A 57,671-nucleotide genomic window follows, 5' to 3' on the forward strand; every position below is an offset into this window, starting at 1 on the left:
AGCACTCGAGGATGGAGCTGACATCCTGCCTCCCCAGCAGCGCCGTGGTCACCTTCTGCAACAGCATCAGCGCGTCCATGGACTGGCGGAGACGGCGACTGCGGAAGTTCAGGTCCACCGCCAACTGCGCCAGAACGCGGTTCGCTTGATGCAGCGTACGCTGGAACAGATCGGGCGAAACGGGCTTCAGGCCAAGCGCCGAGCAGATCTGAGACACCCGGCGGTCGAGACCGAGGCACAGCTGCAGGAGCGAATCGTCATCCAGGGCGAGGCTCTTCCGGCTGGTGGGCACGGGGAGCGCCCGCCCCTCGCACCAGGTCGGGCACAGCCCCTGAGTTAGCACAAGCCAGTCCGCTACCTGCACTATCCTGGCGGCGACCAGCCCCGGATCCGGCCCTTCCGGGATGCTGGCGGCATGATGGAGCGAGATGGGCAGCCATAGCTCCCGCGGCAGCGACCATTTCTGCGCCAGCCAGGCGCCTACCTCGGCGTGATCCGTGCCCAGGGCCTCCCGCTCCGCCCGATCGAACGCCACACTGCTGCCCGTCACCGCTCTGAGCAGGCTTTCGTAGCGGTCGGGCAGGTACTGCAGCATGACCAGCTGGCCCATGTCGTGGATCAGACCAGCCACAAAGATGCGTTCCCGGTCCTTGACCCCCAGGCGCCTGGCTATCTCCCGCGCTAGGAGCGCCACCCCGATGGAATGATGCCACAGACGCTCGACATCGGGGCGCTGGGCGCTCTCCTTGGTCTCGAAGGCGCTGTATACCCCGATGCTCAGCCCCAGTGCCCGGACCGCCTCCAGCCCCAAGACCATCACCGCTTCGCGAACAGACGAAACTCCAGCGAACCGGCCGTAATAGGCGGAGTTCGCTAGCCGCAGGATACGCGAGGCCGCGACCTGATCGCTTTCGATGACCGTGGCCAGGTTACCGATTCTCACCTCGGGGTCCGAGCACATCTCCATTAGGCGCACAGCCACGCCTGGCAGGGTAGTCAGGTCTTCGACCTTTCTCTCCAGTATGTCCAGGACACTGCTCTGCATTGTGCGGGGATCCCCCTCCAGCAGTGGTGGCCCGAGCCGAAATGATCAATGGCCAGTGATGACTCTGCAACTTGTGTGCCATGTATCTTCGCGACCTGAGGATTCCCCCGTATCCCCGCACCCCTCCGGTGAACTGGCGCGCAAGAGCGGCCCAAGCTCGGTTTGCCCCGCGATGAACCCCCAACGCAACAGGGGCGGCTTCCGCCGCCCCTGCGTCGCTACAGAACGCCCGCCGTGACTAGGCCGGGATGCCGAAATCTCTCATAATCTCCTGAACCCGTCTGGTGATGGCGATGCCTTCGGCTAGGGGCCGCTGCCACATGTTCCGGCCGAAGATCAGCCCGGTGGCCCCCTGCTCCATAGCGGCGCGAGCCTTGTTCAGCAAGTCCTCGTCACCCATCCGGCTGCCGCCCGAAAACAGCACCATGGTGCGCCCCGCCGACTCCACCACCTTGCCTATGCCTTCAGCGTAGTCCAGAGCCAGTTTGTCGTAGGGCTTCGGGTACAGGTTAGCCTTGTCAGGGTCGTACTCCGGCGCATTCAGCTTGACGATGTCAGCACCCACCTCACAGGCGACCCTAGCAGCGTAGTCCACAGCGTAGATGCTATCCCGACCTCCCTTAGCCTCGATCGCCGCGCCTCGGGGATACGCCCACACGATGAGTGGCATGCCATACCGGTCGCACTCCGAGCGTACCTCGGCAAACTGCAGGAAGTCGCGGTCTTGAGCCGGTGAGCCCACGTAGAGGGTGTATCCGACGGCATCAGCGCCCAGGCGGACGGCATCCTCGACCGTGGCGTCCAGGGGAGAGAACGCCTCAGCGTCTGACGGTATATTGGTCTTGCCGTTGATCTTGAGGATCAGGGGCACCTTGCCGGCGTAGCTACGCATGTACTTCTTGGCCAGGCCAATGTGATACACGATACCGTTGTAGTTGCCCTCAAGGGCCAACCTGGCCTGGTACTCGGGATTGGCGGCATCAGGATTGGAGAAGAAATCCACCGGACCGTGCTCCAGCCCCTGATCTATGGGAAGCAGCAGGAGCGTGCCGTTGCCGAGCCCGCTGCCGTAAAGAAGGCGATGCAGCCTCGTGCGCTTGCCCAGCTCCACGTCCATCGAGTCTATTGTCGCACGTCTCTTCATCCACACGGCACCTTCGGCCATCTCTTACCCTCCAAGCGAAGTCATCCAGCGCGGGCACTACCATGCCCAGGGCTCATGCGCGCTCCGCATTGTAGTCTGACGCACAAACCGTGTCAAACCGCCCCCGGTTCGCGGCCTATGCTCCGGGTCCCCGCCAGGCCGCGGTAGTTCACCTCAATGTCGAAGACGGGGGCCTGCCAGAACCGCTCCAGTACCAGCATGGCCGCCCCCACCAGCACCGTCTTGTCGCCCAGCGTAGGGGTCTCGATGCGGGCCGCCCGCCCCACCAGCGGAAGCGCACAGTGCTCGGCCGCCCTTCTGGCCACAGCCAGAAGCTCCTCCTCCGCTCCCCGCTGGGCATCCACCACCAGAAGCTGCGGGTTGAGCAGGTTTAGGATGTTGAGGACCAGAACCTCCAGGGCGCGGGAGACTCGCTCTACCACCAGCCTCGCGGCCTCGTCCCCGTCCCTGGCCGCGGCGAACACCCGGGCTACCGCCGCCGGCCCATCACCTTCCGACGGGGCCCCAACGTCCACTCCCGCATCGCGCGCCGACTGCACGATGGCTTCGTCCGAGAGGAACGTCTCGGCACAGCCCCAGTTGCCACACCGGCACCGGCGCCCGCCCTCGACCTGCACGACCGTGTGACCCAGCTCCCCGGCAGCTCCTGAGGCCCCCCGGTACACCGAGCCTCCCACCACTATGCCCACGCCCAAGCCCGGGCCGAGAGCCAGGTAGACCAGGTGGTCAACGGTGGCACCTGCCCCCAGCCACGACTCTGCCAGGGCGGGCGCGTTGCAGTCGGTGTCCACTACGGTGGGTAACCCGAGCTCCTCGCTCAGCATGCTGCGGATGGGCACATCGCGCCAGAGCAAATGGGCTGAGTACTCCACCGTGCCCCTCTCAAAGTCGATAACGCCGGGGCAGGCCAGTCCCACTGCCATCGGCCGAGGACGAGAACCGCCCCACTCGCTCACCACTTCGCGCGCCAGCCGGCCTATCTCGGCCACCACCGCGGCCGGCTCCAGCGACTCCAGCCGCCGCTCTCGGCTTCCGACCAAGCAGCCCTGGAGATCAACGAGGCCCACCTCCACCCGATCCACCCGGCGCAGATCCACCGCGACCACGCTGCCTGCCTCTGCCCGGATCCCCAGCATCCGGGGTCGCCTCCCTACGGCGGTGTGGGCCAGTCCGGTCTCCTCCACGTAACCCTGGCGAATGAGCCCCTCCACGATGCGCGACACCGCGGGGGCCGACAGCCCCAGTCGGCTGGCGAGGTCAGCCCGGGAGAGCGGCCCCTCCCGCCGCAGCAAGTTCGCCACCAGCCAGCGGTTGTACTCGCGGATGAACCCCGCCTTGCCCGAACGGGTTCTCCCGTTCCCTTCCGGGCCCCCCGGTCGAGACTGCGTCAAGCTCCTCTCCCCCTTCGTCACGACCACGTCACGCCAGCAAGTCCCGCACCCGGACCGGCAGACCGACCTCAGCGCTCTGGTTCGCCGCCAGAGACACGGCCAGCGACCTGACCGCCTCCTCCACATCGCACAGCACTCTGCTTCTGTCTCCGGTCTGAACCGCGTCGATGAAGTCACGGTCCAAGCTCAACCCCCAGCCGGGGCCTGCTCGCGCTATGCGGGTCTGTCGAGGCCGATGCACCTCGACCTGAGCCGACGTCACGCGCACCAGCAGGTCCCGGGCGACGACGTCCAGGGTAACCGGGACCGGACAGTCGGTGAAGAGCGCATAGGTCGCTTGCACTACGCCCACGGCCCCGCTTTCGAACTCGTAAGCTACCGCCGAGGCGTCCCAGTTGTTGAACCCAGGCTGCCCGGCCCGCGCTCGGGTGGAGTAGCGGGCGTACACAGTGGCGATCTCGCCTACCAGGTAGCGCATCAGGTCGAACAGGTGAGTCACCTGGTCCACCAACTGGCCTCCGCCCTGATCCTTATCCGCTATCCAGCTCACCAGAGGGGTGGTCCAGTACCAGGTGCCGTTGGCCATAGTGATGCTCTGATCCCGAAGCACCTCGCGAACCTCTCCCATGGTGTCCAGGTTGCGCCACTGATAACCTACCGCGGTGATCACGCCTGACCGGCGCACCGTATCTCGGATGGCGAGAGCGTCCTCCATCGAGATGGCCACCGGCTTCTCGAGCAATATGTGAAGGCCGGCCTCGGCTGCCATGTCCACATGCTCGCGATGTAGCCGTCCGGGAGTGGCGATCACCACCGCCTGCAGATCCTCCTGGGCCAACATCCGGGCGGCATCATCGTACGCCCGTGCCCCGTAACGGTCCGCCTGGGCCCGCGCCAGGTCACCGTTAGTGTCGGCCACGGCCACGACCTCGGCTACCTCGAGGTTCGAGAGGCGACGCAGATGCTCCTGCCCCATACGTCCCGCCCCGACGACACCTACGCGCACGCTCACTTGGGCACCACCCGGCTGACCCGAAGCTCGTGTGACCCGTCGGGGCGAGCGAACTCGTAGTAGAACCAGTAGGCTCCTCGGGCGTACAGCCCGTCCACATAGCGGACACAGCCCGAAGCATGAGGAGAGGTCAGCGCCGGACCGGCGACGGTCACCCGCCGGAAGTGCCACAGGTCCGTCGAGACCGCCAGGCCGCACCGTTCCTCGTAGTTCTCCTCCACCCCAGCGGCGCCATCGTAGAAGCCCAGGTAGACCGGCGGGACGTACACCAAGCTGCCCAGCCGGGCACACCACGAGTCCCACCCCGTCTCCGAGGGAGGGAAGACCTCACCGAGCCACTGCCAGCGGACCCCGTCCTCGCTGATCGCCAAGCCGGTGCTCGACTTAGTGAGGCCGGTGTTGTACACGTCTCCGGTGGCGTGCAGCGTTCCCTTCTCCTGCGTACTCAGCCGCTCGGGCCTGGGGGCGTAGCTGACCAGCATGTAGTAGAGGGGACCAATCCTCGCCACCCAGGGGTCCTTGACTCCCTCGGCGTCTACGTCGGCGGCCCTGAAGACGGGCCGCCGGGCGCGGACGTCGAAGCGCTCCGGTCGATCCGCCTCGATGTAATCAATGCGCCACTGGGCGTCCTCGCCCACATACGACAGGTACAGACGCCAGCGGCCCTCCGGCGTGCGGAAGAGGCTGGAGCGTTCCATGGAGGTTGTCCCCAGGTCCTGCTGCGTGGCCGTCCACACAGGCTGGAAACACACGCCGTCAGCGCTGGAGGCAACGTGGCACTCCTTCCCCCGCACCGGCCTGGGCTCGCGCACCCGATAGTACAGGTAGAACCGGTCCGCCTCATCGTCATACAGAGCGCCAGGAGCCCCTACCCAGTAGCCTTTGCCGCTCCCCGTAGGCTCGAGAACGGTCTGTCCCTGAGCCGGCTCGAAAAGGCGAAGCTGCCCGAACATGCGCCTGCCGATAGGCCCGGCTTGAGAGTATTGTACCTCACTCACTGGTCTCTCCTCCCAAGATGCCGACCGCCTCCCGTGCGATGGCGGCTCCGGCGCTGGTACCGATCCGGCTCGCTCCGGCGGCGATCATGGCCAGAGCGGTCTTGAGATCACGTATGCCCCCGGCGGCCTTCACCCCCACTGTGGCAGGCACTGATTGCCGCAGCAGGGCCACGTCCTCAACCGTGGCTCCGCCAGGGCCGAACCCAGTGCTGGTCTTGACGAAGTCGGCCCCCGCCTCTACCGCCAGGGCACAAGCCCGCCGCTTCTGCTCGTCCGTAAGGTATCCCGTCTCCAGGATGACCTTGAGCCGGCCACCCGCCCGGTGACACGCCTCCGCCACCGCCTCCATGTCTTCCGCCGCCCGCCCCTCTCTGCCGGACAGGAACAGGCCCAGGTTCAGCACCATGTCCACCTCGCTGGCCCTCAGCGACAGGGACTCGCTGGCCTCTGCCACCTTGGTGGCCGTGGTGGCGGTGCCGAAAGGAAAGCCGGCCACGGTGACCACCTTCACATCGCTACCACTAAGAATCCGGACTGCGTCCGCCACCCAGCACGGCGCCACGCAGACGGCGAAGAGGCTGAGCGACAGGGCCTCGGTGCACGTTCGCTCCACCTCGCCGATGGTGGCATTGGCTCCAAGAAGAGTGTGCTCCAGGTGCGCGCGCGGGTCCAGCACAGCCCGGCCTCCCGACCGACTCACTGGGGCACCCGGGCCCAGTCGGCCAGGAACTGCTCCAGTCCCACATCGGTCATGGGGTGGCGGAACAACTGCTCCACCACATCCAGGCGGGAGGTTACCACCTCGGCACCCGCCAACGCCGCCTCCAGGATGTGCATCGGATGCCGGACCGCGGCCACGATCACCTTGGTTCCGTAACCATAGTGCCCGTAGATGGTCTGGATCTGACGGACGATCTCCATGCCGGAATGGCCAATGCCATCCAGCCGACCAACGAAGGGGCTGACGTAGGTAGCTCCGGCCTTGGCCGCCAGGAGGGCCTGAGCGGCGTTGAACACCAGGGTGAGGTTGGTGCGAATGCCCATACGCGACAGCCGCCATGTGGCCTTGATCCCCTCCTCGATGGTCGGTATCTTCACCACTACATTGGGGCCGATGGAGGCGATGTCCTGCGCTTCCGCCACCATGCCGTCGGCTTCGGTAGCCACTACCTCCACGCTGACGGGGCCGTCAACCAACTGGCAGATCTCCTCCACCACTTCCCGAAAGCGGCGGCCGGTGGCCGCAATGTGAGACGGGTTCGTGGTCACTCCGTCCAGGATCCCCCATTCCTTGGCTCGGCGGATCTCCTCCACCTTGGCCGTGTCCAGAAACAGCTCCATGTTCGTTGTCCTCTATTGTCCTTGGTGTTCAAGGCGCTCGAATGCGCTTCTAGCGCACCGTCACCAGCCCTCGTAGGCCATCGAGAGTCTTCTCCCCGATCCCCTGCACGTTCATCAGCTCCTCGATGGTGCTGAATGGCCCCCGGCTCTCGCGATACTCGACGATGCGCCCCGCCAGGACCGGCCCGATCCCCGGCAGCATTTCCAGCTCCACCACTCCGGCCTGGTTTATGTCGAGTGGGGCCAGGGCCCGGCTCGGCTGCTCGCCGGGCACGTGGACCACCGTCCCCTCGCCCAACGGAAGCATGGCATCGATCGCATCGGCAGCCGCCCCGGCCAAGGGCCCCCCTGCAGCCGCCACGGCGTCGGCCACGGTAGCGTCCGCTGGCAGGCGGTATATGCCGGGGTACCTGACCGCGCCACTAACGCAGACGGTAACCTCTCGCCCTCCGAGAGCTCTGGCAGTGGCCGCCGTGGCCAGCGTGATGGGCTGCGGGTCCGGCCAGCGCAGGGCCACGACCACCAACCCTATGACCGCCAGGTTCGCCAACACCGAGGCAGCCACCACCCGCGCGAGACCGCCCCTGCCGGGCGCTGGAGTGGTTGCGCCCACTGCCTCCGCCCCTCGTGAGATGGCCAATTGTCCTAGATTGCCCTAGACTAGTCAACGTCTCGTGCAGCAAGGCACTTCCGGCCAGCACCGCCGCCCGCTGCCATCTGGACGCGCGCGCCGGGTCAGCGGCGGCGTTGGCCGCACAGTCCCCGCAAGGGCCACCAGGAGGCGTTTCGCATGTCCGACAAGCTAGCCATCGAGGGTGGGTCGCCGGTGAGGCAGGAGCCTTTCCCCACACGCATCCAGATAGACGAGCGGGAGATAGAAGCAGTCCTGGCTCTCCTGCGCCGAGTCGCCGACCAGGGGGGAGCATTCGACCGCTACGGCGGCACCGAGGTAGACGCCTACGAGCAGGAGTTCGCCGCCCATGTGGGCACTCGCTTCGGGACGGCGACTAGCAGTGGCACTGCTGCCATCCACAGCGCTTTGGGCGCTCTGCGGCTCGACATCGGCTCGGAGGTCATCTCCGCTCCCATCACCGACCCGGGCGCGGTCATGCCCATCATCTGGTCCAACTGCATTCCCATCTTCGCCGATGTGGACCCGGAGACGGTGAACATGGATCCCCAGTCGGTGGCGGAGCGAATCACCGACCGGACTCGGGCCATCATCGTGTGCCATCTCGCCGGTCAACCCGCCGACATAGACCCCATCATGGAGCTGGCAGCGCGCCACAACCTCTACGTCATCGAGGACTGCGCTCAGGCTCATGACGCCGAGTACAAGGGCCGCAAGGTGGGTTCCATCGGGCACCTGGCCGCCTTCAGCCTGATGAGCGGCAAGCACAGCACCGCCGGTGGTCAGGGCGGCATGGTGCTAACCAATGACGAGGAGCTGTACTGGAACGCCAAGCGTTTCGCCGACCGGGGCAAGCCCTTCAACAGCGACGAGACGTCGAACCTATTCCTGGGCATGAACTACCGCATGACCGAACTCCAGGGAGCCATCGGGCGGGTCCAGCTGGAGAAGCTGCCCGAGATCGTGAATCGCCGTCGCCGGGCCGTGGAGATGATCCGCGAACGCACGGACGGTCTCCAGGCCATCCGCCTGGGCAAGGTAATCAAGGATGTGAACCCGTCGTACTGGTTCCTGTTCCTGCGGGTGTACCCCGAGCGGCTGCGCGTGCCCAAGGCCGACGTGGCCGCCGCTCTGCGGGCGGAGGGCCTGCCGGTGTCCGCCTCCTACGCCTGGGTCATGCCCGATACCTACTGGATGCAACACCGGGCTACCTACGGGGAGTCTCGCTGCCCCTGGGTCTGCCCTTACTACGGCCGCGAGGTTAGCTACGAGGGCAAGCTCCCGAACGCCCACCTAGCCCGAGAGAACCACATGACTCTTGCCGTCCACGAGTGCTATGGGGAGAAGGAGTCCGAGGACATCGCCGCCGCCTTGCGCAAGGTCGAAGGAGCCTACCTGAAGTAGGCTTGCTCCTTCGAGCACGTCAGACGGGGAAGGGGGATCCCCCTTCCCCGTCTCTGTAAGCCTCGAGCTTCGAGGTACGCGTTAGCGCATGCTGATCTCGACGTTCTCCGCCACGCCCCCAAGGATGGTGTAGGTACCGGGCACCGTCTGCAGTACCGAGCCTGGTACGTATGGCGTCACCGGGCCGTGCGCTACCAGCCGGGCGATGAACCTCTGCCAGCTCATGCTCCCTGGCGGCCCGCACATCCCATCCAGCCAGAAGCTGCGGTCCCGCGCCCCCAGTATCTGAGCTGGGCCGATGGTGGCCGCTTTGGGCGGTACCCAGGACCAGTCGCTGTTGAACGAGTGCAAGGCGTTCTGCATGATGGTGATCGGGTGCAGCTCCACGATCCGCGGCCCGGCCTGCTTCCAGGCCTCGAAGTCCCCTCCGAAATCATCGGCCAGGTGGGGTTCCCAGAAAGCGATGTGGCCGGACCAGCCGATCCCCCCGTAGCAGACGTCCGGGCCGCCCGCGTCCTCGATCATCTTGCCGTAGTCCCCGATGTTATCGCTATTGGGGAAATGGATGTTCGCCTCCAGCATGCGCAGCTCTGGGTCTATGCGGCCAAAGAAGCTCTCCCACATGGCGGTGGCGAAAGAGCCAGGCCAGTCCGGTGGGGCGGTTCGGCCCTCGTCATCGGCGTACTCATCCATGTTGAAGGTGTGGACGTGCCGACAGCTTATGCGCAGCCGGTTGATCATCTCCGTGGCTATGGTGTACTGAGGCACCGGCCCCACTGGAAGGATCATGACCAGGTTGCGGCCTTCCTCGGCAGACTGAGCGATTCGCTGCACAATGTCCAGGGCGAAGGCGGCATAGAACTCGGCCGAGTCTTCGATCACACGGATGCGGAAGTCGGGGTTGCTGTGCTTAGTGATGTCCTCCTTCTTGATGGCACGGGCCTTGGCGCAGGCCTCGGCGTCGCGGAAGGCCAGGAAGGCAGACGGGTTGTACGTGAACGGCATCGGTGCTCACCTCCGTAGAAATGACTCAGCGCTCGGCATCCCGAAGCGGCCTGCCAGGCCCGGGCCGGCTACCTTAGCCGCAAGTGGAGAGTCAGGACCCAGAGAAGAGATTCCCTCGCTCCCGGAGCCCTGACGACGCACACGGCCCTTCTCACAAGTAGCACGACTGCTATCGCTCCTATCACCGCGGGCGACACCAAAGGCGACCCCACGTCCGATCACCTCGGCCAACTGGATGGAGAGGCATCTCCGCCGCACTCAGCGCGAACGCGTCTCGTAGATGCAGTGCCGGATCGCCCTTCGGCGATGAGTGTACAGCAGGTGAAGCCGCTCGTCCGGCCCCTCCAAGAGCACCGGGTAGCTGAACTCACCCGGACCGGACGCCACTATCGCCTCTCGTTGCCAAGTCCGTCCCTCGTCCCGGCTGACGGCCAGAGCCAGAGGTGTGCGCCGCGAGCGGGATTCGTTGTAGGCCAGTACTAGGCGACCGTCGTGCAGCCTCAAGGCGTCAATGCCGCTGTTCGGATTCGGCAGAGGCGTCGGCTCCGGGTAAGCCCAAGTCCTGCCGCCGTCCTCAGATTGGCTGTACCAAATGCTTCCGCCGCGGCCTCCGGTGCGCAGGTACATACCCACCCGGCCGTCACCCAGAGGCACCAGTGAGGGCTGTATGACCCCCTGCGACGTGGTGAGGTGGCCCCAACGCGCCCCCAGCCGACCGTCTCTCCACGTGGCGACGTGGGCGCTCCAGTCCCTCTCATCGTACAGCGGCAGGAGGACCGGGCCCCCATCGAGCTCCAGCGGACGAGCTCTGGTCATCCAGCCCCACTCCTCGCGAATAGCCGAAGGGGCGTCCCAGCGTACCCCGTCGGGCGAGGCAGCGGCGAACACCTTGCATTCGTGCCACCAATGGCCGACAATGGTCACGTAGAATAACCAGGTGGTGCCCGATTTCGCCCGCCACAATACGGGATTGCCATCGGCCTTGCCGGGCGTATCCACTAGCACCGTGGGAGGATCCCAGATCAGGGCCTGGCAGTCGAAGCGCGAGTAGAGGATGGCCTGGTCGGGAGCCGTCTCGTAGCTTCCGGCATACCAGGCGGCGCCGAGCCGGCCATCCCCCAGCGCCGATACCGTGGCGCAGTGGCACGAAGGCCAGCGAGCGTTGCTGCGAAAGGCGTCCCGCACTGCAACCAGTTTGAGACAGGGTGGCGTCATGCAGTCGCGTCCTCGGTCAGTGCCGCATTCTAGGGGGGAGCCACAGCCCGGTCAAGGAGCCGAGTACGCCACCTGGAGGGAGGCGAACCGCCTTTGAGCCTTGCCGATATCGAGCGTCTGCGGGCCATCGTGGACGAAGTCATGGCGGTGGACGATTCCATTCAGCTGGAGCAGCCACCCGGCGCGGTGATTTTCCGCGGCCGGCTCCTGGCCGACCCGGCGGAAGCCATCGAGGCCGTCGGAGAGCGCTTTCGTTCCCGAGGCTACTTGACTACTCTGGATCGCCAGCGCGGCACCGACATCCTAGCCGCCATCCCGCACTCTCCCCCCCAACACCGTACCCGTCCTCGGTTGGCTCTAGCCCTTCTGCTGGCGACCCTCGCCAGCGTGCTCCTGGTGGGCGGCACCATGACTCAGCCCGACCTGGAGAGCGTCCTGCGCCGCCCCTTGAGCGGCCTGCCCTTCGCTGTGTCTCTCCTGGCCATTCTGGGCACCCACGAGATGGGCCACTACCTGGTCGCCCGTCGGGGCGGAGTCCAGGTCTCGCTGCCCTACTTCATTCCCATGCCTCTGGGCCCCCTGGGTACCATGGGGGCCTTCATCAACATGCGCTCTCCCCCGCGCAGCCGCAGTCAGCTGCTCCGCATCGGCCTGGCGGGCCCACTCAGCGGGCTGGTGGTCGCCATAGTGGTACTGATCTACGGGCTCAAGACCTCCACAGTGGGTCCGCTGCCGGAAGGCCAGGCTTTCCTGCAGGAAGGCAACTCCGTCTTCTATCTTGTGCTCAAGCGCGTCATCCTGGGCCGCTGGTTGCCAGGCGCAGGGTTGGACGTGGACTTGAGCCCCGTGGCCTTCGCCGGTTGGGCGGGGCTGCTGGTGACGGGGCTCAACCTGATCCCCGCCGCCCAGCTCGATGGGGGTCATGTGGCGTACGCTCTGCTGGGGCGTACCGCCCAGATACTGACCGTGACCATCGCCGCCGGCATGTTCCTGCTAGGTCTCGCCTGGCCGGGCTGGTACGCTTGGGCAGTGCTCATCCTCCTTCTAGGCTCGCGCCGGCACCTGGTACTAGATGACGTGACACCTCTGAACTGGCGGGAACGACTGCTGGCCGTCCTCGGACTGCTGCTGGCTGCCCTGCTCTTCGTGCCCGTCCCCCTGATGCTGGTACAACCATAGCAGGCAGCCCCGCTCTCGAGACCACCGATCTCGCCGGGCTGCTGCGGCTAGGAGGCGAATGCCAATGGACCTGTTCGACGTGAACTGCTTCCTGGGCCGATGGCCGACCGAAGCTTCGCTGACCCCGGATGTGGAAACGCTCCGCCAGGAACTCGACCGGATCGGCGTGCGCGGGGCCCTCGTCCGCCACACCTGGGGCTGGTGGTACGACCCCATCGAGGGCAACCAGGCGCTGCTGCGAGCCCTCGAGGGCCATCCGGAGCTCCGCCCGTGCCTGGCCGCCGCGCCTCTTCCCGAGGACGTGGGCGGCCTGGACCGCTTTCTGGCCCACCTGGGAGACAGCCGCGCCGGCGCAGTCTGCCTCTATCCTCAGGCGCAGCGTTTCAGCCTCAGCCGCCCGTTCGCCGGTGACCTGCTGGATGCACTGGCAGGGGCAAGCGTTCCCGTCCTGCTCCAACTGCAGGAGACCTCCTGGGAAGCGATCCAGGAGGTGCTGGTGGGCTGGCCCGGTCTTCCTCTGGTGGTCGCTCGGGGAGGCTACCGCATCCTGCGCTACCTGATGCCCCTGCTCCAGACCTACCCTAACCTTTACGTGGACATCGCCTATCTGGCTGACAACCTGGCGATCGAGCACATCACTACTACGGTAGGTCCTGAGCGCCTGCTTTTCGGCACCGGCACCCCATTGGTAGACGGCGCTGGCTCGCTCGCTCGTCTTATGTACAGCACCATCTCCGACAGCGACAAGGAACTGATCGCCTCCGGTAACGCCAGGCGCCTGCTGGCAGGCGTCCGGCTTCCCCAGGCCGCGTGAGGAGGCCACCATGGCAAGCTACGCTATCGCCGAGGCCGTTCGCCATGGCTTACCGCTCAATGACCTGTGCCGAGTGGTAGACCTGCACGCCCACGCCGGCCCCCACCACAACTTCGCCATCCTGGGCAGCGACGCCGACAGCATGGTGCGCCTTATGGACCGCATGGGGGTAGAAGCACTGGTGGTAGCCCCGCATCTGTCCATCGGGCCGTCCAGGACCGAGGGCAACGACCTGGCCCTCGATTTGGTGCGCCGCTACCCGGGCCGCTTCTTCGGCTACGCTGTCCCCTACCCCCACGAGCCCGACACCGTTCGGGACGAGCTCAATCGCGCTCTGGATGCCGGGCTGGTGGCGATCAAGCTGCACCCGAGCATGCACAACTATCGGGCCACTGACCCGGGCTACCAGGTGGCGTGGGAGATCGCCCGCGAGCGCAACACCTTCATCCTCACTCATACCTGGAAGGGCGACCAGTACTGCACCCCCGACATGCTGAGCGCGCTGGCCAGAGAGTTCCCCTCTGTGCCCGTTCTCATGGGGCACTCCGGCGGAGTCCCGGCGGGATTCCCCGAGTTCATCTCCCTCGCCCGATCGCATCCCAACCTCTACCTGGACACCACCGGGTCCTACGTCACCGGCGCCTGGGTGAGGCGGATGGTAGCGGAAGTGGGGCCGGAGAAGGTGGTCTACGGAAGCGACATGCCCTTCATAGACCCTCGATACGGCCTAGGCAAGGTGGCTTTATCCGGGCTGGAGGACGATGACCTGGAACGCATCATGAGCCAGAACGGCAGTCGGTTGCTCGCGGCCGCCGGGGCGCACCTGTCATGACATCTGAGGAGGTTGCTGGAGTGCCTCAACCGATAGTGCTGCTCTACGAGCCCATCCACGAAGAGGGCATGAAAGTTCTGCGCCAGATGGCCCAGCCCCGCCTGGCCAGTGGCACCGACCTGGACGCCGTTCTCTCGCAGGTCCGCGACGCGGAGGGGATCATCATCCGCGCCCTGGGCCGGGTGGGGCCCGAGGTGATGGACGCCGCTCCTCGCCTCAAGGTCGTGGGCCGGCATGGCGTGGGAGTGGACAACGTCGACATTGACGCCGCCACCGAGAGAGGAATCTGGGTGGTAAACACCCCCGACGCCGTCACCCAGCCGGTGGCGGAGCACGTGGTAGGTATGATGATTGCCTTGATCCGCCGCTTCCGCGAATCCGATCGCGCGGTCCGCGCGGGGGACTGGTTCTTCCGCGAGCAGCTCTCTGGCTTCGAGTTGCCGGGCAAGACCCTGGGAGTGGTGGGCATGGGGCGCATCGGCTACCGGACCGCGCAGATCTGCCGGCTGGGCTTTGGCATGGAGATCGTCTATTGCGACGTCGTACCCTCGCCGCGAGCCGAGATGGAGCTAAGTGCGAGGCGGCTGGATCTCATCCCTCTTCTCGAGGCAAGCGATGTGGTTACCCTGCACACCCCTTACCTCCCCGAGACGCATTACCTCATCAACCGCGAGACTATCCGGCACATGAGGTCAACCGCCTTCCTCATCAACGCCTCGCGCGGCAAGGTAGTGGAGCAGGCTGCCTTGGTGCGCGCCCTGGAGGAAGGGTGGATCGCCGGGGCAGGACTGGATGTCTTCGAAGAGGAGCCCGTCCCCGCAGATAACCCTCTGCTGAAGTTCGACAACGTCCTGCTCACCCCTCACGCAGCTACCTCCACAAAGGAGGCGCTGATCGGGATGTCCCTGGTAGCCAAGGACGTGGTGGCCGTCTTGCAGGGGCACGAACCACGTCACTACGTCAATAGGCCACCCCACCCACGACGGTGAGTCTCACTTGGTGAGGCGTGAAGCCTGACACGTGATGCGCGAAGCACGATAGGCGACGCGGGGCGGCGGCGGGAGGTGCAGCCGCCCCGCGTTGCCCCTCACGTGTCACGCGTCACGCCTCACATGTCAGCCACCACTCAGTAGTTGGCCAGGTAACGCTCGATCTCCCAGGAGTACACTCGCGTGCGATAGTCGTCCCACTCCTGCCGCTTGGCTTCGACCAGGCGGCCAAAGGTGTGGCTCCCCAGCGCCTCCTCGATGATCGGGTCAGCCTCAGCTGCCTCGATCGCCTCGGCCAGCGAGCCCGGAAGGGTATCCACGTGCCGCGCCGCCAGCACTGCCTTATCCAGGTGGTAGATGTCCTCCTCGATGGGCGGAGGCGGCTCCATGCCCTTCTCCATACCGTCCAGCCCCGCGGCCAGCGCGACAGCGAAGGCCAGATACGGATTGCAGCTCGGATCGGGGCAACGTAGCTCGACGCGCGTCGCCTGGGGATTGCCCTTCGACACCCGCGGCACCCGGATCAGAGCCGATCGGTTCACCCGGCCCCAAGAGACGTACACCGGCGCCTCGTAGCCCGGCACCAGCCGCTTGTAGCTGTTCACTAGGGGGGCAATCACCAGACAGAGAGCCCGGGCGTGTGCGAGCTGCCCGGCGACGAACGAGAGGGCCACGTCCGACAGACCGTACTCCGATTCGTCATCGGTGAAAGCGTTGGTGCCATCGCCCAGGCGCATGAGGCTCTGGTGAGTGTGCATGCCCGAGCCATTGACGCCGAACACAGGCTTAGGCATGAACGTCGCGTGGAGACCATTCTTCTTGGCCACCGACTTGAGCGTGTACTTGAACGTGACAGCGTTGTCGGCCGAGTGCAGAGCGTCGGCGTACCTAAAGTCTATCTCGTGCTGGCCGGTGGCCACCTCGTGGTGGCTGGCCTCGACTTCTATGCCGAACTGCTGCAACGCGTTGACCATGTCCTTGCGGACGTGTACCGCCTGATCCGTGCTCAGGTCGAAGTATCCGCCCCGATCGTGCGGCTCCAACACCACTTGTCCATGGCTGTCGAGGGGAAAGAGGAAGAACTCCAGCTCAGGCCCGGTGTTGTACCGGTAGCCCTTGGCTTCCGCTCTGGCCAGCACCCTCTTCAGGATGTACCGGGGGTCTCCGCGGAAGGGCTCGCCGTTGGGAGCGTAGACGTCGCAGATCATGCGGGCAGTCCTGGTTCCCTCCAACTGCGACCAAGGCACGGGGCTGAAAGTGGCCGGATCCGGAACGAGGTACATGTCGCTCTCGGCGATGCGAGCGAATCCCTCGATCGAGGAACCATCGAACCACACCCCGTTCTGCAGCGCGCCGCTAAGCCGCCCCACCGGGATGGTCACCGCCTTCACGATCCCCATGAGGTCGGTGAACTGGAGGTGGACGAAGTCCGTTTGCGTCTCCTCAGCCTGCTCCAGTACCCGGCGCCTATTCTCGTCAAGCACGATGTCCATCCTGAAGCCCTCCTGCTAGGTAGTGTACGGTGACTGCGCGGCACAAAGAGAAAGGGAGGCCCCCGGCTGCCTCAGCCGCGGCCTCCCTCGTTGAGTGGCCGATGACACTCACGACGGCAAGAGAGTAGCACGCCCACCCTGGGTGTGCAACTAACCGGCAGGCGCAGGATCGAGAGGACGCCTGTGCTGACGCGGCAGTAGCACGGGGGGTGGATCGCCGTAGGTGGCTTCGCCCCAAGCTCTCCGGGCAGGCTCTCGGGCTGGCTGCAAGGGCAAGGTGGCAGCGATCAAGTCCTGCCTGAGGAGTGGCCGCTCCCCGGCGCGGTAGGCACCTGGAGACCGCGCCCAGAAGCGCGCACACTCGTCGACGGCAGGTGTTCCTGGCACACAGTCAGAGCCTGCTCTCCCCTCGTCTTGGCGCAGCGAAAAGCCTGAGCGGCGGCGCTGGCCGCGATGCGTCCCCCCGATCCTAGGCTGTCACCTAGCCCTTAGTGAGGGAAGCCAGGCTGACCAGCAGCCGCTTCACGCCCTGGCCCTCGAAGGCAACCGAGACCTCGGCGTCGTCCTTGAGGCTGCGGTACTCAACCACAACTCCCCGCCCGAATTTGGGGTGGTGCACGATCTCACCCGGATGGTACTCAGTCGTCTCCTGTGCCGCCGCCGGGGTCCGTGGCTCGGGCCCAACAGCGCTGTCGGCCACCACTGCGGCCGGAATCTCCTTCAGGAAGCGAGAGGGGATGCTCGCTTCTGCCTGACCGTACAGGCGGGTAGAAGCCGAGTGCAGGAGGTAGAGCCGCCGCATCGCCCTTGTCATGCCCACGTAACAGAGACGTCGCTCTTCCTCCAGTCCCTCGGGTTCCTCCAGGGCGCGGCTGTGGGGAAGGACCCCTTCCTGCATACCCACGATGAACACCACCGGGAACTCAAGGCCCTTGGCCGTGTGCAGCGTCATCAGAACGGGGGCCTCGGTCTGGTCCTCCAGCTCGTCCACATCCGCTACCAAAGCCACTTCGTCTAGGAACCTAGCCAGTTCCTCCCTGCCGGGCCCAAAATGCTCCTCCGCCACCGCGCGCAGCTCCCCGACGTTCTCCCACTTCTCCTGTGCATCCGGGCCCGAACTCCTGAGGTAGCTGCCGTAGCCGAAGTAGAGCAGAGCCGCATCTATCATCTCGGCCACCGTCGCCGTCTCACTGGTAGAGAGCAAAGTGTCCCACGCCTCTCCGAACTCCAGCAAAGCCTGTAGGGCGCGGCCCGTCAAGGCCAGGGTGCGCTCTCCTTCCGCCTCTCTCACGTGGGTCAGGGCATCGTACGGACCCGCATCCAGCCCCGAAGCGAAGTCTCGGAAATGGCCCAGGCTGACGGGTCCCAGGCCCCGGGGCGGCACGTTGATCACTCGGTCGAACGCCACCCAGTCGTTAGGGGCCGTCACCAGCCGCAGGTAGGCCAAGACGTCCTTGATCTCGCGCCTCTGATAGAAGCGAGTGCCTCCTACCAGCCGGTAGGGCATCCGATGCCGCATGAAGGCTTCCTCGAGCGCCCGCGACTGAGCGTTCATGCGATACATGACTGCGAAGTCTCTGGGGCGATAGCCACAGCCAGCAATGAGCCGCTCGATCTCCGCCACCACGTACTCCGCTTCCTCGTCTGGCCCGCCGGCTCGATAGACCGTGACGGGCTCGCCCCCTCCGTTGGCCGCCTCCAGGTCTTTGTGCACTCGCTTCAGGTTCCGCGCTATCACCGCCTTTGCCGCATCCAGAATAGTCTGGCTGGAGCGGTAGTTCCGTTCGAGCAGCAGCGTCCTGACAGACGGGAAATCCTCGCGCACCCGGGCCAGATTGCGGTAGTCAGCCCCGCGCCACCCGTAGATGGACTGGTCCTCGTCGCCAACTAGAAACAGGTCGGTCCCTGCATCGCACAGGAGTCGAACCAGCCGGTACTGGGGAAGGTTCGTGTCCTGGAACTCGTCCACCAGGATGTGACGATAGCGTCGCCGATAGCGAGCCAGAACTTGAGGCTCGCTCTCCAGGCCCCTGACCGCGGCCAGGAGGAGGTCATCGAAGTCCAGCGCCTGGTTGGCCTCCAGTGCCGCCTGGTACGACTCGTAAATGCGGGCCACCACCTCGTGCCAGTAGGTCGGAGGGCGGTAGTCAGCCGGCCCGATCATGTCGTTCTTAGCGCGGGAGATGGCCGCTAGCACGGCGGCCGGTCGGTATCGCTTGTCGTCGACATCCAGGTGCTTGAGGACTCGCTTGATAAGGGCGATCTGGTCGTCCCGGTCGTAGATGGTGAAGCCGCGATCCAGCCCAAAGTGGTCCGCCTCGCGGCGCAGAATGCGAGCGCAGACAGAGTGGAAAGTGCCCAGAGTGACATCTGCCGCCGCCGGCCCCAGAAGTGAATCCAGCCGGGATCGCATCTCGCGGGCGGCCTTGTTGGTGAAGGTTACCGCCAGGATAGAGCGGGGCTCGACCCGGTGCAGCTCGACGAGGCAGGCGATGCGGTGCGTCAGAACGCGCGTCTTGCCGCTCCCCGGACCGGCGAGCACCAGGGTGGTTCCCAACGCACAGGTCACTGCCGCTAGCTGCTGCTCGTTCAGGCCCTCCAATACGTTCGATCGCTCCACCAACACCCCCACTTGGCACATGACCCCGCTGCCGGGCCAGACACCACAGCCTAGCACCGGCCGGCGTCAGGGAGCAAAGGTCTCCCAGACTGCGGCTGCGCTTGCCCGCAGGCCCTGAGGACGCTAAACTTAGGCGTAGTGTTTGCCCCCATCGTCTAGAGGCCTAGGACACCGCCCTTTCAAGGCGGCAACACCGATTCGAATTCGGTTGGGGGCATTCTCAGTCCACATCTCGTCTCACTGTGCCCGCTGGCCTAGCGGCCCCAGGCCAGGCATCCCCTGGGGCTGGCGATGTCAGTACGCCCTGTGACCTCCCTGAGCCGTGTCGCCCCCGTCACCTGAGGGCTATCCGTTCGGTGGCGGAAGATTCACGTCTGCCATACGCGTCCTTCACGCCAGTTTTACGGACTCCTACCGCGTTCGGTGCGACAATCGCATCGTCGTCGTATGGAGGATACCGTGCTGGATTCCCATGACCGTGATGCGGAAGCCCCTTACCTTGTAAGCTGCTGCTCGGGCGCCCCTCACGAAGTAGTCTGTTCCCTCACTCGCCTTCTGGATGAGCTGCCGATCCAGGATCGCCTGCTGCTGTCGCTTCGCTATACCGATTGCCTAGCCGATGCCGAGACTGCCGAGGTCCTGCGTGTCCCCAGTCATCGCGTCGCCGAAGCTCGCGCAGGCGCCGAGAAACGCCTACGCGCCGCTCTGGCCGCGTCCTACCCAACCCTGAGCGGAGAGTCTCATCCATGGCCGTGATTCCAGAGAGAGTAGTGGTCCATTGCCTCCCGGAAAAGGAGCTGTTACGCCTGGCGCGCCTCGGTTCCCGCCCGCAGGCTCGGCCCGCGGCCCCCGAAGCGAGCCCCGCGAGTCGCTCCGGCATTCGCGGCTGGGAAGACGTGGAGACCATGCTTGGGCTGAGACAGCGACCAGCCACTCCCTAGAGACCAATACCGACCCGGGTTCACCTTCTGGTGTTGCCCAGACAGAGCCCTGCCCCTGGGGCGACTCCGACGGCCAACGGCTGATCCCAAGATCGGGAATCACTCCCTGCCCGATCACGCCCACTTTGACGCGGCAATCGCTTCGGTGCGCAGCAGCGCACAGATTGGCCCTCCAGCTCCCTTAATCTGCCCTTAACGCAATACCAAGACCTTACCTATTGTATCCCGCGTTATACATAGGCTAACATGACTGGAGTGTGGCCCCAGGTGGCTGTACGGCGCAGCCCAGGTGCGTCGGGCCCTTTCTGCTCTGCCAAGGGACACTCGTGCCCTTGGCCCCAGTACCAACCAGCCGCAGCGGCAAGGAGTCTCATCCTCTCATGTCCGGCAGAGCGGACCCCCGCGGGCTCTCTTGGTGGCCGTTCCCGCGCCGTGCCGCGGTCTCCCATCGAGGCAGGCCGTGGAGGCAGGCGACCACAGGTGTTCGCGGGCTCAGGCTGTTGGGCGTGGCGGCGGCTTCGCTGATTGCAGGATGCAGTGAGATGCCGCGCGCCTTATCGCCGGGAGGTTACATCGCTGCTCGGATCGCCAGCCTCTGGTGGTTCATGTTCGCTATCGGCGCAGCCGTATTCCTGGTAGTGACGGCATACCTACTTCTGGCACTGGCCAGGCGGCGCTCGGCCGAAGCGGCCGAACCGGGTGTAGGACCATGGCTGGTCACTTGGGGTGGGGCCATAGTCCCTGGAGCGATCGTCTTGGCCCTCATGGTCGCGACGGTCCACGCCCTGAGCGTTACCATGAACCCGATCCAGCCGGTCGGGCTCACCGTCGAAGTCTCTGCCTACCAGTGGTGGTGGGACGTTCACTATCCCGAGCAGGGCTTCAGAACCGCCAACGAGATTCACATCCCCGTGGGACGGCCAGTCCGGGTCATGCTACAGGGCGGCGATGTGATCCACTCCTTCTGGGTGCCCGAGTTGGCGGGAAAGACCGACATGATGCCGGGCGAGGTAACCCAGACCTGGCTCCAGGCAGACGAGGTGGGGACGTTCCGGGGCCTGTGTGCTGAGTTCTGCGGGCTGCAGCACGCTCAGATGCAGTTCCTGGTGATCTCTCACCCGGAGAGCGACTACGTCGCCTGGCTGGGGCAGCAGGCTCAGCCGGCACCGACGCCCGGATTCGAGAGCACGCTGCGCGGCCTCGAGATCTTCCTCAGCTCGGCCTGTGTCGGCTGCCACACCATCAGGGGGACCACTGCCATTGGCACGCTGGGCCCGGATCTCACTCACGTCGCTAGCCGAAAGGAGCTCGCTGCCGGCACAGTGGACAACACAGTCGGCAACCTCGCCGGCTGGATCCTGGATTCCCAAAGCCTCAAGCAGGGCAACCTCATGCCTCCCATGCCCATGCCTCCCGAGGACCTGCTGGCTCTTCTGAGCTACATGGAGACGCTCCGGTGATGTCCATGCCCCTGCCGCCGACCGGGAGACCAGCATGAAGGAAACCGTGAACTACCAGGAGCTGATGCGAGTCTGGCGGAACCCCACCGGCCTGGCGTCGCTGACCCTGGTCAATCATAAGGCAGTCGGGCTCCGCTACATCGTGACCGCGTTCGTGTTCTTCGGATTTGGCGGCCTCCTGGCCCTGACCATGCTGCTCCAGCTCTCCCGTCCCGGCCTCAGCATTCTGTCGCCCTACACCTACAACCAGTTCTTCACCATGCACGGGACGACTCAGATGTTCCTCTTCGCCGTCCCCGTCATGGAGGGCCTGGGTATCTACCTAGTTCCCCTGATGATCGGCGCCCGAGATGCAGCCTTTCCTCGCCTGAATGCCTTTGGCTACTGGGTGTACCTGATCGCTGGCGTCACTCTCTACGCCAGCCTGCTCCTGGGGCGCGCTCCAGATGCGGGCTGGTTCAACTACGTGCCCCTATCGGGCCCCGAGTATTCCCCCAATGTGAACATAGACTTCTACACCGCTGCCATCTCCTTTCTGGAGATCGCCGCTCTGGTAGCGGCCGTCGAACTCATAGTTACCATCTTCAAGCTGCGGGCCCCCGGCATGTCCATCAACCGCATGCCCCTGTTCGTGTGGGCCATCTTGGTAATGTCGTTCATGATCGTGTTCGCCTTCCCTCCGCTGGTGCTGGGATCCATCATGCTGCAACTGGATCGGATGGTGGGCACTCACTTCTTCAACGTGGCCGCCGGGGGCAACCCACTCCTATGGCAGCACCTGTTCTGGTGGTTCGGCCACCCCGAGGTCTACATCATTGCCATTCCCGCGTTCGGGATGATATCCATGGTCATACCAGTGTTCGCTCGGCGGCACATCATCGGCTATCTGCCGGTGGCCCTGTCCCTCCTGACCATCGGCCTGGTCAGCTTCGGCCTCTGGGTGCACCACATGTTCACTACCAGCGTCAGCTTCCTGGGCATGAGCCTCTTCGCCGCTGCCAGCATGGCCATCGCCATCCCGAGCGGCGTCCAGGTGTTCGCCTGGGTTGGCACCATCTACGAGAGCCGGCGGCTCCTCTGGCGGACGCCCCTGCTTTTCTCCTCCGGGTTCGTGGTCCTGTTCGTGCTCGGGGGAATCACTGGAGTCATGGTAGCCTCGGTGCCATTCGATTGGCAGGTGCAGGACAGCCATTTCGTCACCGCGCACTTCCACTACGTGCTGATCGGAGGGGCTGTGTTCCCTCTCTTCGCCGGCCTGTACTACTGGTACCCCAAGCTCACGGGCAGGTTGCTCGACGAACGCCTCGGGCGCCTGAGCTTCTGGCTCATGTTCGTGGGCTTCAACGTGGCCTTCTTCACCATGCACTACACTGGCTTCATGGGGATGCCCCGGCGGGTCTCCACCTACATGTTCGGCCGCGGGTGGGACACACCTATGCTCATCACCGCAGTGGGCGCGTTCGTGCTGGCTGCAGGCATCGCCGTCACCCTGGTGGCGGCCATTAGCGCCCACACACGACCTGCTGACGCTCCGGCCGACCCCTGGGGTGGAGGCACGCTCGAGTGGGCTACGGCGTCGCCTCCCCCGCCCTACAATTTCGAGATGATTCCGGCGGTGAACCACCGGACGCCCCTCTGGCCGGCCACGGGACAGGTGGGCCCGGCGGACACCTACTACCACCCTCGCGACGATCAGCGGGAGACCATTGGGACCTCAATTCTCGACGCTGAGCCCCAGCAGCGCGTTCTGCTGGCGGGCAATTCTGTCTGGCCTGTGTTGCTCGCTCTGGCAGTGGCAATCACCTTCATAGGCTCTATCGTCACTTTGGTCGCCGTACCGATCGGCGCCTTCCTCAGCTTCATCGCCATAGCGGGGTGGAACTGGCCCCGCGAGGTCGGTGCATGATGGCGACCGAGCCCCGAGTCGTATCTGCCGAGAGCCTTCCCCTCAACCTCAACGATAACCGCGCGCCTCTGTGGTGGGGCATGTGGGGGCTCATAGCCATCGAGGCCACGCTGTTCGCTGCCCTGCTGGTCAGCTACTACTACCTCCGGCACTCTGCTCCCGAATGGCCCCTTGGCGGCATCGAGGAACCCGAGCTTCTCCTCCCCACCGTCAACACTGCCATCATTCTGGTCAGCAGCGTCCCGGTGGCTTGGGCTGACCGGGGCATAAGGCGGGGACTGCGGACTCGGCTCGCCGCCGGCTGGTCGGTGGCGGTCATACTGGGACTGGCTTTCCTGGCCATCAAGTACGTCGAGATGAGTAGCCTAGCGTACCGATGGGACACCAACGCCTACGGTTCCATCGTATGGACCATCATTGGGTTCCACACGGCCCACGTCATGGCCCTGATGCTCAAGACCGTGGTGGTGCTGACTCTGGCTCTGCGCGGCTACTTCACGGAAAGTCGCAACGTGGGGGTGCAGATCAACGGCCTATACTGGCACTTCGTGGTGGCTGTGTGGATACCCATCTACCTTACGATCTACATCTCCCCCAGGCTGCTGTAGCACGGGAGGACCCATGTGCGAAGGCGAAGCAGGCACCACTCAAGGCAACCGGGAGAGCCTTCGGCAATGGTTCGGCACCGTCGGGTCGGCAGCAGCCTGGGCCCTCCACCTGGCGATCACCTATCCCTTGGTGGAGCTCTCCTGCGCTACCGGAGGTCGGGTGTTCCTGTTCGCGGCCAGCGCGGTGCTGGGGCTGGTCGCCGTGGCCTCCTGGTGGGTCTCCTGGCGGCGCTGGCGCAGCATGAGCCCACAAGAGAGGGGCAGCCTGGTGAATTCGATGGAGGGAACCAGACAGGGGTTTCTGGTCTACGCCGGTGTGCTGGCCGGAGGGCTTTTCATGCTCGCCATCGTTCTGGCCACGTTACCCGTGTTCTTCATAGACCCATGCGCCCGCTTCTAGCTCAGGGCCCAGGCCAGCCGCCGCCGGACCTTCCGACGGGGTGTGCCGTCCCAATGCCAGACCTCAGCTGCACCGGATCGGTTTCCAGCGAGTCGCAGGCCGGTCTGACATGAGGAAGAAGGCCGTGACCGGCTATCGCAGCAGCATGGCACGCAAGGCCGCCACACTCAGTCTGGCTCTGGTCATCTTGGCCTGTGGCTCTGCGCCCGGCCAGCCGGTGCACGAGGTGCCGGGAGGCGACCCTGTCCGCGCTGCCGAGGCCTTCCGGGTCCGCGGGTGTGTCTCGTGCCATACCATTCCCGGCATCCGCCTGGCCAACGCCACGGTAGGCCCGCCTCTGACCGATTTCGCTGATCGCATGTACATCGCGGGCACCCTCTTGAACACCACCGACAACCTCCTCACCTGGATCCTCACCCCCCAGGCGGTGGAGCCCGGCACTGCCATGCCCAACATGGGCATGACGGAGCAGGAAGCACGCGACATGACCGCCTACCTCTATACCCTCACCCGTCACGGCGAGCCACGCACCCGCTCTAGCTCGGTTCCCAGTCACACACACGCCTCCGGCGGGGCATCGGCAACCTCGCGAGACGCGGTGGCCGTCGGGCAACGAGGGATCACGCTTACAGACCCGTCTCACCCCCCTCATCGGTGAGGCCGCGTCCATAGGCGCCTGACGACGGGTCTTGGCACGCCGGCCAAGCCTGTGTCCTTCTTCTCTGCCTCGCGTGCGCCAGCCTGGGGCAGGTTGGGGTATAATAGCCTGACCCCACCCCATGGACCCAGGCCGCGTCAGGGTGACGCGGGAGGCCGCAGCAGAGAGGGAGGCATGCCTGAACCGGAAACCATGAAGAGGCCGGCGCTACTGGACGTGCGCAAGCTGGCTTCGAGCGGCGCCCTGGGGACAGTGCGCTCCTACTATGAGGCCGGAAGCGCCTGGCTGGTTCCAGTGGCACTGGCTGCAACTGTGATCTTCACCGCCATGGCGGTGGGCATGCTGCTGCTCTACGGTCAGGGTGGCGCTGCTCAGCCGGCGCCTAGCGCCACTGCGCTTCCCCTGCCCACCGACACGGCTACGCCCCCGCCCACCATAGAGCCAACGCCTACGGCCGAGCCCACCGCCACTGCCACCCCGGAACCGACCGCCACCCCCAGCCCGACGCCGCGCCCCACACCTACGCCCACCCCGCCGCCCACGGCCACGCCTGTCCCCATCACCTATACCGTGGAGGCAGGTGACACTCTGAGCGCCATCGCCCGGGCCCAGGATGTCTCTCTGCAAGCTCTGATAGAGGCCAACGACATCGAGGACCCCAATCGCATCCGCGTGGGTCAGGTCCTGATCATACCACGGTCGGAGTAGAGGCGGCCGGCCTCAGACCCCGCTGTAGGCGCTGAAGCCCCCGTCTACGGGCAACACCACCCCGGTCACGTAGCGGGCCGCGTCCGACAGCAGGAACAGAGTGGCTGCTACCAGGTCCTCGGGCCCGCCGAAGCGGCCGGCGGGTGTGTGCTCGATGATCCGCTGCCCTCGCGCAGTCAACTCCCCCGAGCGCTCGTCCATGAGGAGATAGCGGTTCTGCGCGGTGAGGAAGAAGCCAGGCGCCAGGGCATTCACCCGGATGCCGGGCGAGTACTCCTGTGCCATGTGGACGGCCAACCATTGGGTGAAGTTGCTCACCGCGGCCTTGGCTGCCGAGTAGGCGGGGATGCGAGTAAGCGGCCGAAAGGCGTTCATAGAAGATACGTTCAGGATGACACCCTGCCCGTGTTCCTGCATCAGGCGACCGAATACCTGACTGGCCAGGAACGTTCCCACGAAGTTGAGGTCAAACACCCAGCGGACGGCCTCCTGGGGCAGATCGAAGAACTCCCGCTCGGTCCCCGTGGTAGCCTCAGCCCGGTTGCCCCCGGCCCCGTTGATCAGGAAGTCCACCCGTCCGAATCGATCCACCACGCGAAGCGCCGACTGTGCCAAGTCCTCCGGAGCGAGCACGTCACAGCGAACGCCTATCCCCTGCCCGCCTTGGTCCCGGATGGCAGAGGCGACCGCCTCGGCCGCCGCCTCCGATAGATCCAGAACCGCCACCTGAGCGCCGGCCCGAGCCAGTGCCTGGGCCACCGCGCCGAAGAGGACTCCCCCGCCGCCGGTAATGACGGCCACCTTGCCTTGCAGGGCAAACAGATCGGCCAGGTACCGGGCTGGATCTCTCATAGACTCGCCAAGAGTGCCGGCGCCCATCACCGACCGAACACCCCCTGTCGGTCGAACTCGGCGATCTCCTCAGAGGAGTAGCCCAGCTCGGCCAACACCTCCTCGGTGTGTTGACCCAGATCCGGCGGAGGCATCCTTAGAGTGGCGGGCGTGCCGTAGAGCCGCACCGGCGTGCCGAACAGCTTGAGTGTGCCGGCGCGAGGGTGATCCATCTCTACCACCATCTCGTTGGCGGCCAACTGCGGGTCCGCTGCCGCCTCTTCAAACGAGTTCACGTGCCCGCACAGGATGCCGAGAGGTTCCAGGTAGGCGATCCACTCATCGGTGGTCTTCTCCATGAATCGCCCGGCGAGCACATCGTTGATTTCCTCCGCCCGCTCGAGCCGGTCGGCGTCGGTAGCGTACCGAGGGTCTTGAGAGAGATCGCCTATGCCCAAGGCCAGAGACAGATCCCGCAGAGCGTCGGAGGAGAACACCGGCGAGATCTCGATGAAGCTGTCGCGCGTGCGAAACGCCTTGCGAATGACCTTCTCCGTCACTTCGATGCCGACCTGCGCCGAAATGCGTTCCCGGTTCAGGATGCCCCCGCCCTCCCACGTATGGGCGTGGAAGGCGGCGCTGAAGAGGTCGGTAGTAACTAGCTGGCCTCGGCCGGTGCGTTCCCGGGCCAGAAGGGCCATGAGAATGCCCTGCACCAGCAGGAGACCGGCCGGGTAATCGGCCGACATGCCGACCGGAACCGGCAGGCCATCTGCGCCCAGTGGTTCGAACCATCCTGCCTCGGCCCGGGCCAGCACGTCGTGGCCTCCTCGCCCACGCTCTACGTATGGTCCCCGATCCCCCCAGCCGCTGGACCGAGCGTACACCAGCCGCGGGTGCACCACCGCCAGATCCTCGTACCCTAGCCCCAGCCGTTCCATGGTGCCCGGTCGGAAGTTATGCACCAGCACGTCCGCCGTGAGCACCAGCCTGTGGATGATCTGCTTGCCCCCCTCGGTACGCAGATCCAGAGCCACGCTGCGCTTGTTGCGGTTGAGGCTGGCGAACGGCATGCTAACCCCGTCCACGTACGGCCCCCAGCTTCGGCTCCAATCGCCCGATCCAGGGCGCTCAATCTTGATCACGTCGGCGCCGAAGTCCGCCATCAACTGCGTCCCTACCGGGCCCTGGTACACGTGACTGAAGTCCACCACCCGGATGCCCTCCAGGGCCGCCGTGCAACCGGCCAAGTTTCCCTCCCCTTCCAGCGCTGGCCCTTCGCTATCGCCCCAGCCAGGTCGGCCGGCGCTTCTCGGCGAAGGCCCGCGGTCCCTCGATGTAGTCCTGCGACTGCCGCAACCGACGCACTGCCTCCAAGCTCTCAATCCGACTGGCAGCCGCTTCCGGAGCCAGGTCCAGCAGAGTCACCGCCGCTTGCTTGGCAGCCTGGACGGCGAGGGGGGAGCACTGCAGCACCTCCGCCGCCCAGCGCTCTGCCGCCGGCATCAGCTCCGGGCCCGGCACCACTTCATTCACCAACCCCATGCGCAGGGCCTCGGCGGCACTCACAAACCGGCCGGTCAGCAACATCCCCATCGCCAGATGATAGGGAATGCGCCGCACCAGCTTCACCACCCCACCCTCATCCGCAAGGAGGCCGCGTCGGGGCTCGGGAAGGCCGAACTGGGCGTGATCGGCCGCCACCAGTATGTCACATGCCAGAGCCAGCTCCAGTCCGCCTCCGACAGCGTAGCCGTTGATCGCCGCAATGATGGGTTTCCAGCAACCGTCCAGGGCTGCCGTCCCCACCACTGCCGGCCCCCTTAGCACGGCTTCTTCTGACTGCGAGACTCGGTACTTCAGGTCGGCGCCGGCGGAAAAGGCCCGCTCCCCCGCCCCCGTGAGGATGACCACCCAGACTCCATCGTCGGTGACAATGTCCTCGAAGACCTGCGCTAGCTCAGAGCGGGCCGGTGGGTGTAGCGCGTTCATCACCTCCGGTCTATTGATGGTTACGTAACCGACGTGGTCCCTCTTCTCGTAGAGCAAGTACTCGTACGGCACCCTCGCCTCCAGCGGAACCGGCCTAGCCGTCCTTCCGGGCCCAGTCGTAAGGTATCTCAGAGGTATGGGCCGGCAGCCGATACTCGTCAGGATCATCGTAATTGTACAGCTCGGTAGGGACGTTCACGATGAGCGTGAGGCTCTCTCCGATACCCTTGAAGCCATGGTAGACGCCCCTCGGTATCTTCACCAGCATGGGGTTGCGCTCGCCGATGAAGAACTCGTTGATGGTGCCCTGCGTGGGCGACCCCTCTCGGGCATCATAGAGCACCACCTTGGCCATCCCGCTCACGCAGATGAAGTGATCGTCCTGCTTGCGGTGGTAATGCCACCCCTTGACCACACCCGGGTACACGGCAGTCACGTATACCTGGCCGAAGCGGTCGAACTCTGGCCAATCGCTCCTGAGCATCTCCATGAGATAGCCACGCTCGTCCGGAATCAGGCGCAGCGGGCGCGTCACCACCCCTTCGATCAAGGCCATCTACCGATCCTCCCCACCGGCAACCTTCCGCGGGCGTTCATCACACCGCTCGGGCAACCGCCAGCATCCTGGGCGAGCCCTCTTCGTAATCCGAGCCATCGTAGTCTCCGAAGACCCCCTCCACCGCAAACGCCGTCCTCTCCAGAAGCAGCTCTAGCTCGGGACGATAGAACAGGTACAGCTCCGCCAGACAGGTCTCGCGGATGATCCTGTCCGGCCGCGCCAAGTCGTACACGCACCTTAGGCGCATCCGTTGAGCCGCCCGGTCCACCTCGGTTACCGACCACTCGTACAGGACTCCCTCGTCTGTGTCCGTCACCTGCTCCAGCACACAGGCTCCCTGCACTCCCCTCTCCAGCTCGAGGTGGGGGTTAGGCAGGTCCAGCACCAGGCGGCCCCCGGAGCTCAGACTGAACCGAGCCGCCTCCAGAACCTGCACTTGCTCTTCTCGGTGACCGAAGTGGTTGAAGGTATTGAGCGCCAACAGGGCCAGCGACGCGCCCCGACACACCGGCCGGCGCAGGTCGGCCCGCACCAGCTGCACCCTATCCGCTGCTTCCTGGCCTTCTAGCCTCGACCGCGCCCGGCACAGCATGGCGGGCGAACTCTCCACGCCCAGGACGGCGACGCCCTCGTCCGCCAGCGGCATCAGCAGCCGGCCGGTACCACACCCGAGCTCCAGCACTAGGTGGCTACCTCGGGCCAGGTCGCGATAGAAGGCCAGGTCCTCGACGTAGGCACCATGTCGCAGATCGTAGTACCGAGCCAGTCTTTCGAGCTCGGCGAATCGCCCTCCGCCCTGCGCCTCGGCCAGTCCCAGTGTGTCCGCCTCCCCGCGTGTCACAGTAGGATTCGATCGGCGAAGCTAGTGCCTGCGCCTCGGAAGCCCAGGCCCAGCAGCTCTGCCGCCGTAGCTCCCAAATCGGCGAACGTCCGCCTCACCCCGACATCTACGCCCTCCCGGAGGCCTTTTCCAAAGCAGAGCACCGGCACGTACTCGCGGGAGTGATCGGTACTAGCGGTAGTAGGGTCGCAGCCGTGGTCGGCACTGATGAACAGGACATCCTCCGGCCCGATCTCCTCCAACAGCGAGGGCAAGAAGGTATCGAACTCTACTAGCGCCTGGGCGAAGCCCTCGACGTCATTCCGGTGCCCGTAGAGCATGTCGAAGTCCACCAAGTTGCCGAAGATCAGCCCTCGAGGAGTGGACCGCACGCACTGAAGCAACTGACGCAAGCTGTCCAGGTTGCCCGAAGTCTTGACGTCTTCGGTCAGCGATCGGTGGGCGAACAAGTCGCCCACCTTTCCCACAGCTACAGTCGGGAGGCCGGCCCGGTACGCGGCATCCAGAACGGTGTCGGCGGGAGGCTCCAGCCCGAAGTCCTTCCGCCTCTCGGTGCGGGTGAAGTGCCCCGGCTCCCCCACGAAAGGGCGGGCGATGACCCGCGCCACCCCGTGCTCCCCGCGGAGCAGCTCCCGCGCCACCCGACAGATGCGGTATAGCTCCTCGATCGGGATGACCTCCTCGTGAGCGGCGACCTGGAACACGCTATCGGCGCTGGTGTATACGATGGGAGAGCCCGTCCCAAGGTGCTCAGCGCCCAACTCCTGGATGATCTCGGTACCCGATGCCACCTTGTTCCCCAGGACTCCCCTCCCGATGCGACCCGCGAACTCGGCGATGAGGTCCCTAGGGAAACCGTCGGGGTAGGTAGGGAACGGCCGTTCGGTGATGAGCCCGGCCAGCTCCCAGTGACCCACTATGGAGTCCTTCCCCGCGCTAGCCTCCGCCATCTTGCCGTAGCAGCCGCTCGGCTGCTCAGGGCAGGCCACCCCCTCGACCGGATGTAGACACCCGAGCCCGAGCGCCTCCAGGCTGGGCAGAGCCAGCCCCCCGAGATAGCGCGCGATGTTGCCCAGAGTGTCCGAGCCCTCATCTCCGTAGGCAGACGCGTCGGGGAGGGCGCCCACGCCCACGCTATCCAGAACCATCAAGATGCAGCGCTTCATCGCGACCCCGCGGGCCTGCCCCCCCGCGATGGCCTAGAGCACGGCAAGGAGTGAGTCCAGGGCGGCCTTGGCCGTCTCTGCCGCCTTCACCGGGCCCAGCGCCTTCACCTCGTCGCTAAAGGTCTCGATGGAGACCGTCCAGTCATACCCGGTAGCCTGCAGCGCCCGCAGCATGGGAACCAGCGGGATGGAACCCTGGCCGGGCAGCAGCCGCTTCAGGTCCTCGAGCTGAGCCCGGGGTACCCCAGGATAGGCATCGTTGATGTGGAACTGCACGATCCGGCTCTCCGGCAGCGAGGCCAGCTCCGTCAGCGTCGCTTCACCCACGTAGAGGTGATAGGAATCCAGAAGCAGGCCCAGGTTGTCCCGACCCAGCTTCTCTATGAAGTGCATCATCTCCGGCAGCGTGGCTATGAACTTGTACGGACGATCCAGGAAGTTGCCCTGCGGGCCCACGAACTCCAAGCCAAAACGGATGCCGCTTTCTGCCAGGGTGTCGGCCACCGCCCCGAGTCGGTCTCGACAAAAGGCAAACGCCTCGGAGTACCGAAGGCCCCACCGGGGAGGCACCCATGTGCAGAGCCGGTCCAGCCCTACCCGTCGGCACAGCTCCAGGCGCCCTGGCAAGGCGTCCATGTCAGCCCTGAACTGCTCCTCCGTTCCCTGCCAATTGACCGGGATTCCTCCGGAGCCCAGCCTTAGCCCGCGGTCCCGAAGGTCCTGCACCAGGGTCTCGACCGATCTTGCGCCGATGTACCCTTCCAGGTTCCCCAGCCCCACCTCGATGGCGCCGAATCCGGCTCTGCTGGCTGCCTGCAGGAAAGCGTCGAAGCTGGCGGCTCCGATGGTGGCATTGTTGAGGCAAGGTATCATCGTTCCTCCCCACCTGTCGGCTCGTCGCCGACGGCATGCGTTCCGGTGGCCGGCTACCAGCCGTACTGCTCCGGGCCCCATGGCCTGACGGTCAGCTCCTGCTTCACTAGCGTCAGGGTGCGGTCCGGCACGTCTTCGTAGAGAACCACCCCCGGCCCGACGCAGGAGTACGCTCCCACCTTGACCCCGGGCATGAGGATGGCATTCACTCCAGTGCGAGAGTAATCGCCTATGTAGGAGGCGTTGGCTCCCACCGGTGGGCGCTCCCAGGCTCCGCCCACCTGGTGCAGCTTCTCCGCGTCATCGAAGCGCAGGGTGCCGCACACGGTAGCAGCCCCGATGTCTACGCTGGCCCCGAGGACCCCAACCACCTCGCAGTAGTGATAGAGGTAGGTTCCGGCAAACATGACCCCGCTGAACTCGGCTCCATGGCCCACGACGCAGTTCGGCCCCACCACCGCATCAGAAAGCTGGCAGTAGTCACGCACCCGCGCTCCCGCCCCCACGATCACCTGGCCCTGAAGGATGGCACCGTTGTCCACTACTGCTCCGGCGCCAACGCTAACGTCGCCCCGAATGCGCACCCGGGGGCCCACCACTGCCCCCTCGGCCACCATCAGTCTCCCTTCGATGTCGGCCGCTTCCGAGACCCACGCCGATGAGGCAACGCGATGCGACTTGAGTTCGGAGAAGAGCTGCTCGGCCTCATAGTGGTTAGCTTGGAGTATGTGCCAGGGTTTGTCCAGGTCCACGAAGGCCCCTTCGGAGCGAATGGCGCGCACGGTCGCCCCGTGCTGAAGGCCGAGCGCCATCGAGGCGGCCAAGTCAGGCTCCAGCGCCGGCATTCCCCCCACCGGCACGTTCTCCAACAGCCCCGGGTTCGCCTCGAGGTAGCGTCGAAAGGCGGGCGACAAGACACAAACCCCGGTCCAGCGTTCGCTCGCCTCCCGCGGGTGGCCAATCACCTCGACGAGCGCATCGCCCTCGGTCCGCACGCAAAGACAGCGATTGGGGTCCTCGCCCCCCATGGGCGCCACGAGCACCGATGCCTCGCCATCCAGCGCCTCCGCCGCCCGGCGCATCTGCTCCAGGTCGCCCACCGACACCAGGACGTCTCCCGGAACTACCAGCGCGGGCGAATCGTGGGCCTCACTCCAGGCTGCCAGTAGGGCCTGGGCCGAGCCGCGCACCTGGGCCTCCAGCACGCGGACTCCGTCCAGGTCCAGCAGTGCTGCCCGCACCGGGCCGCCCCTGGCATCTACTACCACGACCAGGCGGCTGACGCCGGCAAGGCGCAGGCGTTCGGCCAGCAGGCGAACCAGCGCCCGGTTCGCCACAGGCAGAGACGCCTTGGGGCGCACGGTGGCGAAGGGCCACATCCGCCTACCCTCGCCTCCGGCCAGCACGACACCCAGGACACCATCGCTCATCGTCACCGAGCCCCCCTCCGGCTAGCCCACCAGTGCTTGCAGCACCGATCGAACCAGAGAAGCAGCGGGGGCGCTCAGCAGGAGCGCTGTCCCTACCACCATGCCGGCCTCCACCAGCCCGACCGCCACGTTCCCACGCTGCAGCTCGAGCTTCTCGTCAATGGGGCCGGTCATCAGGTTGTATAGCCCGGCCGAAAGAATCACCGCCAGCGCTCCCACGCCTACCCCGAACAGCAGGCGCAGGCCCTCGATCAGGAGGACCACTGCCGCCTCCCCCGGCCCCAGATCCAGACCCTCCAAGGGCACCGAGACCACCGGGTAGATCACTAGCGCTACTCCGAAGATCACTCCAGCCAGAACCGCACCCACGGCCGCATTGCCCCGGGCAATCTCGTCCCAGACGTCTACGCGCGGCGTCAGAGCCTGAAAGAGAGAAGCCGAGAGGTACACGCCGATGGCAGCAACTATGCCCACCACCACCAGGCGGGCCAGCGCGATGACCAGCCACAGTCCCATATCCTGCTCCCTACGGCCTACGGCGACCGGAAGCCAAACATGCGCCCGCTCTCGGTCGGCCTGGCCCCCAGCTCCACCGGCACGTCCAGTGTCTCATCACCGCGCACGATGGTCAGAACTACTACGTCGCCCACGGAGTATTTCTCCAGCCGGCTGATTAAGTCGTTCATGCCCGTGATACTCTGGCCATCCAAGGCGATGATGATGTCCCCACCCACCACCACTACGTCGTCGTAGCCCGGCACGTTGAGCGAGCGGTTGCCTCCTCGGAGGCCAGCTTCCTCGGCCGGGCCTCCCGATGTTACCTCGCCGATGAGAGCACCCCGGCTCACAGGCAGGTTCCCGACATTCGCCAAAGCATCGGTGATGGTCCACCCTCTGATCCCCAAGTGCGGGTGCAAGTACCGCCCATCCGTGATGAGGGCGGGCACCACCCTCTTCACAGTGTTGACGGGCACGGCAAAGCCGATGCCGCTGAACTCACCCGTCTGGGAGTAGATCATGGTGTTCACCCCAATCACTCGACCGCGTATGTCGAACAGCGGTCCTCCGGAGTTGCCCGGGTTGATGGAGGCATCGGTCTGGATCAGGTCAGGTAGGGAGAAACCGCTCGCCTGCATGCTCACCCGGCCAAGCGCGCTCACGATACCCGCAGTCATGGTACCCTCAAAGCGGAAGGGGTTCCCGATGGCGACCGCCGTTTGACCCACCTGGACCAGCTCCGAATCCCCCAGCTCCAGCGGCACTAGAAGCTCCGGATCGGCTCCGACCTGGATCACGGCTAGGTCGCTGTCCCGATCGGTTCCGACGATGGTGGCCTCGAACTGGCGCTCGTCGGAGAACACCACCGTCACCCGAGAAGCTCCTTCCACCACGTGGTTGTTGGTCACGATGAAGCCGTTCCGGTCCCAGACCCAGCCGGAACCGGTACCAGTGATGCCAGCTAGGCCAGCCCCGGTGACGTAGATGTGGACCACGGAGCCGCTGAACCTCTCGTAGATGCTCGCCAGCGCCAGATCGCGAGCTTCCACGTAGCTAAGCACATCCTCGGACACCGGAGTGAGGGCAGGCCGGGGCGTAGGCGTTGGCACTGTGATGACGGGACGCGCCTCCAGCGTTGCCCTCTCGATCCGAGGCAGGGTGGGCGTCGCTTGCTGCAGTACGCCCAGGGAGGGAGCGCAAGCAAGACTCAACAGCAGAAGGCTCAGTGTGGCAGCGATCACCAACGGCCTACGCATGCACAACCTCCGCGCGCTACGCCTCTTGCGCGCTCTGCAGCGCACGAACTACGACCCGAAGGGCCCTCAGGCCGTCCTCCCCCGTGACGGCCGGGCGGGTGCCGGTGGCGCAGCAGTGCACAAAGTGGCGCATCTCGTCCAGGAACATGTTGTTCTTGCGGAAGACCTCCGGCCGCTGCACTTCCCCCGTGTCCAGCAGGTACATCCCCACCCCATCGGAGGACAGGTCAGCCGGTACCCGGTCCCGAGGCACAGAACCGGGAAAGAGGATAGAGCCGCCGGGGCCGATGGCGTCCTGCCCGGTCAGGCCGGAGGCCCCAGAAGGCAGCCCCCAGGTCCAGCTCAACACTAGCTCGTCGCCGCCTTCGTAGCCTATGCTCACTGTGGCCGTGTCCCACGCCGTGGACTTGAACCGCCGTACCGCCCCCTGGGACCAGGCCATGTCGCCGAACAGCCAGTTGGCGAAGTCAACATCGTGGATGGCGCCATCCACAATGGGGCCGCCGCCCTTGTCCCGGTCCAGATACCAAGGGCTGCGCGGACCGCCACTGGCCGCAAAGTGTCGCCAGACTATCGGCCGACCGATCGCGCCCGCCTCCACCAAGCGCTTGAACGCGCCCCAGTCGTTATCGAACCGACGCACGAAGCCGACCATCAGGTGCACCCCAGCTCGCTCGCAGGCCTGGATCATGGCCTCGGCGTCAGCTTCCTTCAGAGCGATCGGCTTCTCGCAGAACACGTGTTTTCCCGCCTCGGCAGCCGCCAGCACTGCCAGTGGGTGCAAGAAGGTCGGCAGGCAGACTAGTACCGCATCCACACTTGGATCGCGCACCAGATGGCGGAAGTCAGTGTAGGTTCGCTCAGGCTCGAACTCGCGGGCGTAGGCCTCCAGTACCTCCTCATCCGCATCCGAGGCGGCGACGATGCCTACCCCTTCTATCTCCCGCAGTGATCGCGAGTGATACCTGCCCATGCCGCCACAACCGATGATACCGATCTTGACCATAATCCTGCTCCCAGTCCGGGAAGGCTGATTTGCCTCCCCGTCGTCGTGCCATATACCATCGGCCCGGACGTGCGCTCACTCTAGGCTGCGCCGGCAGGAGTGTCAAGATTCCTCAGAGGGTGCTTGCCAGGCCTCGCCGTGCATTGGCGACATAGCCGCCCGCTTCCTCCACGTTAACAGTGCGGCCACGCCCGACCTTACGCCCCGATCCGGTGATGACATGGCCTCAGACGGCTCCGAGCTGCAAGACAGGCCTGCAGCGACACTCTCGATCGAGACGATCCACCGGAGGCTCGCCGACGAGTACGGTGTGCCCGTCAACCGGGAACCCTCCGAGCCTACGGAGGAACTCGTCCGCACCATCTTGTCTCAGAACACCAACGACACCAATAGAGATCGGGCCTTCCGACGGATGAGAACGCAGTATCGGTCATGGGAGGACGTCGCTCGGGCCGACACCGCTGCCCTCGCCGACACGATCCGGCCGGGCGGCTTGGCCGATCTCAAAGCCCCCAGAATCCAGAGGGCCCTTGAGGAGATCAGGAGCCGAGCTGGCGCCTATGACCTGTCCTTTGTTTGCAGCATGCCCACTCCCGAGGCGGATCGGTGGCTGCGAGCGCTCCCCGGCGTGGGGCCGAAGACGGCAGCATGTGTTCTCCTCTTCTCCTGCCAGAAGCCGGTCATGCCCGTGGATACCCACGTCCGGCGCGTCAGCGACCGGTTGGGGCTGATCCCACCAGGCACCGGCGCTGACGCAGCTCACGCCATCCTCACCGCGCGCGTGCCCGCAGAGCTGATCTACCCGCTACATATCAACCTCATCCGCCACGGGCGCCTGATATGCCGCGCCGGCACACCGCTGTGCCATCGCTGCGTCCTGCGCGACCTGTGCGCCTACGCCCGCGCCCGAGGCCTCGACCACTACTCGCCTAGGACGCCAGAGAGCCGGGTCTAGGTGACCCGGCTCTGTCCACGGCGCCAGGAATGTCGCGCTACTTGATGCGCTTGGGCACCACGCCCGGGTTGACCTGAGCCGGCAGGGGCTCTCCCTTTAGCCCGGCGATCAAGTTGTTCGCCGCGATCTCCGCCATCTTGCCCCGCGTCTCTATGGAGGCGCTGGCGATGTGCGGACATACGATGAAGTTGCTGAGCTTGAGTATGGGATGGTCCGCCGGGATGGGCTCCGGATCCGTGACGTCCACTGCCGCATACGCGATCTCGCCATCGCGCAGGGCGTGATACATATCCTCGGTGTTTACGATGGGCCCCCGGGCGCTGTTCACCAGAATGGCCGTCTTCTTCATCTGCCTGAACCGCTCCGCGTTCACCATCCCTTCAGTCTCAGGGGTGAGCGGCGTGTGGACACTGAGAAAGTCGGCTTCACGGAAGAGGGTATCCAGGTCCACGTACTCTAGGTTCAGCTCCTTCTCCAGATCCTCCCGGCGGAAGGGATCGTAGTACAGAACGCGCATGTTGAATCCCTTGGCCCGCTGGGCCATGGCCGACCCGATCCGGCCCAGGCCCAGCAGGCTCAGGGTAGCCCCATGTACGTCACGCCCGAGAAGGAGCATGGGCCCCCAGGTCTTCCATCGCCCCGCCCGGACGTAGTCCATTCCCTCGACCACCCGCCGAGCCGCCGACATGAGGAGAGCAAAGGCGAAGTCTGCCGTCGTGTCGGTGAGCACGCCCGGAGTGTTGCCTACGGCGACGCCCCGCTCAGTGCAGGCAGCCACGTCAATGTTGTCAAAACCAACGGCGTAGTTGGCTACAACCCTCAACTTGGGAGCCCGATCCAGCAACTCGGCATCTACTGTGTCGGTCAGCAACGACAACAGACCCTCACAGTCCCGCACTTTCTCTAGAAGCACATCCCTCGGAGGCGGGAGCTCCTCCTCCCAAACCTCGGCGTCGGCGAACTCAAGCACCAGATTGAGTCCCCGATCGGGGATGCGACGCGAGACGAAAACCTTAGGCTTCATGGCAATGCTCCTTGCGATGATACAGCACGAGTATGCGACGCTGCAGCTAGTGCGCGGGAGAGTATAGGGCGAACCCGCTCATTCGTCAACGCGCGTCCAAACCGCCACCCTGCGGCAGCCGCCCGTGCTGGAAGCCCCGCCTCTCCAGACTGACGGGCAGACACAACTCCGACTGGCCCGTTCGGAGCCTTATGTCCAGTTGGGCCCCATCAGCCTGGAGGGCGGCGGCAAACCCGCCTCGCCGTTTGGCGACCTCACGTAGGGCAACAGGATCACCTATGGCCTGGATTGTCACCTGGCTGCCCAAAGGGTGGCCATCCATGATCGTCCCCTGCGGCCCCTCATAGAATGATGACCAGGCGGTCACTCTCCTGCCATTCACGGCGATAGCCTCAGCCCCGGCGCTCTTCAACTCGTTCACCAGGTCCCGCACTCCGGCGGCGGTAACGGAGCCGCTCACAGCCATCTCGATGCCGGGCCCCACCACAGCCACGGCCCCGTTGACGATTCTGAGCTGGTTCAGGCTGGCGGTCATGTCCTCCAGTCGGCCACCGCCCGAAGGCTCCGTCAGGGCGGCGAGCTCTCGGTCCAGTCTCTCGATCTCTTCCCTCAACGCCTGGTTGGCCGACACCAATGCACCCGCTAGCTCTACCTCCTCCTCCAGTGACACCGGCCTCGCCATCGACCCGTCGCGCCCCCAGCCGCCGGCAATCGCCACCAGTCCCACGACTGAGCACATGAGGAGGATCAGGTGGAATCGCGTAGCCCTCATGTCCCTACTCCCCGATCCGGGCGAACCGCACCGATATCGCCCCCACATAGGCGGGACACCAGACCATATCCCGCTGGTGCACTGCCATGCGCACCGCACGGCTCGCCACCCGCTGGCGCAGCGACGACAGCTCGGGGTCAACGTTCAGCATCCGCTCCAAGGCCTCCGCATCGCCCACCGCCCTGATGGTCAGCGGCGGGGTGACGCGCTTCTCCCCCACCACAATCGTACTGCCCACGCAGTACACATAGGTGCCGAAGGCAATCCGCTCCTCGCCCACGCACACCGCCTCGGCCCCGGCAGACCAGAGGGCGTTGATCAGGTCCCGGAGATCGTAGTCGTGCACGATGAAGGTTTCAGGCTCCTCACCCGCATGCGCCGGTCTGCCACCGTCGGCCAGCACAATCTCCAACCCGGGGCCCTCTATCTCAGTAAGCCCCGCCAGTTGGCGCTCCCAGAGCAGCTCCCGCTCCAGTTGGTCCAGCATCGCGCCACCCTCGGGACTCATGGCCGCCCGCGCCAGGGCCCTGCGCCTCGTTTCCACTCCCTGGCGTAGCACCGCCTGCTCTTCCTCCAGACGGGCCACCAGATCGAGTATCGGCTGGCTCTCTGCACTCTCGGCAGGCGCAACGGCGGGGCGGGCATCCGTGAGCCCCTGTGCCAAGAGGAGGCCCAGGAACGCCCCCAGCGCGATCAGGCTGAGGGAGCGTAGCAACGTGCGTGACAGCTGAGACGAGGCCAAGGGCCGCTACTCCACCGAGCGCGAGGGCCTTACAGGGGGAGACCTAGCCCAGGGGAAAACCCGGCGGTGTGATGGCTATCTCGTATTCGCCGCTGTTGTTGTCGAGATATGTCTCCTGTGGCCCAGGACGCACTGAGACCTCCAGGATGTACGAGGGCAGAATCGGGACCACTCCCGAAGCCGGCAGTCTCACCACCTCCGCCTGTCCAGGAGCAAGATAAGGGGCAATCGTGCTTCCGCTGATGAGCACTCTGCCGCCTTGCGCGGCCGGTGCCCTAAGCCAGGCCTCCACGATCACGTCCCGTTCCGCCTGCCGGCCCCGGTTCTCGAGCGCCACCAGCAGTTGGAAGCGAGTATCCCCGTCGGGATATCCAATTGCCCCCGCCAAGGGAGGATCTATCTCTGCCCCCAAGAAGGCCAGATCGTGCTCGGGCCACACCGGAGCCGACCCACGCCGAGCTTCGGGTGTCTTGGCCGCCTGTGACACTCTGACCTGCCCGCAACCGATGAGCACCAGGCACGCCGCTATCACGGCCACCGAACGGAGAAGACTGGCAGACCTCACGGTCGCCCCCAAAGCAAGACCAATGGGCACGGGCATAGGAACATCGAGAGGCGCATGGCGGGCATTCTAGTAACCATGGGTGCGCCACGCAACAAGCGGTAACTACCTCACCAGTCAGCCCCCCGAGCCTGCGTTGAACTCGGGGCCGCTTGCCGGTAGACTGGGAGTGTGAGCGTGACTGCAGCAAGCGACCAGCCACCGGGTAGCCCGGCTCTCGAGACCAGAGCGCCTAGCGTCCTGGTCAAGCCTGTGTCCGCCCGGTGCAACCTGGCTTGTCGATACTGCTTCTATCGGGACCGGGCGAGCGACCCCTATCGAGGCGTACCGGCCGGAACCATGCCCCGCGAGACGTTGGCTGCCCTCGTGGCCCAGCACCTGCATCTCTCGGGGCCGGTCGCCGTGTTTGGCTGGCAAGGGGGAGAGCCCACTCTGGCGGGCCTCGACTTCTTCCGCCAAGTAGTGAACTTCCAGGAACGATACGGCGCCTCCGGTCAGGTAGTGTGCAACGCGCTGCAGACGAACGGTGTGGCGCTGGACGCCGAGTGGGCCCGATTCCTGGCTCGCTACCGGTTCCTGGTTGGTGTGAGCCTTGACGGCCCTCCAGAAGTGCACGATCGCTGGAGGCCCGGCCACGGTGGGGCGCCCACCTACGAGCGGGTCATGGCCGGCATCTCCATCCTGAGGCGGTATCGGGTGGAGACAAACATACTGGCGGTCGTGCACTCCGCCAATGCTCACCTCGCGGAGACCACTCTGTCGTTCTTCCACGCCCAAGGCCTGCGGCACCTCCAGTTCGTGCCGGCCGTGGACCGTCTCCCCGACGGATCCCTGGCGGCACACTCCCTCGCTCCGGCCGCTTACGGCGAATTCCTCTGCCGCCTATTTGACGCCTGGTATCAGGACGGCCGCCCGGAGCTCTCCATCCGTCTCTTCGACAATCTGGTGGGTATCGCCGCCGGGCACCCCAGCGAGATGTGCGAGCTAGCAGCACGTTGCGACAGCTACTACGTGGTAGAGCACAACGGTGACGTGTATCCTTGCGACTTCTTCGTGGACCGGCCCCGCTACCTCGGCAACCTGCTTCGTGAGCCGGTGACCCAGATCCTGAAGAGCTCCCGCCGCCGAGCGTTCGCCAGCACCAGACAGACGCTGCCCCAGGGGTGCGCCGACTGCGTGTGGCTGACCGTGTGCCACGGGGGCTGCCTGCGGTATCGCTTCGCTGGTACGGGCTCCCTCACCGGGGCCAACTGGATGTGCGAGGCCACCATCATGCTGCTCGAACACGCCTGGGAGCGGATCTGCACTCTAGCCGCAGCCATTCCTTCACATGCCAGCTCTCCCCCAGCGTGAGGGAGAGAAACACACCCGGAGGCCTTCCTGATGCGCATCGTCTTCTTCTCTTACCGCGGCACCATCGGCGCCCGCTGCTTACAGTGGCTCCTGCAGCAGCCACAGGCAGAGGTGCTGGCGGTGGTCACCTGGCCTGATTACGTTCACCCGGAGATCAAGATCGCCGTCAAGGAGGTGCTCTACGATGCGCACCTTCCCCTCTACCAGCCGCGGGATGTGAACTCGAGTGCCTTCGTCGCCCTCCTGCATTCGCTCCGGCCGGACCTGTTCGTTTCCATGTACTTCGGCAAGCTCTTCAAGGCCCCGCTCCTTTCCGTCCCACCCCAGGGCTGTGTCAACATCCACAACTCGCTTCTGCCCCGATACCGAGGCCAGGCGCCCAACATCTGGGCGGTAGCCAACGGGGATACCGTATCCGGCCAGACCATGCACTACCTGGATGAGGGGATGGACACTGGAGACATCATCGCCCGCAAAGAGATACCTGTGGACCCCGCCGACACCGGTTACACGCTGGGGGCAAAGCTGGAGGACCTGGGGGTAGAGCTCTTCAAGGAGGCGTTCCCCGCCGTGCTGAATGGTACCGCTGGCCGCCAGAAGCAGGACGACTCTCAGGCTACGGTCTGCCGTGCGCCTCGTCCTCACGATGCTCGCATAGACTGGACCCGTCCAGCTCCGGCCATAGCCAACTTCGTCCGGGCCTTCACCAGGCCGTATATGGGAGCCTTCACCCGGCTGGGCGGGCTCACAGTCCGGGTCTGGTCCTCACGTCCCGCCCCCGAGCTTCCGTGGCAGGCGGATGCCGCACCGGGCGACGTGGCAGGAGTGGAGGCCGAGGGACCAATAGTGCGCTGCGGCCAGGGCCACCTCATCCTGACCGACTTTGAGGTAGAGGGCATCCAGGACCGGAGCTCGGCCCTGTCACTGCTTTCGGCAGGCAGGCGTAGCTGCGCCTCGTTCGCCTGAGCCCATCGGGCGAAGGATGGCACGGCGATCCGCCTCTTCTGCCCGCCCAACCTCTCGATGGCTTTCCCTGTGGCTGTGACCCCTCGCCCGTCCCTACAGCCTGGCCAGCGTTGCCCAGAAGCGTCCGCCCCCTCATAACTGCGTCAAGTTGCCGGATCCGGCAAAAAAGTCTGCCGGATCCGGCAATCAGATTTGCCGGATCCGACATGACGAACCCTGCCTCAAGCCCGGTATCATACACCTGCGGTGGAAGCAAGGCCGTTGCCGTGGACCGCGGCGACACTGCCGCCAGGGAGGGGAGCCGACCACCTCCAGACTCGCACGGCGGCGGAGGGCCGGGCCTGCGACAGCTTCCGCCATATCTGGCCAGAGGTGGAGAGGTACCGGTGACCGCTCAGAATGGTACAAGGGCACTGGTGTATATTCGGGTGTCCTCGGGCTTCGGCGTGGACGGCCAGCGGGAACGCTGCCTCAGAGAGGCGATGCGTGCCGGCTGGAGGGTGGAAGCTGGTGACGTGTACATAGACGTAGGGACGGAGGGCGGCCGCGCCTGGCGAGCCCTGCGACGGCGGCTTCTGGACGACCAGTCCGTAGCGGCCGTGATCGCCCAGGATCAGACTCGGGTGAGCCAGCAGCGCGACGTCTGGCTCGCCATCGCCGCCGAGCTGCGCGACCTGGGCGTCGAGCTGCGCACTCCTAGTGCCAGTTGACCCCTCATCCGGGTACGACGGCCACGGCCAGGGCGTCTCGGGCGGCTGAGCACCCATCCCGCACGGGCGCCAGCGGGGCCGCCTGGTCCCTGGCTGGACCCTGTCGGACTCGGACAGGGGCAGAAAGACAGGCCAGGCCGAGGGGAGGCCAACTCGGACATTGCCGGGTATTGCTTGATTTGACGTGTAATGGAAATCAGCTCTAGTATCTGCCGGAAGTGCGAAAGTGGTACCTATCCGGCAGCCAGGCTTGGTGGGTCCGGCACGGCCGCGGAAGCGGCGGTGGCGCGCTCTGATCGCCGGGGCAGGTAGTGGGGCGGCATACCTTGCCTCCGGAAGGTTACGGCGCCGCTCTGGAAGCGCTCAGGAGGTCCGTATGAATCATCTGGCCCGCGCTGTACACGACGCACTCTCAGGCAAGAGGTCCATTGATCAGCTCACTGAGACCGAGGCGTTGGCCCTCGAGGAGTCGCTCAGAAGCCTCGGGCGAGCCCGGGGCTCTGTGGGTCCCCAGGAGGCCTGGGCCGTGTCGCCAATGGCCCAAGCCGGACCGGGCCCCCAAGAAGCCTGGGCCGTGTCCCCTATGGCTGAGGCCGGTCCGGGCCCTCAGGAGGCCTGGGCCGTATCGCCAGCAAGCAAGACGGACCCCAGCGCCGGGGAACTCTAAGCCGGTTCGGCCGTCGAGGAGCCAATCACACGCCTTGCCTGAGCTGGCAGGTTCTGTTCCCACGACTGCCGCGCCGGACCCGGGGTCTGCAGGCCACCTAGAAGGCTTCCGTGCCAGAGCCCGTGCCCTGATCGGAGGTTGCCTCAGCGAGGCGGGCGTCGAGCAAGCCTGTGCCCGGCAGATCAGCGACATGGTGGCCAGTTGGTTGGATCAGAGCCGGCATCACCAGGGCATACTAGACCTGCCAGCTCTCGTCTGCTGGGCCGCAGGGGGCGACCCCGTCCAGGCGGCGCCGGCCGGCGCCGCCTGGTGGCTCATGCGGTTTGCTGCCAAGCTCTTCGACGATGTAGAGGACGGCGACCTGTCCCACGGGCTTCCGGAGGCGGTGAATCTGGCTTCTGCTGCCCTGATGGCTGCCCAGGCGCTCATCTTGGGCTCGGCCTGGCCAGCCCCGGCTGGCCCTACCGCTGTCGGCCTCGAGTTCGCCCGCGCCTGCCTCGTAGCTGCCGGGGGGCAGCATCTGGACCTGGCGGTCGCGAGCGGCCAGGCACACATTGACCCGGACCTCTGGCTCTCCATGGCCCAGGGCAAGTCGGGCTCGCTCCTGGGCTGGGCCGCGTGGGCCGGAGCCGTGGCCGCAGGGGTAGACCCTGCCCTCGCCTGCCACTTCCGTGACTACGGCAGATGGCTCGGCGTCCTGGTGCAGATTGCCGACGATTACGCCGATACGTGGAGCCCGACCTCTCCGGCCGACCATGGCTTCCGCGGCTCCTCGTTGGCGCTCGCTTACGGACATCTGGTCTCCGATGGCGACACGAGGGCGGAGCTCGAGCTGTGGCTGAAGAGAGCCAGGGATGGCGATTGCTGCGCCGCTGAGCTCCTGCGCCGGAAGCTTGCTTCCCTCGGTGCGCCGGCCTTCCTCGTGGTGGCGGCCAGGGATTGCCGGGAGCGAGCGACGCGTGAGCTCAGGAAGACAGGCTGCCAGGCAAGTCGCGGTGCTCCCCTGCTGGGCCTCCTGGGACACCCGCTGAGATCGGTCGAGCAGGCGGGGGTGTGACGTCATGGACTTTGCGCCGACCACACAGCTCTCCCGGAGTTCTCGTGCATCGGCCCTGAGCGCCCTGCACATCGTCCTGATAGTTGCCTGCGCCCTCCTCGTCCTCTGGGCCGCCTCGGCGGCAGTTGGTCGGTCCTGCAGGCACGGCGGAGGCACCGCCCCCTTCCACGGAGGGGCCTGTCCTTCTTTGGCCGAGGACCTGGCGCCGTTAGCGGTCGCCCTCGGACTGGCGATGATAGCCTGGCGACTGCGACACCTGCCCCAACCCTCTCCCTTCCTCACCTTCATAGGCTTCTCGATTGCAGTGGCCTCCGGCAAGCTCGGGCTGCTCGGCAGCGATGTGGGCATGAGGCTGTACTTCATCTCGCTGGCGGGGGCAGCACCAGCTTTCTTCCTCCTTCATCACCGCCTGCTCGGGGAGCCGTTGGGGCGCCGTTCCCGGAGGGTCCTCGCGGCGCTCCTCGGCCTGGCCCTGGGGCTCGCCCTGCCGCCGGCTCTGGCCTCCTTCGCCGTCCTGGCAGAGCAGCCCTGGTACTCCCTGTGGCGGGGAATGGTCCGCCTGTCGGCGGCCTTGTCTGTGTTGGTGTCCGGAGCCTGGCTGGTGTTCTCCTGGAGGCGGGACTGGCCCGAGGTGAAGCTGCGACCCCTGCGTCTGGTAACCTATGGCAACATCGTCGCCTTCGCCCCTCTGGTGTTGCTGTCCATGCTGCCCGACACCTTTCACAGCCCAGTCTACGTGCCCTACGAGATCACCCTCTTTGGCTCCCTCCTGAGCCCGCTCTGCTACTCCCACGCTTTCACTATGACCGGTGCCCCGGGGCACGGGGTCCGCCTGCGGTTCCTTTCTGTCTACCTGATGCTGGCCGTCCTGCTCACCTTCGTCCTCCTGGTGGCAATGGCCGCTTTCACTGTCGCTGGCCTGCCAGTAGGTCAGGCCTGGGCGATCGCTCTGCTGGTCGCTTCGGCTGCCATCGTTGCCGTCGGGCCGAGCACAAGGCGGTGGTTCACCGGCCTGTCCGAGTGGACCTGGTTCGGTCGCGGCCCTGGGTACGACCAGATCCTGGATCGCCTGTCCGAGACTCTTTCCACCACCTTGGACCAGGAGCGTCTGCGCCGCATGCTGGTTTCCGAGCTCGTTCGGGAGTTAGGCCTCTCCGGCGCCGCTCTGTTCCTCAAAGACAGCACCGGTCACCTGCGTCTGGTCGAGGCCGTGGGGTCGATGCACCTGGAGAATGCTGACCTGGCTGTCCCCGTGGATGGCCCCCTGGTGGAGCATCTCTCCACCCACCCACGCCCCGTCACCCAAGACGGACTGCGGCAGGCACTTGCCTCACACAGCCTTGGCATGGCGGAGCGGTTCCTGCTGGCCATGGAACCGCCTCTCTGGGTGCCGCTCGTCTCGGGGGGCGAGGCGTACGGCCTTCTGCTGGTAGGTCCCAAGACCGATGCCGACTTCTTCACCCCTGATGACGTGCGCCTTCTGACACTGCTGGGCTACCGCGCCGGGGTGGCAGCACACAATGTGCTGCTTATGAAAGAGCTGCGCCGCAGCCACGAGCAGCTTTCCCGGGCTCACCAGCGCCTCCTCGATGCCGTCGAGCAAGAGAGGCGACGCCTTGCCCACGAGCTGCACGACGGAGCAGTGCAGCAACTCCTCGCCGTCACCTACCACGTCGCCCACTACCGGCACACCCTTGCCGATGACGGCGGCGAGCAGAGCTCGGCCGTGCAGGCGGCTTCCGAGGCGCTAGACTCGCTCCGGCAGGAGCTGCTAGCAGTGGTTACCCAGCTGCGGTCCAGCATCAGCGGCTTGCGCCCGGCCGGGCTGGACGACTTGGGCCTGGCGGCGGCGCTGGCCGGCTACGTGTCCCGACTGGAACAGGAGCATCTGGGCCGCATGCCCGAGATTGAGCTGGACCTGGATGAGGGTTCGGCTCGGCTGCCCTCTCGCGTGTCCCTCTGTCTGTTTCGAGTGGCCCAGGAGGCCCTGCGCAACGCCATCAGGCATTCGAGAGCCGATTTTGTGCGTGTCAGGCTGAGGGTGGAGGCCGAGCGCGTTCACCTCCTGGTGAGTGACGACGGACAAGGTTTCGTCGTACCCGAGCGCCTGAGCCAGCTGACCGGCGAGGGTCACTTCGGCTTGCTCAGCATCTCGGAGCGCGTCTCCCTGTTGCCGGGCAAGTTGACCATTCGCTCCCGTCCTGACTACGGAACGGAGATCTCTGTTGATGTTGACCTCAGCGAGGTAGACCCCAGTGATTGATCGGCGAATCAGAGTGCTCTTGGCTGATGACCACCCCTTCATGCGCGCTGGCATCCGAGCCACGCCGGCAAGCGAAGGGGACGTCAGCGTGGTAGGCGAGGCCAGCAACGCCGATGAAGCGCTGCAGCTGGCGATGCAGCTCAAGCCCGATGTGCTCCTCCTGGACCTGCACATGCCCGGGTCTCCGGCAGGGTCCGTGGTTGAGGAACTGAAGCGCCGTTGCCCGAACGTCCGGGTGTTGGTGCTCACCGCCTACGACGACGACGTCTACGTACAGGGCATGCTGGCGCTAGGTGTAGCGGGGTACGTCCTCAAGGACGAAGTGCCTGAAGCACTCGTCCGAGCCTTGCGGGCCGTCTACCGGGGCGACACGTGGTTCAGCACCCGCGCCCTGAACGCGTTGGCCCGCAGCCGGCAGGCCTACATGCCCCAGGACGGGCAGGGCCTCTTCACTGAGAGAGAGCTCGAGATATTGCGCTTGATGATGGTAGGCAAGACGGACCGAGAGATTGCGGACGAGCTAGTCTGCGCGGAGAGGACCGTCCGGTATCACTTGCGCGGCATCTTCGGCAAGCTGGGCGTAGACAGCAGGGTGGAAGCGGCGGTGCGCGCCGCCCAGCTGAACCTCGGCGGCCGGGAGGGCACTGCTTCGGACTCGAGCGCCGGCCAATCGCCCTCGTAGCCGGTCACCCCGCCCCCACGCGAGCCTGCGCTACGGGAGCTAGGCCCAGGCAGCAGGCCCGGTACTGCTCCACGGCCTCGGCTGAGCGCAGGGAAACCGCGCTCCCTTGAGCGTGCAGGATATCCAGCTCAGGGAAGCATGACCGGTGCAGATAGTAGGCGTACTCCACTAGTTCCAGGGGGCCGTAGGCCCTCAGGGGCTGACCCGGTAGCTGCACGCAGGCCACGCACTTGCCCGCCTTCACCGCTGCCAGCACGGCTTCACTGCTACGCTCTCGAGCGAACGCCACAGTCCAATACTGGCCCAAGGTGTGTTCCACCCCATGGGTGTCCGAGTTGCCCACGACGGGCAGCGACACCCCAGCCCTTAGCAGCTCCATGTGCAGGGCTATGGCGAGCAAGTTGTCCTCGAACTCCACCTCACCCAGCAGTTCGATCGCGTCCACCTCGCCATCGAGGCACAACCGCCGGCCCACCTCTCGATCCAGGTGGAACTCGCCCCCTGTCACCCAGAACGGGTGCGCCAAGATGGCCAAGCCGCCCAACTCCCGGATACTGCGAGCCGCCCACAGCGCCCGCGCATACCGCGCGGCGAGGTCGTCAGCGCAGCCCAGATGTCGCAGGTCTTCTTCGATCTCCGCCAACTGACGGCGATGCTCAGGCCTCTCCCGCAGTTCCGATATCCCCGCCCGGGTGCCCACTGCCACCAGGTGACCGCGCTCGAAGGTGACCTCCTCGCCCGGTATGACCACGATGGGCAGGGCCTCCCCCAGGGAGGCGGCCTCCGCGCCACCGTTCCAGTTGTCATGGTCGGTGACGGCCACGAAGTCCAAGCCTGCTGCCCAGGCCGCTCTGAGAAGCTCGGCAGGCGAGGACCGGCCGTCAGAGTACCAGGTGTGGGTGTGCAGATCTCCTCTCAGAGGCAGCAACCCCGCTAGGCCCGGCTCCACCGCGAACAGGGTTCCTACCCGGTGGCGGCGCCCTCCCGGAAACTCTAACGTGAGCCCCACCTCGCCAGCGAAGCGGGGAGCGTACCGGAAGCGCACCCGCCCGTCAGGCCCTCGTGCCGCTGCGGCTGTCGCCGGGCTCGAGGGCCACACCTTGGGATGGAGCTCACACCGGTAGTCACCCTCAGGCAGCCGGTCGTCGACAGCCCTGGGCGCGATAGTGAACTCGGTCTCCCGCCCCGTCGGCGCCACCAACGGGTAGACGCGCAGATGCACCAGCTCAGGCTCCACTTCAGCCCCTCCTAGGTCCCCGCTCCCATGCCTACGCGCCAGTCCGCCAGACCCTCGAAGACTTGTCGGAGAGCCGGATACAGGGATCGGTACATGGCCGCCAGCCGCTCGTACTCTCGGCGCGCCTGTGGCTGTGGCTCGGTTGAGGGGCCATACATCACACACGCCTGCCGAGCCTCCTCGAAGGAGTGGAATACACCCGCTCCCATCCCGGCGAGCATGGCTGCGCCCACCACCGCCCTCTCCTGACCGATCACTGTCGTCAGCGGCAGCCCCAGGACGTCGGCCTGGATCTGGCGCCACAACCGGCTCCTGGCCCCTCCGCCCGAGGCCACCAGCATGCTCGGGCGTGGAACCAGCTCGCTCAGGACCTCCAGCCCTTCGGCCAGCGCCATAGCCACCCCTTCCATGATGGCTCGAGCCAGGTGGCCACGCCCATGGCCCAGCGCCAGTCCCACGAAGGCTCCTCGGGCCCGGCTATCCATGTGTGGCGTCCTTTCGCCTAGGAGGTAGGGTAGGAAGAGCAACCCGCCGGCACCGAGCCCAGCCTCTGCCGCCTCCCCATCAAGGATCTGGTATCCGGTGTCGGCCGGCAATCCGAGCGTATCTCGCCACCAGCGCAGCGAAAGCCCCGCCGAGAGGATAGCTGCCATGAGGAACCACGTGCCCGGGACGGCATGCCGGAAGCAGTGCACCCTCAGCTGCGGATCGGGGCTGGGCGAAGCGGCCGGCTGCAGCAGTTGCCCTCCCGTTCCGACGGTGCAGGAGGCGGTCGAGGGCTCCAGCACACCGTTGCCCACCGCCTGGGCCGCCTGATCCCCTGCCCCAGCGACCACGGGCGTGCCTGCCTGCAACCCCAACACCTCTGCGGCGGCAGCAGTCAGCCGCCCGGCGACAGCATGAGAGGCGACGATTCCCGGCAGCAGCGTCGTCTCCACTCCTGCCGCCGAGGTCAGCTCCGCCGACCACTGGTCACGTGTTATGTCAAACAGAAGACTGGCGCTGGCGTCGCTTGGTTCCGAGGCGGCCTCCCCGGTGAGGCGCAGACGCAGGTAGTCCTTGGGCAAGAGCGCCCACCGTGCCTTCTCCAGCAACTCAGGCCGCTCCGTCCCCAGCCACCGCAGCGTCGCAGCCATGAAGCCGGGGGAAACCCTGTTCCCAGCCATACACGCCAGCCGGTCCAGCCCGAGTTCGCAGTTGAGCCCATCGGCGACGGCAGCGCTACGTCCGTCGGCCCAGATGATCGCGCGCCCGATTGCCCGCCCATCGTCAGAGACGAGCACCGTGCCATGCATTTGCCCCGAGAGTCCGATGGCCCTCACCGATGCGGGCGGCACCTGGGAGCAGTGCAGCGCCTCGGAGCAGGCCGCAGCGGTGGCCCGCCACCACACCTCCGTATCCTGCTCGGCCCAACCTGGACAGGGCACCTCGATGGAGTACTCCCGCTGACCCAAGCCCAGGATTCGGCCGCCCTGGTCCACCACGGCCACCCGAACGCTGGACGTCCCCAGGTCCATGCCGATGAGCACGGGCCCTCCTACAGGTCCACTTTGTCCTCAGGGAGGAAGGGCGCCTTGATGAACACCAGCTTGAGGTCGTCGTCCGAGGTGTTGACGATCTTGTGATCGTCCCGCGGCTCCATGCGATAGGCATCGCCTGGGATCAGAGCGTGCTCCCGGCCACCAGAATGGAGCACCCCGCGTCCACGAACCACGAAGAACGTTTCCTCCACTTCGCTGTGATAGTGGGCGGGCAGGCTCTCTCCTGGTCTGAGCAGGATGACGCCCCAGTCCACGCGCGGCCCACGGAACAAGTACTTGACCCCGCTGTCGCCGCCCCGATAGGGTAGCTCGAACTCGTTCACTCGCTGCATTGGCTGCTCCTCAGACGGCCTGGAAAATGGCTAGGATCAGAGGCGCGAACACCAGTGCGGGCAGGAAGTTGCCCACGCGCACCCCCCGAATACCGAGCAGACGAATCCCGATGCCGAGGACCATCACTCCACCGGTGGCGGTCAGCTCGGCCACCACCGGGGCAGTGAAGGCGGCCTCGGCCGCCCCGGCCAGCAGAGTGATGGCGCCCTGGTAGACCAGGATGGTCACCACCGAGAAGAGCACTCCTACACCCATAGTGGAAGCAAATGCTAGTGCGCTGAAGCCGTCGAGCACGGACTTGACCGCCAGCAGGGAGTAGTCCCCCCTCAGGCCATCGTCCAGTGCTCCCAGGATGGTCATCGGACCGACGCAGAAGAGCAGGCTGGCGGCCACGAATCCCTCGGTGAAGCGGGATCCATCTGTCCCCCGAACCCGTGCCCGTAGGGCATCGCCCAGCGACGCCAAGCGATCCTCGATCTTAGCCCATTCGCCCACCAGTGCCCCCAGCAGCATGGCCAGCAGCACCACCAACGCGTTCTCGGTCCTCAGCGCCATCTGAGTGCCCAGCACGATCGTCACCAGCCCGATGCCGTCCATTACTGTCTCTCGGGGCCGTTCGCCCAGGCGGCTGCCCAGGAGAAGGCCGGCACCTCCTCCGACTGCCACGGCCCCCGCGTTGATGAGGGTTCCCGTCAAGCCCATCCCCCCTCAGTATCGCCGTCGCGCCCGCATGCTGGGAGGCAGTCGCCCAGGCCGGCCAATTCGATACCGCTGACCGCCCCAATCATAGCCACTCACTCTCGCCGAACTGCCCTCCGGTCTCTCTCGCGCTCTCCACTGGAACCACCAACTGACGCAGGCACCGGACCTTCGCGCGGAGGTCCGGTGCCCGCGTCAGTAAGGTCTGGCCTCTACGGGAGCGCGCCTAGCCGGTGAAGAACGGGAACTCGGTGTCGTCCCAGTAGGTGTTGTTGTCCTCCAGGTACTCCAGACTTCGCTGCAGCCACTGGTGATGACGGTTCTCCTCCTCCATCAGGAGGCGATAGGCAGCTCGAGCGTTGGGGTCGTCGGCCCGTTCGTAGGCATCCCGATAGAGGGCGAATCCGCGTTCTTCTGCCTTGAGGGCCAGTTCCAGCGCTTCGCGGTCGCCCGACCCGGCGTGAAGACCAGGGATCACCCGGCTCGGATCCGGGAAGAGCCGCTCCTCGGGTATGGCAGCCCCAGGCACGTCGCCAGGGGAAACCTTGAACTGCTCAATCGGGGGAACAGAGGCGGCCTTGGCCTTCTCCACACTGATCCACCCACCGCCATCGAGCAGACTCTGATACTCGCCCGCTAGGACACGGTAGTGCTCCTCTTCGTCATGGGCCAAGCCCAGAAACATGCGCCGACCCATCTCGTCCCGCACGTGATGGGCAATCGCGAGGTAGTAGCGTCTACCTTCCTGCTCGTTGATGATCGCGTACGCCAGCGCTGCCAGCGCCGCCGCGTTCGATGCTGAGGACATCGGGCAAACTCCTCCGACTGACAGAATGTACTGACGCGGAAGGCACGATCGCTCACTCCAGAACGCAGATTCCCTCGGGGCGCCGTATCCGCAGCGCCAGGGTCTCCAGCACCCGGAAGGGATGGTTCAGTTCCTCCGGGCCCTTGTAGGCGACCTGAATATCGCCGCCGATGGCCAGGTCCAAGACGTCAGGGCCGGATGAGACCAGAGCGCCTGTGCCGGCATCCAGAATGGGGCTCTGGAAGACCCCCGCCTCGGCCACCGACTTGATAAGCTCCAGCTCCAGCCTACCTCCGTGCCCGAGAATGCGCAGGAGCTTGGTGTACAAGTCGGGCGCGAGCACCAGAGCGTACGGGCCCATGGCGGCGTTGGCCACCAATAGCGAGCGGGCCTGTGCCACCGCCGCCAGCCCACTTCCCGGCTCCTCCCAGCCAGCCTCGATCGCCACCGTCACGTGTCCGGGAACCCTCATGATTCCGGGGTTGTCGTCCGTGCCGTAGAACACCAGTCGGTCCTCCGCGCGGGCGAGCATCGCCCCCGCGGCTGCTCCGGCAGAGACGTCCAGGGGAGCGTGCAGGTCCCGCGCCGTGGCGATGTCCCGCCACGTGAGCCGAAAGTCCTTGTACAGCATCTCCAGCGCCAGCAGGCGCCTCTCCGTGGGCACGACCTCGTCGGTCTCCTCTTCGCCATAGGTGCCCATGGTGCCCGGGCTCACGCCCTTGACCTTGTCCACCCACACGGCCTGCACTCCCAGGCCCAGAGGCCCGTACAGGCTGATGAACCGCCTCCCTACCAGGTTCGCCCGGGCGGCCTGCATCACGGCAGAATCAATCTGCTCCCACTCCTGGTCGCTCAAGGGAGCGTCCTGTCGCAACAACAACTCCATTGTCTCACCTCCAACAGCGTTATGACTGGAAATCCTCGGCCCGTGGCAGACAGACTGGGCCGGCCTTCCCTTACCTAGACTTGAGGCTACCTACCGTGAATCCGGGCGCAGTGCGCCCAGAGGCGGGCCTCCCCTCCGCCGAGCTCAAGTCGGGCGCGGCGTCCGCCCTCTCCGCCGGTGTCCCGGTGCGGGCGTCGGCAACCGAGGCCGAATCCTTGCCGGATCCACGCTCCTTCGCCGGCTGAGTACGGCCCAGGCCCGGCCGCTGCGAGGCCGGATCATTCTCCCGCACTCGCCCCAGCATCAGGTCGAACATGTGAATGTGGAACTCCTCGTTCTCCCGGGCTCGGTCCAGGGTCTCCACCAGCTCGGCTTGATCCTCGTCGTTGCGCAAGCGGTCAGCGTATTCGGCGTAGGTAGCGGCCACGCTCTTCTCGGCCTCCAAATCCGCTCCCAGCATGTCCCCGGTGGCTTCCCCCTTGTGCACCAAGCCACGCGCAAACAGGGGGAAGTGACCCGACTCAGCAGCCAGTTCGCCAAACCAGCCCAGGTGCTGCATCTCATTGATAGAGATGGTCTCCAGCTCTCGGCTCGCTTCGTAGTCCGGGGTGACGAAGGAGTGGAACAGGTACTGGAGGATGACCGTGTATTCGTGCTGGGTAGCGTAGTCTAGCACTCTGGCTACCTCAGCCGCCAAGCCCTCGCCCTGGTAGATCCCGGCGGGCTTCCCTTCGAGCTCGCCTCCCGGACCGAACTTCTCGCGGAAAGAAGTGAAGACCTCCAGGTGAGCACGCTCGTCCGTCAGGATGCGATCAATGAGGGCGACGATCTTAGGGTCGTCAATGGCCTTCTTGTGAGCCTCGTACTGAGCGATGGCGTCCTCTTCGGCCCGGATGTCCCTCGCCATCCATTCGAGTGGGGCCTTGCCGCCTAGCTCCATCTCGGTGCGGTCCAGAATGGGCTCCCCGCCCAGCTGGGTGATGGCCTGCGCCAGCCACTTGAAGTGGCGCATCTCATCCCGCGCTGTCTGTTCTATCTCGGCCGCCTCTTCCCCCTCCCCCAGCAGGTAGGCGTGCTGCAGGTAGAGAATGATGGCTCCGTGTTCATCACGCATGTCGTCGTACAGCATCTTGATGATCTCGTTCTTCGCTGCCATTCGCCACCCTCCTAACACTGATCGGATCTGATCCGCAACCACGTATGCCAGAGCAGTACTGCGTCCTGATCGTTTGTCGGACTCTCGCAGATCACGCGCCCCGACACGCGCAGGCGCGCGAGAACGCCCAGGAGCCCCCTGTAGTTGAGGTCCGACTCCGGCAGAGGCACATGCCTGATTTCCCCTCGGGCGCCATACTCAATGCCGCTGACGTGTATGTGGACGTCCTGCAGGGCCTCGCTCCCCAGCGCCTGCCCCATGCGCTGCAGCACCTGCTCAAACTCGTCCTCCGTGTTCATCAGTCCTTGCCTGGCGTGCAAGTGCGCGAAGTCCAGGCAAGGTCTGACGCCGGGCACATCTTGCGCCAGCCGGAGCAGTTCGTCAAGGTCTCCGAACTGAGCCTGCTTGCCAGTCGTCTCCGGGCGCAGGCAAATGTGGACTCCCTCCTCTCGCAAGATGTGCGACATCTCAGCAACGTGCGACCGCACCACTTGGTACACGCGCTCAGGTGCGTCGTCGTGCCTCCATCCGGCGTGGAACACGACCGTGTCGGCACCACAGAGATACCCGACCCGAGCGGCCTGCAACACCCGGTAGCGACTGGCCTTGACCTTGTCCGCCGACGGGGAGTTCAGGTTGATGTAGTAGGACGCATGGGCGCTGAGGGCCACGTCCAGCCGATGTGCCTGGGCCTGTACATCCGGTGCCTGATCCGGCCGCACGTTCACCCGGTGCACGAAAGCCAGCTCCATGGCCTGCAGGCCAAGCCGCCGCACCTCAGCGATGCCATCCAGGTGGCTGGCTCCACTTAGGCTTCGAGGGACACCGGCGGTGCCGAAGCGCAGAGGCGCCCCGCATCCGGAGCGCTCCGCTGCCCCTGTCATCGGCAGAGCGAGCTCAGTCGGAAGCGGTGCGAGGGGCGGCGGTATCGCCGTCCCACGTCCACACGTACTCGGCGATCTGACCTGGCTCGCCCAGAGGACCCACGTCTTCGCCGTTGACAGCCACTTCCGTACCTCCGGCGTTTCCGGTGCGTAGGAGGACCGACTCACCGCCGAACCACTGGCGCACCTCACCCGCCTGGAGGGTGCCCTCGTACACCACCTCTCCATCGGCGACTACGCGCAGCCAGGCGGGACTGGTGATGCGCACCTGCAGCCAGATGCCCGGGACGGGCGTCGACGTGGGCGTAGGCGACGGAACCACTGGCACAGCCGTCGCCGTGGGTCCGGGGGTGGGAAGTGGCAGCGCGGCCGAGGTCGGCAGAGCTGGCAGGGTAGGCTCCTGCGTCGGATCCATCCTCGAAGGCGAAGCAGTGGGAATGGTGTCGCTGACCGCAACGGTAGCGGTCATCGTCGGATCGGACAGCGCCAGCGCGGCGGTCTCCGCCGTGAGCGGCAGAGTGGCGACGGGGTTCGTCGCGGGTTCCCAGCCGAACAGATCACGTCCCCAAGATTCGAGGACTGGCCAGTACCACCACAGAACGGCAGCTACGACGATAGCCGCCAGCACCAGAAGGCCAATGGCAAGGAGTAGGCGACCGCCACCGATGAGCGGCTCATTCAGCGGCTGGTGCGAGTCCACGCGGCCGCCACCCCGGGAGGCCCGCCCGTACTCCTTCTCCAACAAGTTTCGCACCTCGACCGGGTCCAGCCCCAGATACCTGCCGTAGCTAGCTACCAAGCCCCTGAGATAGACGAGGTCAGGAAGGCTTTTCCTGCGACCTTCCTCGATCGCCTCCAGGTGCAGCTGTCTAATGTGGGTATCGGCGGCTGCCTCGGCCAGGCTTAGTCCCTTGGACTCACGCGCCTCGCGAAGCAGAGCGCCCAACTCACTCATCAGGCGAGAACTCCCCGCACCCCGGGCGGGGGGCATGGAATGGAGGGACTATACCAGTCGCTGGGCACTACGGCAAAGAGGTAGTCGCGGTAGATCCAGACCGACTCGGTGAGGTACTGGGGCTTCTGTTGTCCTCCAACAGCCTTTCAGAGCGTCGGATCCTGCACTCCGGCGCCCGAACGCGACACGAAGAGGACGGCCATCACCAGCATACCGCTTATCAGGCCGACACAGAACGCCAAAGCGGCCAGCATCTCTACCTCCCGTCCGCGATTGCTGTCTGGGACAGGAGTTGTGCAGGTCATGTGCCATGGCCGCCACCCGCCGATCGGATGCGCTCCTCCGGTGCCCCCAGCCTCCTGAGCTCGTCCACCGTCTGCTCGTAATCCGTCAGAAGGCTGAGCCATCGCTCGAAGTAGTAGTCCGCCCGCTCGCCTCCTTGCTCCTCCTCCGCGCGGATCACCGAGCGGCCTTTGCCTAGTCGCTCTGCCAGCGTCGCAGCCTTGTCGAGCAGCTCCTCGATTCTCCCCGCTCCGCTCGCGTTCACTGCAGCTCGCCTCCCGTGCGCGGGCTTGACAGATCGAATCCAACCGGCGATGTTCCCCTAGTAGTCTCCAGTTGCAGGTAAGGGAAGATGTCTCTCAAGATGAGCGATCTCATGCCTCGAATCCAGATCGGCCCTCACAGCCTGTCCCGGCTGATAATCGGCGGCAATCCTTTTAGCGGCAACTCCCACCAGACCTCTGAAGCCGACCGGGAGATGCGGGAGTACCACTCTGCCGCCCGCATCCTCGCAACCCTCCGCCGTGCCGAGGGATGGGGAATCAACACGTTCCAGTCTCGCGGCGACAACCACATGATGCGCCTGGTGAACGACCACTGGCGGGCCGGAGGCAGGCTCAACTGGATCGCGCAGACTGCCAGCGAACGGGCCGACGTATTCGCTAACATCAGCCAGATAGCGCGGGCCGGGGCCATCGGCATCTACCACCACGGGGCCCGCACCGATCAGCTCTGGCACCAGGGCCGGATAGACGAGGTGGAGCCCTATCTGCGCGCCATACGGGACACCGGTTGCCTGGTCGGCCTGGGCACCCACATCCCGCAAGTGCTGGCCTACGCCGACGAGCGCAGCTGGGACCTGGATTTCTA

At 65.6% G+C, this 57,671-nt stretch carries 56 protein-coding genes and 1 tRNA gene (1 of these 57 running past the window's edge); 20 read left to right on the forward strand and 37 right to left on the reverse strand.

Annotated elements, in window-relative coordinates; all coding sequences use genetic code 11:
• From HPY83_12745 to HPY83_12780, 8 genes are all read right to left on the reverse strand, one after another.
• Positions 1-1,045, reverse strand: a 1,045-nt coding sequence (locus tag HPY83_12745) for an HDOD domain-containing protein (protein NPV08814.1), incomplete at its 3' end; no start/stop codon positions are given.
• 238 nt (positions 1,046-1,283) lie between these two features.
• Positions 1,284-2,189: a fructose-bisphosphate aldolase gene (locus tag HPY83_12750; GenBank protein ID NPV08815.1), complete on the reverse strand. Its 906-nt coding sequence runs from the start codon at positions 2,187-2,189 to the stop codon at positions 1,284-1,286.
• A gap of 113 nt (positions 2,190-2,302) precedes the next feature.
• Positions 2,303-3,601 (reverse strand): ROK family transcriptional regulator, encoded by a 1,299-nt coding sequence (locus HPY83_12755; protein ID NPV08816.1) that lies wholly within the window; start codon positions 3,599-3,601, stop codon positions 2,303-2,305.
• A gap of 28 nt (positions 3,602-3,629) precedes the next feature.
• Positions 3,630-4,613, reverse strand: coding sequence for a Gfo/Idh/MocA family oxidoreductase (locus HPY83_12760; GenBank protein ID NPV08817.1), 984 nt, complete (start codon positions 4,611-4,613; stop codon positions 3,630-3,632).
• Positions 4,610-5,566 carry a hypothetical protein gene (locus tag HPY83_12765; protein NPV08818.1) on the reverse strand — a complete coding sequence of 319 codons (957 nt, stop codon included), beginning with the start codon at positions 5,564-5,566 and terminating at the stop codon, positions 4,610-4,612. Before HPY83_12765 ends, HPY83_12760 begins: the two co-directional genes overlap by 4 nt.
• Before the next feature lie 37 nt (positions 5,567-5,603).
• On the reverse strand, positions 5,604-6,284 hold the full coding sequence (deoC, locus tag HPY83_12770; protein ID NPV08819.1) for a deoxyribose-phosphate aldolase: 681 nt from the start codon (positions 6,282-6,284) through the stop codon (positions 5,604-5,606).
• Positions 6,285-6,307: 23 nt separating this feature from the next.
• Positions 6,308-6,952, reverse strand: a complete 645-nt coding sequence (gene fsa / locus HPY83_12775) for a fructose-6-phosphate aldolase (protein ID NPV08820.1) — start codon at positions 6,950-6,952, stop codon at positions 6,308-6,310.
• Between the two features lie 49 nt (positions 6,953-7,001).
• On the reverse strand, positions 7,002-7,565 hold the full coding sequence (locus HPY83_12780) for a helix-hairpin-helix domain-containing protein (GenBank protein ID NPV08821.1): 564 nt from the start codon (positions 7,563-7,565) through the stop codon (positions 7,002-7,004).
• Positions 7,566-7,742: 177 nt separating this feature from the next.
• Here HPY83_12780 and HPY83_12785 point away from each other — a divergent pair, with 177 nt between their 5' ends.
• Entirely contained in the window at positions 7,743-8,987 is a 1,245-nt protein-coding gene (locus tag HPY83_12785) for a DegT/DnrJ/EryC1/StrS family aminotransferase (protein NPV08822.1), read from the forward strand.
• A gap of 81 nt (positions 8,988-9,068) precedes the next feature.
• On the opposite strand, the gene HPY83_12790 is transcribed toward HPY83_12785, so the two are convergent.
• Together HPY83_12790 and HPY83_12795 are read right to left on the reverse strand one after the other, a co-directional pair.
• Positions 9,069-9,992 (reverse strand): hypothetical protein, encoded by a 924-nt coding sequence (locus HPY83_12790; GenBank protein NPV08823.1) that lies wholly within the window; start codon positions 9,990-9,992, stop codon positions 9,069-9,071.
• A 258-nt stretch (positions 9,993-10,250) separates the two neighbouring features.
• Positions 10,251-11,207 (reverse strand): exo-alpha-sialidase, encoded by a 957-nt coding sequence (locus HPY83_12795; protein NPV08824.1) that lies wholly within the window; start codon positions 11,205-11,207, stop codon positions 10,251-10,253.
• Positions 11,208-11,300: 93 nt separating this feature from the next.
• Here HPY83_12795 and HPY83_12800 point away from each other — a divergent pair, with 93 nt between their 5' ends.
• From HPY83_12800 to HPY83_12815, 4 genes are all read left to right on the forward strand, one after another.
• Entirely contained in the window at positions 11,301-12,386 is a 1,086-nt protein-coding gene (locus HPY83_12800) for a site-2 protease family protein (protein ID NPV08825.1), read from the forward strand.
• Between the two features lie 64 nt (positions 12,387-12,450).
• Positions 12,451-13,200, forward strand: a complete 750-nt coding sequence (locus HPY83_12805) for an amidohydrolase family protein (GenBank protein ID NPV08826.1) — start codon at positions 12,451-12,453, stop codon at positions 13,198-13,200.
• Positions 13,201-13,210: 10 nt separating this feature from the next.
• On the forward strand, positions 13,211-14,032 hold the full coding sequence (locus HPY83_12810; GenBank protein ID NPV08827.1) for an amidohydrolase: 822 nt from the start codon (positions 13,211-13,213) through the stop codon (positions 14,030-14,032).
• Between the two features lie 20 nt (positions 14,033-14,052).
• On the forward strand, positions 14,053-15,021 hold the full coding sequence (locus HPY83_12815) for a hydroxyacid dehydrogenase (protein NPV08828.1): 969 nt from the start codon (positions 14,053-14,055) through the stop codon (positions 15,019-15,021).
• Between the two features lie 137 nt (positions 15,022-15,158).
• Here HPY83_12815 and glnA read toward each other — a convergent pair whose 3' ends face one another.
• Together glnA and HPY83_12825 are read right to left on the reverse strand one after the other, a co-directional pair.
• On the reverse strand, positions 15,159-16,514 hold the full coding sequence (glnA, locus tag HPY83_12820) for a type I glutamate--ammonia ligase (GenBank protein ID NPV08829.1): 1,356 nt from the start codon (positions 16,512-16,514) through the stop codon (positions 15,159-15,161).
• Positions 16,515-16,995: 481 nt separating this feature from the next.
• Positions 16,996-19,137 (reverse strand): UvrD-helicase domain-containing protein, encoded by a 2,142-nt coding sequence (locus HPY83_12825; protein ID NPV08830.1) that lies wholly within the window; start codon positions 19,135-19,137, stop codon positions 16,996-16,998.
• Positions 19,138-19,278: 141 nt separating this feature from the next.
• On the opposite strand from HPY83_12825, the gene HPY83_12830 reads away from it, so the two are divergent.
• The 7 genes from HPY83_12830 to HPY83_12860 all read left to right on the forward strand — a co-directional run bounded on the left by HPY83_12830 (position 19,279) and on the right by HPY83_12860 (position 25,815).
• Positions 19,279-19,351 (forward strand) — tRNA-Glu (locus HPY83_12830).
• Between the two features lie 1,266 nt (positions 19,352-20,617).
• Positions 20,618-21,535, forward strand: a complete 918-nt coding sequence (coxB, locus tag HPY83_12835; GenBank protein NPV08831.1) for a cytochrome c oxidase subunit II — start codon at positions 20,618-20,620, stop codon at positions 21,533-21,535.
• Positions 21,536-21,569: 34 nt separating this feature from the next.
• Positions 21,570-23,441: a cytochrome ubiquinol oxidase subunit I gene (locus HPY83_12840; GenBank protein NPV08832.1), complete on the forward strand. Its 1,872-nt coding sequence runs from the start codon at positions 21,570-21,572 to the stop codon at positions 23,439-23,441.
• On the forward strand, positions 23,441-24,049 hold the full coding sequence (locus tag HPY83_12845; GenBank protein ID NPV08833.1) for a heme-copper oxidase subunit III: 609 nt from the start codon (positions 23,441-23,443) through the stop codon (positions 24,047-24,049). Before HPY83_12840 ends, HPY83_12845 begins: the two co-directional genes overlap by 1 nt.
• 13 nt (positions 24,050-24,062) lie before the next feature.
• Positions 24,063-24,449, forward strand: a complete 387-nt coding sequence (locus HPY83_12850) for a hypothetical protein (GenBank protein NPV08834.1) — start codon at positions 24,063-24,065, stop codon at positions 24,447-24,449.
• Between the two features lie 145 nt (positions 24,450-24,594).
• The gene (locus HPY83_12855; protein NPV08835.1) at positions 24,595-25,107 is read left to right on the forward strand and encodes a c-type cytochrome; all 513 of its coding nucleotides are present in this window, start codon (positions 24,595-24,597) and stop codon (positions 25,105-25,107) included.
• A gap of 174 nt (positions 25,108-25,281) precedes the next feature.
• Entirely contained in the window at positions 25,282-25,815 is a 534-nt protein-coding gene (locus HPY83_12860; protein ID NPV08836.1) for a LysM peptidoglycan-binding domain-containing protein, read from the forward strand.
• A 12-nt stretch (positions 25,816-25,827) separates the two neighbouring features.
• On the opposite strand, the gene HPY83_12865 is transcribed toward HPY83_12860, so the two are convergent.
• The 11 genes from HPY83_12865 to HPY83_12915 are packed head-to-tail and all read right to left on the reverse strand — an operon-like array spanning position 25,828 to position 36,267.
• Positions 25,828-26,667 carry an SDR family oxidoreductase gene (locus HPY83_12865; protein NPV08837.1) on the reverse strand — a complete coding sequence of 280 codons (840 nt, stop codon included), beginning with the start codon at positions 26,665-26,667 and terminating at the stop codon, positions 25,828-25,830.
• A 26-nt stretch (positions 26,668-26,693) separates the two neighbouring features.
• Complete coding sequence (locus HPY83_12870; protein ID NPV08838.1) at positions 26,694-27,896, reverse strand: CoA transferase; 1,203 nt, start codon at positions 27,894-27,896, stop codon at positions 26,694-26,696.
• Between the two features lie 31 nt (positions 27,897-27,927).
• Positions 27,928-28,710, reverse strand: a complete 783-nt coding sequence (locus HPY83_12875) for an enoyl-CoA hydratase (GenBank protein ID NPV08839.1) — start codon at positions 28,708-28,710, stop codon at positions 27,928-27,930.
• Positions 28,711-28,732: 22 nt separating this feature from the next.
• Positions 28,733-29,194 (reverse strand): dTDP-4-dehydrorhamnose 3,5-epimerase family protein, encoded by a 462-nt coding sequence (locus tag HPY83_12880; GenBank protein ID NPV08840.1) that lies wholly within the window; start codon positions 29,192-29,194, stop codon positions 28,733-28,735.
• 40 nt (positions 29,195-29,234) lie between these two features.
• Positions 29,235-30,038 (reverse strand): class I SAM-dependent methyltransferase, encoded by an 804-nt coding sequence (locus HPY83_12885; protein ID NPV08841.1) that lies wholly within the window; start codon positions 30,036-30,038, stop codon positions 29,235-29,237.
• A complete protein-coding gene (locus tag HPY83_12890) occupies positions 30,035-31,204 on the reverse strand; it encodes a phosphopentomutase (GenBank protein ID NPV08842.1) in 1,170 nt (389 codons plus the stop codon). The genes HPY83_12885 and HPY83_12890 overlap by 4 nt, the downstream gene beginning before the upstream one ends.
• A 33-nt stretch (positions 31,205-31,237) precedes the next feature.
• Entirely contained in the window at positions 31,238-32,077 is an 840-nt protein-coding gene (locus tag HPY83_12895; GenBank protein ID NPV08843.1) for a sugar phosphate isomerase/epimerase, read from the reverse strand.
• 53 nt (positions 32,078-32,130) lie between these two features.
• Positions 32,131-33,513: an NTP transferase domain-containing protein gene (locus HPY83_12900; protein NPV08844.1), complete on the reverse strand. Its 1,383-nt coding sequence runs from the start codon at positions 33,511-33,513 to the stop codon at positions 32,131-32,133.
• Between the two features lie 15 nt (positions 33,514-33,528).
• A complete protein-coding gene (locus HPY83_12905; GenBank protein ID NPV08845.1) occupies positions 33,529-34,023 on the reverse strand; it encodes a DUF350 domain-containing protein in 495 nt (164 codons plus the stop codon).
• Between the two features lie 17 nt (positions 34,024-34,040).
• Positions 34,041-35,261, reverse strand: coding sequence for a PDZ domain-containing protein (locus HPY83_12910; GenBank protein ID NPV08846.1), 1,221 nt, complete (start codon positions 35,259-35,261; stop codon positions 34,041-34,043).
• 16 nt (positions 35,262-35,277) lie between these two features.
• Positions 35,278-36,267 carry a Gfo/Idh/MocA family oxidoreductase gene (locus tag HPY83_12915; GenBank protein ID NPV08847.1) on the reverse strand — a complete coding sequence of 330 codons (990 nt, stop codon included), beginning with the start codon at positions 36,265-36,267 and terminating at the stop codon, positions 35,278-35,280.
• A gap of 220 nt (positions 36,268-36,487) precedes the next feature.
• Here HPY83_12915 and HPY83_12920 point away from each other — a divergent pair, with 220 nt between their 5' ends.
• Positions 36,488-37,222 (forward strand): endonuclease III, encoded by a 735-nt coding sequence (locus HPY83_12920; GenBank protein ID NPV08848.1) that lies wholly within the window; start codon positions 36,488-36,490, stop codon positions 37,220-37,222.
• A 37-nt stretch (positions 37,223-37,259) separates the two neighbouring features.
• On the opposite strand, the gene HPY83_12925 is transcribed toward HPY83_12920, so the two are convergent.
• The 4 genes from HPY83_12925 to HPY83_12940 all read right to left on the reverse strand — a co-directional run bounded on the left by HPY83_12925 (position 37,260) and on the right by HPY83_12940 (position 40,325).
• The gene (locus tag HPY83_12925; GenBank protein ID NPV08849.1) at positions 37,260-38,246 is read right to left on the reverse strand and encodes a D-glycerate dehydrogenase; all 987 of its coding nucleotides are present in this window, start codon (positions 38,244-38,246) and stop codon (positions 37,260-37,262) included.
• A gap of 85 nt (positions 38,247-38,331) precedes the next feature.
• Entirely contained in the window at positions 38,332-39,018 is a 687-nt protein-coding gene (locus HPY83_12930) for a DUF881 domain-containing protein (GenBank protein NPV08850.1), read from the reverse strand.
• Between the two features lie 4 nt (positions 39,019-39,022).
• The gene (locus tag HPY83_12935) at positions 39,023-39,760 is read right to left on the reverse strand and encodes a DUF881 domain-containing protein (GenBank protein ID NPV08851.1); all 738 of its coding nucleotides are present in this window, start codon (positions 39,758-39,760) and stop codon (positions 39,023-39,025) included.
• A gap of 43 nt (positions 39,761-39,803) precedes the next feature.
• Positions 39,804-40,325: a hypothetical protein gene (locus HPY83_12940; GenBank protein NPV08852.1), complete on the reverse strand. Its 522-nt coding sequence runs from the start codon at positions 40,323-40,325 to the stop codon at positions 39,804-39,806.
• Between the two features lie 174 nt (positions 40,326-40,499).
• On the opposite strand from HPY83_12940, the gene HPY83_12945 reads away from it, so the two are divergent.
• From HPY83_12945 to HPY83_12970, 6 genes are all read left to right on the forward strand, one after another.
• Positions 40,500-41,675, forward strand: a complete 1,176-nt coding sequence (locus HPY83_12945; protein ID NPV08853.1) for an anaerobic sulfatase maturase — start codon at positions 40,500-40,502, stop codon at positions 41,673-41,675.
• A 30-nt stretch (positions 41,676-41,705) separates the two neighbouring features.
• A complete protein-coding gene (locus HPY83_12950) occupies positions 41,706-42,641 on the forward strand; it encodes a methionyl-tRNA formyltransferase (protein NPV08854.1) in 936 nt (311 codons plus the stop codon).
• 386 nt (positions 42,642-43,027) lie between these two features.
• Positions 43,028-43,351, forward strand: a complete 324-nt coding sequence (locus tag HPY83_12955; GenBank protein NPV08855.1) for a recombinase family protein — start codon at positions 43,028-43,030, stop codon at positions 43,349-43,351.
• A 701-nt stretch (positions 43,352-44,052) separates the two neighbouring features.
• Positions 44,053-45,075 (forward strand): hypothetical protein, encoded by a 1,023-nt coding sequence (locus HPY83_12960; protein ID NPV08856.1) that lies wholly within the window; start codon positions 44,053-44,055, stop codon positions 45,073-45,075.
• A gap of 187 nt (positions 45,076-45,262) precedes the next feature.
• Positions 45,263-47,338 (forward strand): GAF domain-containing sensor histidine kinase, encoded by a 2,076-nt coding sequence (locus tag HPY83_12965; protein ID NPV08857.1) that lies wholly within the window; start codon positions 45,263-45,265, stop codon positions 47,336-47,338.
• A complete protein-coding gene (locus HPY83_12970) occupies positions 47,331-48,020 on the forward strand; it encodes a response regulator transcription factor (GenBank protein ID NPV08858.1) in 690 nt (229 codons plus the stop codon). The genes HPY83_12965 and HPY83_12970 overlap by 8 nt, the downstream gene beginning before the upstream one ends.
• Before the next feature lie 4 nt (positions 48,021-48,024).
• Here the strand turns inward: HPY83_12970 and HPY83_12975 are convergent, their stop codons facing one another.
• The 10 genes from HPY83_12975 to HPY83_13020 form a co-directional block, all read right to left on the reverse strand.
• Entirely contained in the window at positions 48,025-49,257 is a 1,233-nt protein-coding gene (locus HPY83_12975; GenBank protein NPV08859.1) for a CehA/McbA family metallohydrolase, read from the reverse strand.
• Positions 49,258-49,268: 11 nt separating this feature from the next.
• The gene (gene xylB / locus HPY83_12980; protein NPV08860.1) at positions 49,269-50,786 is read right to left on the reverse strand and encodes a xylulokinase; all 1,518 of its coding nucleotides are present in this window, start codon (positions 50,784-50,786) and stop codon (positions 49,269-49,271) included.
• 8 nt (positions 50,787-50,794) lie between these two features.
• Positions 50,795-51,130 (reverse strand): cupin domain-containing protein, encoded by a 336-nt coding sequence (locus tag HPY83_12985; protein ID NPV08861.1) that lies wholly within the window; start codon positions 51,128-51,130, stop codon positions 50,795-50,797.
• Positions 51,131-51,140: 10 nt separating this feature from the next.
• On the reverse strand, positions 51,141-51,833 hold the full coding sequence (locus tag HPY83_12990; GenBank protein NPV08862.1) for a DUF554 domain-containing protein: 693 nt from the start codon (positions 51,831-51,833) through the stop codon (positions 51,141-51,143).
• A 223-nt stretch (positions 51,834-52,056) separates the two neighbouring features.
• Positions 52,057-52,638, reverse strand: coding sequence for a ferritin family protein (locus tag HPY83_12995; protein ID NPV08863.1), 582 nt, complete (start codon positions 52,636-52,638; stop codon positions 52,057-52,059).
• A gap of 52 nt (positions 52,639-52,690) precedes the next feature.
• Positions 52,691-53,524, reverse strand: coding sequence for a bacteriocin family protein (locus tag HPY83_13000; GenBank protein NPV08864.1), 834 nt, complete (start codon positions 53,522-53,524; stop codon positions 52,691-52,693).
• A gap of 70 nt (positions 53,525-53,594) precedes the next feature.
• On the reverse strand, positions 53,595-54,680 hold the full coding sequence (locus HPY83_13005; protein ID NPV08865.1) for a ferritin-like domain-containing protein: 1,086 nt from the start codon (positions 54,678-54,680) through the stop codon (positions 53,595-53,597).
• Between the two features lie 11 nt (positions 54,681-54,691).
• Positions 54,692-55,564: a TIM barrel protein gene (locus HPY83_13010; protein NPV08866.1), complete on the reverse strand. Its 873-nt coding sequence runs from the start codon at positions 55,562-55,564 to the stop codon at positions 54,692-54,694.
• Between the two features lie 13 nt (positions 55,565-55,577).
• Positions 55,578-56,519, reverse strand: a complete 942-nt coding sequence (locus HPY83_13015) for a DUF4115 domain-containing protein (protein NPV08867.1) — start codon at positions 56,517-56,519, stop codon at positions 55,578-55,580.
• Positions 56,520-56,820: 301 nt separating this feature from the next.
• Positions 56,821-57,066 (reverse strand): hypothetical protein, encoded by a 246-nt coding sequence (locus HPY83_13020; protein NPV08868.1) that lies wholly within the window; start codon positions 57,064-57,066, stop codon positions 56,821-56,823.
• A gap of 87 nt (positions 57,067-57,153) precedes the next feature.
• Here HPY83_13020 and HPY83_13025 point away from each other — a divergent pair, with 87 nt between their 5' ends.
• Positions 57,154-57,671: the 5' portion of a hypothetical protein gene (locus HPY83_13025; protein ID NPV08869.1), read on the forward strand. 385 nt of this gene lie beyond the right edge of the window; 518 of the gene's 903 nt are visible here — the first part of the coding sequence; its start codon is at positions 57,154-57,156; the stop codon falls past the right edge of the window.

This window comes from Anaerolineae bacterium, from assembly GCA_013178015.1.
In the GTDB taxonomy this organism is placed as follows: Bacteria; Chloroflexota; Anaerolineae; order DRVO01; family DRVO01; genus Ch71.

Coding starts and splice junctions, on each gene's coding strand:
- HPY83_12750 (NPV08815.1), bottom strand. CDS start 2,189: ATGAAGAGACGTGCGACAATAGACTCGATGGACGTGGAGCTGGGCAAG.
- HPY83_12765 (NPV08818.1), bottom strand. CDS start 5,566: ATGTTCGGGCAGCTTCGCCTTTTCGAGCCGGCTCAGGGACAGACCGTT.
- fsa (NPV08820.1), bottom strand. CDS start 6,952: ATGGAGCTGTTTCTGGACACGGCCAAGGTGGAGGAGATCCGCCGAGCC.
- HPY83_12785 (NPV08822.1), top strand. CDS start 7,743: ATGTCCGACAAGCTAGCCATCGAGGGTGGGTCGCCGGTGAGGCAGGAG.
- HPY83_12790 (NPV08823.1), bottom strand. CDS start 9,992: ATGCCGTTCACGTACAACCCGTCTGCCTTCCTGGCCTTCCGCGACGCC.
- HPY83_12795 (NPV08824.1), bottom strand. CDS start 11,207: ATGACGCCACCCTGTCTCAAACTGGTTGCAGTGCGGGACGCCTTTCGC.
- HPY83_12805 (NPV08826.1), top strand. CDS start 12,451: ATGGACCTGTTCGACGTGAACTGCTTCCTGGGCCGATGGCCGACCGAA.
- HPY83_12810 (NPV08827.1), top strand. CDS start 13,211: ATGGCAAGCTACGCTATCGCCGAGGCCGTTCGCCATGGCTTACCGCTC.
- glnA (NPV08829.1), bottom strand. CDS start 16,514: ATGGACATCGTGCTTGACGAGAATAGGCGCCGGGTACTGGAGCAGGCT.
- coxB (NPV08831.1), top strand. CDS start 20,618: ATGCCGCGCGCCTTATCGCCGGGAGGTTACATCGCTGCTCGGATCGCC.
- HPY83_12840 (NPV08832.1), top strand. CDS start 21,570: ATGAAGGAAACCGTGAACTACCAGGAGCTGATGCGAGTCTGGCGGAAC.
- HPY83_12845 (NPV08833.1), top strand. CDS start 23,441: ATGGCGACCGAGCCCCGAGTCGTATCTGCCGAGAGCCTTCCCCTCAAC.
- HPY83_12850 (NPV08834.1), top strand. CDS start 24,063: ATGTGCGAAGGCGAAGCAGGCACCACTCAAGGCAACCGGGAGAGCCTT.
- HPY83_12855 (NPV08835.1), top strand. CDS start 24,595: ATGGCACGCAAGGCCGCCACACTCAGTCTGGCTCTGGTCATCTTGGCC.
- HPY83_12860 (NPV08836.1), top strand. CDS start 25,282: ATGCCTGAACCGGAAACCATGAAGAGGCCGGCGCTACTGGACGTGCGC.
- HPY83_12865 (NPV08837.1), bottom strand. CDS start 26,667: ATGAGAGATCCAGCCCGGTACCTGGCCGATCTGTTTGCCCTGCAAGGC.
- HPY83_12880 (NPV08840.1), bottom strand. CDS start 29,194: ATGGCCTTGATCGAAGGGGTGGTGACGCGCCCGCTGCGCCTGATTCCG.
- HPY83_12890 (NPV08842.1), bottom strand. CDS start 31,204: ATGAAGCGCTGCATCTTGATGGTTCTGGATAGCGTGGGCGTGGGCGCC.
- HPY83_12895 (NPV08843.1), bottom strand. CDS start 32,077: ATGATACCTTGCCTCAACAATGCCACCATCGGAGCCGCCAGCTTCGAC.
- HPY83_12905 (NPV08845.1), bottom strand. CDS start 34,023: ATGGGACTGTGGCTGGTCATCGCGCTGGCCCGCCTGGTGGTGGTGGGC.
- HPY83_12910 (NPV08846.1), bottom strand. CDS start 35,261: ATGCGTAGGCCGTTGGTGATCGCTGCCACACTGAGCCTTCTGCTGTTG.
- HPY83_12915 (NPV08847.1), bottom strand. CDS start 36,267: ATGGTCAAGATCGGTATCATCGGTTGTGGCGGCATGGGCAGGTATCAC.
- HPY83_12920 (NPV08848.1), top strand. CDS start 36,488: ATGGCCTCAGACGGCTCCGAGCTGCAAGACAGGCCTGCAGCGACACTC.
- HPY83_12925 (NPV08849.1), bottom strand. CDS start 38,246: ATGAAGCCTAAGGTTTTCGTCTCGCGTCGCATCCCCGATCGGGGACTC.
- HPY83_12930 (NPV08850.1), bottom strand. CDS start 39,018: ATGAGGGCTACGCGATTCCACCTGATCCTCCTCATGTGCTCAGTCGTG.
- HPY83_12950 (NPV08854.1), top strand. CDS start 41,706: ATGCGCATCGTCTTCTTCTCTTACCGCGGCACCATCGGCGCCCGCTGC.
- HPY83_12985 (NPV08861.1), bottom strand. CDS start 51,130: ATGCAGCGAGTGAACGAGTTCGAGCTACCCTATCGGGGCGGCGACAGC.
- HPY83_12990 (NPV08862.1), bottom strand. CDS start 51,833: ATGGGCTTGACGGGAACCCTCATCAACGCGGGGGCCGTGGCAGTCGGA.
- HPY83_12995 (NPV08863.1), bottom strand. CDS start 52,638: ATGTCCTCAGCATCGAACGCGGCGGCGCTGGCAGCGCTGGCGTACGCG.
- HPY83_13000 (NPV08864.1), bottom strand. CDS start 53,524: ATGGAGTTGTTGTTGCGACAGGACGCTCCCTTGAGCGACCAGGAGTGG.
- HPY83_13005 (NPV08865.1), bottom strand. CDS start 54,680: ATGGCAGCGAAGAACGAGATCATCAAGATGCTGTACGACGACATGCGT.
- HPY83_13010 (NPV08866.1), bottom strand. CDS start 55,564: ATGACAGGGGCAGCGGAGCGCTCCGGATGCGGGGCGCCTCTGCGCTTC.
- HPY83_13015 (NPV08867.1), bottom strand. CDS start 56,519: ATGAGTGAGTTGGGCGCTCTGCTTCGCGAGGCGCGTGAGTCCAAGGGA.